The sequence below is a fragment of the Helicobacter pylori genome, assembly GCF_003638305.1.
Taxonomy (GTDB): Bacteria; Campylobacterota; Campylobacteria; order Campylobacterales; family Helicobacteraceae; genus Helicobacter; species Helicobacter pylori_DJ.
Genome location: NZ_MVYP01000006.1, coordinates 57,672 through 99,376 on the forward strand (window position 1 = coordinate 57,672; position 41,705 = coordinate 99,376).

Genomic DNA, 41,705 nt, shown 5'->3' on the forward strand with positions numbered 1-41,705 from the left:
AGAAGTTTCAACATCAATTAAGTCCGTTTGAGTTTCTTCTTGATGCCAATTATTTTCTTGATCGTCTTCTTCGTTCAGTTTTTGGGCTTCTTCATCTAAACTCTTTTGCTGAGTGAAAGGTCTTTTATCATCAACTAATTTTCTGGCTTTCTTGAATAACTTGTCTGCTAGACTGCCATTGCTAGATTCTGAAGTTTCATTACCTCCAGAATCCATTTGAGTTTGGGTTTCTTCTAGCTTGTCTTCATTAAAATGGGTTTTAGTTTCTGTGGGGTTGTCAAGATGATTGTCTGAGCTTTCTTCTTTTAAAGAATCTTCAAAATGATTGGCTTCTGTCGCTTCTTCATTAGATGAATCTTGGGGTGAATCTTGTTGGGCTTTTTTAGAAGTTTCAAGTTTATCGTTTTCTTCATTCATGTCTTAACGCCTTTTTATTTATCTCTGACAAGAGGGAGCTTTTTAATCACACGCTCCAATTCACCATAGTTTTTGATATTGTAATTTTTTGTCAATGGATTTTTCCCATAGCCTTTATTGATCACTGTTACAAGGGCTTTGTCTTTAATGAGCTTAAACTTCTCTGCAATTTCATTAACTCTATACCATCTCAATCCTGAATTAGTCATGTTAGGATCAATGGCGGCATCAGTCATGCTCAATTTCCCATCAGGTTGAACCACAAAAATAGCAGGTTGGAGAGTGATGTTTTTGAAACCAAAATAAGTGAATGTGCCATCATCAAAAATTTCAGAGGGCATAATATGTTTAGAGCGTTTTTCAGGCGCTTGGTAGTAATTGTAGTTTCTAGGCACAGGGTTTCTTTTTAACGCATTATGCACATATTGGGTCTCTAGCGCCTTTGCTTGATCTAAGATAATTTTTTGTTTTTCTTCTCTTATTTTTTCTTTGTTGATAATCTGTTCATTGCTCGCCATCATCACTCTATTGATGTAGGCTGTGGTGTTGAGATTTTCTTGCTTGATCAATTCTCTCTGCCTCTTTGCTTCTTCTCTCTTTTTTAATTCCTCTTCAATAACGCTAGAGACTTCGTGTCTTTGTGGGTATTCTAATTTAACTGTTAGATACGCTGAAGCAAAATTGTCTTTTTGAGCTATTCTCAAAATGAATTGATACAAGGCTTTATTGGTCCGCACAACAAGATTAGTCCTCCAAGCGCTATCGCTAGGAGATAATTCTATGGAGTTATCCTCGGGGCTTTTTTGAGATTTATCTGTCTTAATACTGATTTTATCCTTGGCTCTTTGCCTAACTGCCTCTTCAGCTTGTTTCTTGTTGAGTTCTTCAATTTGTTTGAGCGCGTTAGCTTGAGCCTGCTCTTGCATGTCCTCTAGTCGTTCCATTTGGTCTAATTCATTTTCTCTCTGTTGCTTGATCAATTCGCTAAGATTTTTGTTATTGCTCAAATTTTGTGGGTTACTCATAGCGTTAGTGAGATTTTCTAAATTGGCTCTATTTTTTGCACGCTCCTCCTTTCTTTTTTCTCTTTTATCTTTTTGCGCTTTTTGCGCTTGTTCTTTAGCTTCTTTTTCTTTTTCTAGAGCTTTTTTTTGTTCTTCTAATTCTTTAGGGTCAGGCGCATCTACGATAAGTTTTTTTGTTTTTAAAAATTCTTGGTAATCTCTTGTCATTAGGGCAAAATTCACTGCTTCTTTTTCAAACATGAGATTACTTTTTACCGATTTAGGTTGAATGAATATGTGATTAGAATTAGGCACAATATTCCAACCTTTATTGAAACCTGTTGTGATGTAAGAAATAGTTTCGTCTTTTTCAAGTTGGATCACAGTAACATTGTCTAATGAAGTCCAAATCGTGATGGGTTTTTCATCTCCCAAATAAGCAATCTTCTTATTCACCACTTTCACCCTGCCACGATTAAAATTTTTAATGTCAGGTGCTGCTTCTATTACGCCAGATAAAAATAAATAACCAAGACAGAAACAGTTAACAATTTTTTTAAAAAATGCCTGCTCCATCAACAATTCCTCTTAAAAAATATTTGTAATTGTAACACAAGAATAAAGTGGCTTATCCTTTAAACATAGATCCACCAACTCTTCCTACCATTAAGGCATCTCTTTCTCTATCCATCCTGCTGCCATCTATAGAGACAGAGCTGAAAATGGTATTAACGATCGCATTGACACTCTCAATAATCGTCTCTATGAAACCTTTTAAAATAAATAGAGTGATCAAACTCGCAATAGTTGAATCGATACCCAGTCCCCCTTGATTGATGTTTTGTATAGCAACAGAGGGCGTTATGGTCAAATTGAATGCCAATAATGCCAAAACACCAAAGAGCAAAATAGGAATAGCTAGAACCAAGATAAACAAATTATTAATAAACCATATCAATATGTTTTTCATAGAATCTTTGAACCAATCTAGCACGATCAAACATACCGCAATAGGGAACACAATACCGCTAAAAGCCCCAGCTATCAAAGGTTTCACAACCACAGTGCTTATTCTCATAATGATAGTTACTTGCATAAAAATGGCGAATAAAGAAATACCTGCCACTTGCAAGCCTTGTAACAAACTAGGAGCGTTGTTACCAACATTAGAAAAAACAGCTCTTACCGCAGGTAAAATTGAATTAACAGTGTAATTCAGCACTAAATCTAAAGCCCAAAAAAGAACTTGATTCAGCCCAAAAGCGCCTGCTAAACCAAAATAAATGGAATAAGAGATTTTATAAAGATAACCAAAACCTGCATAGGCGATAAAAGAGACCATCGCCATTTTGAATAATGTCCCCCCAATAAATCGCATGTATTCAAAACCTATGTTAATCTGAATACCATTTGAAATATCCCTCAATTTCATAAAAGAAATGAAAACAAAAATCCCAAAAACAATATAAATTAGGTAAGAAACAAAATCAAGATATGACCCTTGCCCTATGATAATATCAGGCAGATTGACTACACCATATGCAGGAAGAACAGCAGCGTCCGCTCCTTTGACAACAGATTCTAGTGCGGCAAAAGCAAGCATGGCTGTAGTGTTGTTTTGCAGTTTATTTGCAGTGAATTCTTTGCCAATCAGCCAAATTAAACCATCAGCTGTAATATTCGTAGAAGCTTGAGCGGTTATTGAGCTAATTATTTGTAAAAGAACATTGCCTTTCACATTGTCCTCAACACCGCCTTTGGTGAAATTCTGAATCTTGTTGCTCAAATTGTCTAGCATGCTATCCATGGATATGTCTATGTTTTTATTTATCAATGCGTTCCAACCAAAATTACAGCCGCTTGATGGCGTTAGAGCAAAGCCTTGTATAGCTGTAGCAACACTTGCCCACGCCGATCCCCATAAAGGACCTAAAGTGTTCAAATATTTCACCAGATTGCTAGCGGCTAAACTTGTGGCTAGTGGTGTGCTAAGCGCTTCGATCACACCCTGCCCTGAACTCTTTCCACTCCCTGATTGGCCAATAGATGTATAGCCTGTTAAAATATCTGCAAAACTTTTGTTGGTTAAAACATAACTCGGTATCAGCATGCAATAAACTGTTTGGTAAATTTTGAGATTTGAAACAATGGGCAAATCAATAGCTTTCAACCAATTAGGAACAATGAGAAAAAAACTCATGATCGTTACTAAAAAAGTCCTTTTAAGATTAAACATGCTCTTATTTCTCTAATGTCTTATTTTTCGCTTCCACTTCTTTAATCTTTCTCAAAATTTCGCTTACTGTCTGTTCGTTTTGTAAATCCGTGATTTGAATGTCAAACACTTTGAAGCCAAAAGGATTGATGATAAGATTTTCTTGAGAAGAGTTACCTCTAGCAAAATCATAATAAATAGTTACTTGTTTTTTAGTAATATATTCATAATTTTCCATTGTATCAGGTGTGATTTTGATGGTAATGAAAAATGTTAATCTCGTTAAGGGACTATTTTTGACTTTTTCTCTTTGTATGTTAGAGCTAATGATAGCTTCTGCTCGGACTTTATCTACGAATTGTCTGATATTTTCATTGAACATTCTCATTGCTTGGGTTTGGAAACTCACATCGCAATATTGCATCAGTTGATCCTTGCGATCCCTCAAAGAATTTTTACTATAACCAAACAGTAATGAGACAAATTTTGAAGTTGCGCTATCCACAACAGCTTCAGAATTGACAATTTGCCTAGCATCGGAGCGTTTGACAATTTTAAATTCTCCTGTGTATCGATCAATGCCATAAACAAATATATCCGTTTTCTTCAAAGGCATCATCATCACAATACTCGTTACAGCGGCGACATTGAGTGCCATAGAGAGATAAAAAGCCCTTTTGAAAGTCCTATTGGCCTTATTGAGTTTTGCCAATCTATCAAGGGCTATCACACCCCCAACCAAATTTTCATCAATCAAGACTTCTTCGTTTTTTTTCCCTAACATGCGACAGCTTTATTGTTTAATTATTGGTTTGTTGGTTGTAAAATTTGAGAGATTTTTTCATTAAAAACTCCTTAAAATAATCCTAATTATAGCAAAATTTCTGTAAAAATATGTATTTGAAAAACCTTTAACAAAAACCTTTTTGGATCAAGGTATTGAGCAAAGATTCCTTGATAATCAATGTAAGCAGCGAATTGCTTCAAACAAAAAGCAAGATGAAACACGATGCAACTCAAAAAGTAAGAGCGATGAGTAAGCGGTCGTAACTCAATAATGAAATTTTAGAAGCGCTTAATTCAAAGAGATAAGACAATCGCAACTCATAGAGAGAATGGTATAATACCAAAATAAGTTCTCAATTTAATTCTTGAAAGGAGCTTCATGAACGATACAACAGAGCATCATGGAACCAATCCGCTAAACGCCCTACCACCTAACAATTCACAGAGTAATGATCTTTTAAATTTGCTAGACTCGTTATATCCTAAAGGGAGTCTAGGGGAGCAAAGATTTCACGAAGCTTTAAAGAATCAAGAAGAGTTGAAAAATATCCTGATAGAAATAGAAAAGCTACCGCAAGAAAAAAGGTATGAACTTCTGATGCAGATAGGACAAGCCAAACAGAGAATAATGGAAGCATACGCTCATTCATTCTTAGGATATATAGGGGGACTAGAGCATCTGTTAGGATTGTGTATGGGTGGGATATTTGTTTTGTTTGCAATCTATTTTGTCTTTTTAAGAACTAGCAAAAACACAGAGCTAGTGGAAAGTCTAAAAACAAAATTAAAACTTCAGTATTTTTACTATGCCTTTGGTGTGGGTGCGGTTTTGTTTTTTGGATTAGAAACAATTAGATCGATTTATGAACTATATATCTTAGGAATTGGTAGCACTAACGACAAGGTGCTTTTTGTTTTGAAAAACATTTGCTTCATAGGTATGGGCTATTTGATTTATAAAGTTATTAAGGTTATTGGTATAAAAAATTTTATCAATGGTCTTTTCGCTTCAAAGAAACAAGGCGGTGCAGAATGAAGCTAATGAAACGAGAGCGATAAGGAGAAACAATAATGAAACTGAGAGCAAGTGTTTTAATCGGTGTGGCAATTCTGTGCTTAATTTTAAGTGCGTGCAGTAACTATGCGAAAAAAGTGGTGAAACAAAAGAACCATGTTTATACGCCTGTGTATAATGAACTGATAGAAAAGTATAGTGAGATCCCCTTAAATGACAAACTCAAAGACACACCATTCATGGTGCAAGTGAAGTTGCCAAATTACAAGGACTATTTGTTGGATAATAAACAAGTTGTACTAACTTTCAAACTTGTTCATCATTCTAAAAAGATTACGCTCATAGGCGATGCCAATAAGATCCTTCAATACAAGAATTACTTCCAAGCTAATGGAGCAAGATCTGACATTGATTTTTACCTGCAACCTACTTTGAATCAAAAGGGTGTGGTGATGATAGCGAGTAACTACAATGATAATCCTAACAACAAAGAAAAACCACAGACCTTTGATGTGTTGCAAGGAAGTCAGCCAATGCTAGGAGCTAACACAAAAAACTTGCATGGCTATGATGTGAGTGGAGCAAACAACAAGCAAGTGATCAATGAAGTGGCAAGAGAAAAAGCTCAGCTAGAAAAAATCAATCAGTATTACAAAACTCTCTTACAAGACAAGGAACAAGAATATACCACTAGGAAAAATAACCAACGAGAAATTTTAGAAACCTTGAGTAATCGTGCAGGTTATCAAATGAGGCAGAATGTGATTAGTTCTGAGATTTTTAAGAATGGCAACTTGAACATGCAAGCCAAAGAGGAAGAAGTTAGGGAGAAGCTACAAGAAGAAAGAGAGAATGAATACTTACGCAATCAAATCAGAAGTTTGCTCAGTGGTAAGTGATTGAAAGAAAAGGAGAGAGTAGATTTTTCTAAGGGTAGAGAGAAACGCCAACAGGCGTTAGCTTTACTTGATAAATAAGGCGATCAATTAGGTAATCTTTTTAAAGCACTCATCATTTTTTAATTCTGTCTCTGCCTGAGACGAATATTTTTTCAAACTGAATTTTGTTAGTTACACCGAGATTTTTTGTTCGTTTTCCACATCAAGTATTTTGCACTCCTTTTTCTTCCATGTATTTTTCAAGATCAAATTTCATCAGCAAATCCCTAACATAGTCGTTATATTGTTCAATGGTTTTTAGATTAGCGTAGAAATTCATTTCTTCATCTGTCATCACAAACAATTTCAATAGTGGGAGCTTAGTGCCATACAATTCTATTTGCGAGTCCATTTCTCTAATACTCATCTTAAACATGATGGGCTTACTGAAGAAAGGCAGAAATATTCCAAGAATTGATCGATCAAATTTGGAGAATAAGAAATTAGGATTCTCTGCAATGGCATGCAACAACTCCATAGTCTCATTCTCAAGCAAACGATAAACCTTTTTAAATTTATCAATACCAATGCTTTTGATAACAGCGCGATAATCTTTCATGTAATTTCTTAGAACCTTATCTAACGCTCCCTTATTTGTATGCATCTGTTTGAAAAAATCATGCATGGTTTTTATTTGATCTATGATTTTCTTTTTTTCATCAGTGCCTAAAAGTTCGTTCTCTTGCAAGCTCTCAATAAGTTTTTCTTTCTTATCTTTTGAGTTGGCAATCATTGAGAAGAGTTTTCGCATGTTATTACCCATATCGCTCTTGATCCTTTCAATGGATTTGGTTTCTCTTTAGATTGTTTAGATCGTAAAAGTTTATATTGAAATTATACAATATCTGTTGTGTGAAAATTTCAGAGCGGTCATAATTCAAAGAGCAAAAAACTATTTTTTAACCATAAAATATTGCTTCAATCACTCTTATATCTATTTTTCAAAACCTACAAAAAAACGCTTTCACAAATAGCCCTAAAAACCGATTTAAAAAGTTTTAATATTATAATTATTTTTAAAAAGCAAGATCGGTTGTAAAAATGCGTTACAACTAAAATAAAGAGTCAAGATAACTCATTTTCAAAAAGGAGTCTTAAGTAATAAAATCATAATGTTCAGCTAGTAATCTATTGCCTTGTTGATCAAACAAAGCTTTGCATGAAAGATGAAAAAATTTCATCTTTAGATAGTTAATACACCACTAGAGTCTTACTTGAGAGACACTCATTTTATTAGTGGTTTTGTCTGATTTACTGCTACCAAAACCATTACCAATCAAAGCAGATCCCATGTTTTTGATACTATCGAATCCATTCTTCAGCACTTCTGCCATAAAATTCTTGATATTGTCCACAGGCAAGTTGAATTTTTTCCCTAATGTTTCATTAAGTCCCATCATTAACATCAAGAAGAACAAAAAATTTAATATCATAGAAAACAAATCACTAGATAAACCTGTAAAAAGATTTGTTCCGCCACACAACAAAGAAGCTAAAATTTTTCCCATACCCAATCCTTTTATTTTTGGTTGTGTAAGTTCTTGCTTGTTCGGATCTCTAATGCGTGTTTTAGTAGGAAGCATTTCACAATAGCATACCTAAATCTACTAAGAAAATTCTTGAATCTAAGATTACTCATGAAATCAAGCGATAAGCAACCACCAATCGCAAACAAATCAAATATTTTGCCACCAAACAAGCCATATCCTTTTTGTTTTTATCTCCTAATTATAGCAAATTTTTCTCAATATTAATTTGGAAAACCACCAACCATATCAAAAACAAATTACTAACACACTAGATGCAGAATTATTTTTAAAAAACGCTCCTTTAAATTTAAAATCATGGGGTTTTAGGATTTGAATACCAAAAATAGATTGGTTTTTTCAAATAAGCTAGCTTTGGGTATGCGCTTAAAAAGATTTTAGTTTTTAGTTAGTAAGGTTTTATGCTAATGTTTGGAAATAAAGAAATTTCTCTAAATCAAGTCTTGAGAAATTTTTGAACGAATCATAAGAACCAATTTTGCCATTGAGTCATAAGTATGATTAGCTTCATTGTGAAATTTGCGTGGCTTAAGAGATAGTATTTGCTTATTATACTGAGAGAAACGAGTAACAAAAGATAAGTAGTGTAATAAAAAAAGCTAGGCTTTATTATAAGAGCAAACAAGAATAATATTGGATAAACTAAAATCACCCCTGCCCCATAAGAAAAAAGCGCTATTAAAAAACCTATAACGATAGAGCTGATATTGAACAGCCTATAATAAAGGCTGTATTTATCTAAATGTTTGTTGAAAGAATGTTTGAATTGTAAAAAGTTTTGTTTTAATTTGCTAATCGGTCGTTTCATTTTGGTTTTGAAAGAACTAGTTCAAGGCGGTGAACCTATAAAGGAGCAAAGAAGCATAGGAAATAATAAGTATTTTACAAAACCACCTTAATCTAGCTCAAAATCCCAAAGAATACCCTACTATGCTGATACTAACATGTGATATAACACAAACCAACGATTTGTTTATTTAATGTCAAACAAAGAACAGAAAACACCTATCAAGGAATAAAGGAGTTTCTATCCAAAAAACACCAATCCATTGTATAAAAATAACCTTAAGAGAAACTTAAAAAATACCAACAAGCCACATATGAGCAAGCAAAACATAACACTATAAGACCTAGACTTTACTTACCTTTTGGATATGGAAAAATTTTAATCCATAGTTTTGTGGAAATTGTGGTAGAATATATTGATATTTTTTGAAAATTTAAGGTTACAAAAACTATAAGATGCTTGCAAAAATCGTTTTTAGCTCGTTGGTTGCGTTTGGAGTTTTGTCGGCTAATGTGGAGCAGTTTGGTTCATTTTTCAACGAGATAAAAAAAGAACAAGAAGAAGTGGCTGCAAAAGAAGACGCTCTTAAGGCTCGCAAGAAGCTCTTAAACAATACGCATGATTTCTTAGAAGACTTGGTTTTTAGAAAACAAAAAATCAAAGAGCTTGTGGATTATAGAGCTAAAGTCCTTTTAGATTTAGAAAACAAATACAAAAAAGAAAAAGAGGCTCTAGAGAAAGAAACAAGAGGTAAAATCCTTACTGCTAAGTCAAAGGCTTATGGTGATCTAGAGCAAGCCTTAAAAGATAACCCTCTCTATAAGAAACTTCTTCCTAACCCTTATGCCTATGTTTTAAACCAAGAAACATTCACGCAAGAGGATAAGGAGCGTTTGAGTTATTACTACCCCCAGGTGAAAACAAGCAGTATTTTTAAAAAAACTACCGCTACCACTAAAGATAAGGCTCAGGCTTTGCTTCAAATGGGTGTGTTTTCTTTAGATGAAGAACAAAACAAAAAAGCGAGCCGATTAGCTTTATCTTACAAGCAAGCGATTGAAGAATATTCCAATAACATTTCTAATCTGTTGAGCAGAAAAGAATTGGATAATATAGATTATTACTTGCAGCTTGAAAGAAACAAATTTGACTCCAAAGCAAAAGATATTGCTCAAAAAGCCACCAACACGCTTATTTTTAACTCGGAACGCTTGGCGTTTAGCATGGCGATTGATAAGATCAATGAGAAATATTTAAGGGGCTATGAGGCTTTTTCTAACTTGTTGAAAAATGTCAAAGATGATGTGGAATTGAATACTTTGACTAAAAACTTCACCAACCAAAAATTGAGTTTCCCTCAAAAACAAAAATTGTGTTTGTTGGTTTTAGACAGCTTCAATTTTGATACCCAATCCAAAAAATCTATATTAAAAAAAACTAATGAATACAATATCTTCGTAGATAGCGATCCTATGATGAGCGACAAAACAACTATGCAAAAAGAACACTACAAGATATTTAACTTCTTCAAAACAGTGGTTTCTGCATACCGAAACAATGTTGCCAAGAATAACCCCTTTGAATAAGAAAGGAGACGCTCTTGAAAAGTATCTTCAAAAAATTAGGTTCTGTCGCTCTTTATTCTTTAGTTGTTTATGGGGGCTTAAACGCTATCAATACAGCATTATTACCGAGTGAATACAAAGAATTGGTGGCTTTAGGCTTTAAAAAAATCAAAACACTCTATCAAAGACATGACGACAAAGAAATTACAAAAGAGGAAAAAGAATTCGCCACTAACGCTTTGAGAGAAAAATTACGGAATGATAGGGCGAGAGCAGAGCAAATTCAAAAGAATATTGAAGCGTTTGAAAAAAAGAACAACTCTTCTGTTCAAAAAAAAGCGGCTAAGCACAAAGGATTACAAGAATTAAACGAAATTAACGCTAACCCTTTGAATGACAACCCTAATAGCAATTCTTCCACTGAAACCAAATCTAATAAAGATGATAATTTTGATGAGATGATCAATAAGGTGAATGAATCTTTTGTGAAACCTGCTGCTCCGCTTGTGCCTGATGAGTGGAGAACGCCTGAAATTGAAATCATTATCAATGAGTGTATTATTTCAAGTAACGATTATGATGGGTTAAGAAAGTGTTTGATCAAAGACATCAAGGATCAAAAAATTCTTGCCCCCTTATTAGAAAAAATTCAAGAAATAGAGACAGAAAATAACAAGTTTTCTAGACAACACCTAAGTGGTTTAAAACTCGCTCTTAATAACAACAACAATAGAACCTTTCTTATAGCTTCGTGCGCTATTTGTGAGAAGAGAAAAAAAGAAATGGAGCAAGAAAATAACTACCAAGATACTACAAATGCAAGTGAGTTTGGCACTACTGATACAAAAGAAAATGAAGCAAAAGATGCAACATTCTCAAACAATCGCTCTAAATCCGAACTGCCCAATAGCGTCATCAATCAAATAGAACAAAGCATCGCTCATGGAAAAAAATAGCGATCCAAATTATTAGCTCAAAAAACAACTAGAGAAACAAATCCCAAAAATTAGAAATCATAGCTTGTCATCTCATAAAAATCATTTGACAATGATCTTACTTGATTGCCTTTCTTGTAGGTATTGTCGCTTACTTTGTTCTAGAGATCTTTCTAATGCATCCAACTCCTCTAAATAATTTAAAAAGACCTTGTTTTGAGCTAACATAAGCTTTCTGATTCCTTTGATGAAATTTTTATTCTTTAGGCTTTCTACAAGCGTCTGTGAAGCAATGATTAAAGAAGCTGTACCTCCAATGTTGCTCTGATACGCCTTTAGGGAAGTTTCTAAACGCTCTCTTATATTTTGTTTTTCTTGCTCTATTTTCAGCTTCCCCAAACAATAAAGAACTAAAATTTTATCGGATATTCCGCATTGCTGTTCAGCAGTCTTTTGGTCTAAGGGATTGATTTTCATATAGGTTAATAAAAGTTCAGGGCTAGACATATAAGTCTTAAAAATCACATCTTCTGAGATGAAAAATAACTCATTCGCTTCAAAATTGGCTTTCAATAACGCTAAATCTCCTCTCAAAGCAATGGCCGCTTTTTTGATGTTTAGAGCATCTTCTTCACCCATTTTATCATTAGCGCTAGGGCTAGTGGTTGAAAAAATCTCATCTAAGTTTTTGAGCACTTGTTGGTTGGTCTCTTGGTAGGTGCTATCCAGTTGCTTTAAGCCGCTTGTTATATCTTCTGCCATCAAAACAGACAATAGCAAAAAAGAAAATATGGTATTTTTCACGAGTGTTTTCATTTGACAATAACTTTAGAGTTAGCAATGTTTCTTGCTGTCGTTTCTCTCTCTAATTTCAGTTGTTCTTCCCAAAGATCGGCTTTTTTTTCAAGATTTTCTATATAGTTTAAATGATTTTCTGCGTTTAAGATAGCAGCTTCTATGAGCGCGTTCAAATCTACTGATCCTTTTAAGGTTTTGATTTCTCCATTGATCCCATTCAAATAAGCGATATTTTGAAAATCTGCATCACTCAGTTTATTTTGAATAAGGGCTACAATCATTCTGTAATTCTGAATAACCTGTTCCATAAGGCATGCTGAAATTTTTAGCCCATCAAGATAGGGGCATTTTGTGGGTGCTAGAGTGAATGTTTCAATGATTCCAAATGGTGTGCCCATGCTTGAAAAAAAACTAAGAGCAGGCGCATAGATGGCGCTTTGAAACAAAGCCTGACCTGTTAGGGAATTGTAGTCAATAAGGGTCGCTTTTTTCATAGCCTCTTTCAACCATGTTTCAAAACCTTCTAAGGTTTCTTCAAACGCCTTGATGCCGATCGTATTGTAAGCGATGTATTTAGCGTTATCAGAAGAACTTCCTAGAGCTTGAGAAAGCATTTCCATTTGTGTTTTTAGAGTAACGCTCGGTTCAAAGCTGTTTTTTAACGCTTCTAAGAGAGCGTTTTGCTGATTCATTTTGAGCTTGATTATTTCGTTATTTTTTTGGAGCGCGATTTGCATGTTTTGGATTTCTGTTTGGGTATTAATTTTTTGTTTTTCCACGATTATTTTAACATTCCCCCCCAATGCGCTAAGCGCGCTTGAATACCCTTCCATGATGCCAAGCAAGATGTCTGAACCTGCAAAAAACCCCCCTGTCATGCCATTGACACCATTAATAACGCCATTAGCCCCTTTTAACATAGCGCTCATGGTTGCAAGCTGAGTCCTCAATTCTCCCTCTATTTGCGCTTGAATGGCTTTTTCTTTGGCACTAGATTGAGCTTCTATGGCTTTTAATTCGGCTTGAGCGGTTTTTTGTTTGGCTTGTGCGTCCGCCTGAATAGCTTTTAAGGCAGGTTCAAGCGTCATTACTACCTCTGCACCATTCAGAGACAAGCCACAAAAAGTCAAGAAAGAAAATATGTTTAAAAAACATTTCACATCTCTTTCCTCACTTCACGATTATTTTAGTTTGCACCCTTTCTGTTAAGTAGCTATCTTTTTGCCCCTTAAGCTTGTCTTTGATGTAATCAAGGTAAGTCAAATGCGATTTCAAAAAAGATTTATTCGCTACTATATTGTAATTATATAGCGAGCTTATGTTAGAAATCGCTTGAGTGTCATAGGTGCTAGTAGCTAATCCTGATTGACCGAGTATCATTTGAGAAGCGTTCTGCAACAAATTAGTATTGTTTTTCACAAATTCTATATAGTATTCTCTCAAAATTTCTGCTACTTTTTCAGCATAGCAATAAACAGCAAGAACCTTGTCCCCAATAGGGCATGCAGGAGTGGTCATAGGATTAACGCCTGAAGTTAGGGCATTAGTGGCTAACGCTTGGTATTTGGCATAAACAGTGGGCATAGAAACGCTCATGGGCGTCATAGAAATTTGCATGCAACTGAAAAACACTTTTGATGAGCCAACAAGCGCACCTAAAGCGGTACAGCTATCAAGGGAATCGGCTGTATCATTCATTGAGCTGTTGCTTGCTTGAGAACGCAGTTGCTCTTGTAGAGCTAGGGCGTATTTTGGTGCTGCGCTTGTAATATTGCCTAATATACCGCTCATCATTTCAACCGTTGTTGGCACGCTAGGAACAGCGATTTGATTCGTCGCATAAGCTTCAATAGCACTAGGATTTTTAGGGGTAGTGTTACTCGCTAAAATGCTTGCAATCTGACTATTAACAGCACCAATTTGCGCGCTTTGCGTGTTGCCTTGCGCGTTAAATTCCCCTGTTAATTTGCTGATATTTAAGATATTGTTCCCTACAGCCATGCTTTGATCGTTAAAACCTTGATACAATTGGTTGTATTGTTGGTTAGCGGCTTTCATAGGCACGCTTACAGCTTCAGCGATGCTTTGATTGTATTGGGTCATGATAGCGGTCATTTGCGGATTAGTAAATCCCACAACAATAGGAATAATCGCTGCTGTCATAGCACCCGCTACTATTCCTGCAAATGGCCCTGCGACACCACTTGTGCTTGAGATGATTGAGGAGATTTCCGATAAGAATCCTGCAGAAGATGATTCATATATAGCTTGTGTGCCTGCCATGTTAATACCCCCTAGTTAATACCCTAAGATCGGTGGTAAAAACGATGAATCTGGGTATGTTGGCGCATAGCCATACATGAAAGAATTGTTTGGACCGTAATCGCTCATCATTTGGCTCATGAGAAGATTTTGAATGCCCCACATCGCATTGATACCTAGATTATCATTAGGTTGGAAACTCCCTAAACTTATGTCGTCAAACTTGATATTAACATTCTTATCATTATAGTCATTGAGTATGGCCACTTTTTGCTCTAGGGTTTCTTTAGGGATCTCTATTTTTAGCTGATCTCTAGAAACAAGCCCCACGCTATTTAGCGCCATATCTTCAGGACTAATATCTTTTATATCCGTGTTTTGGTCAGCGTTAAGCGGAGCGTTAAACATGCCAATGATAAGACACCAAGCAAATAGTAATTTAATTTTATAAAAATTCGTTTTCATACTTTTGACTCCTTTATTCTTATTTTTAGCATTATTCTAGCGCATTAACACGACTCAATCGCTGTTTTTGTTTTGATTTTCTTGATCGAGCATTTTGTTTGTTACTTCATCAATGTTTTGAAAATATTTTTCAAAAAGCTCTTTCTTTTTAGCTTCAACGCTCATATCAGTCTGAATCCAATTAGGAATAATGGAGTCCATGATCAAATGCGTGAAGTCATAGGCATGATTGGTTGGGTATATTTTGTTCTGAACATAGTATTCTAAAAAATTCGCTTGAACAAAAAAATTCTCTATATCGCTCTGCATATCCTCGCTTATGTTGTTATTGATAGGTTTTTCTAGTAATCTGAGAATCCTATACGACTGCCTGATAGTTTCTAGCATGAAGTAAGCATAAACATAAACTAATGAAACAAAAGAATTATTGGCTTTAAACGAGCTTGCATCATTTTTCCCACTTTGAAGAGGAATTAATCTTGATAATGTTTTTTGGGGATCTTGCCCTTCGTTTATTTCTTTAAAAAAGCGGAAGTCTAAATCCTGATTACTAAGAAATGACTTGACAAAGTGAAGATTAGCGTTAAGACTATCTATGAGACCTGAATAAAGGTGTTCCGTTTTGACATCATCTATATTCAAAACATTCTCATAAAACACATTGACATGGTCTTCTAAGAAATTAGAAAAATCATAAAGAGCGGTAAGGTTTTGTTCAGTGATTTCACCTTCCATTTCTTCTTCTATGAAGTCCAATTCTTCTCTCAGTTCAAAAAGGTAATTAGAAAAACTATCCAAAATCGTCAGGACATCATTTTCCAAAATTTTCAATAATTTTTGTTCGCGCAAACTTTGTTTCATTTTAATACTCCTTTATTTGTTGATACATTTGCTTCAAGGCCTGATATTTATCTATGATACTATGGTTTTGGATAATCTTGTCAATTTCTTTGACAAATACAGTATCTGTGGATAAAATTTTCAAATATTCTTTAGGAATGCCTCTCAAATTAAAACTAGCGATAACGCTAGGGCTTCCATCCTGTTTGTAGAGGATTTTCCTATCCAGCCCCTTAGTGATGATTTCAAATTCTTTTTCTGTAACATTAGCTAATCTTTGGTAATCAGAAAGATTACCCCCATCGTTTCTCAAAAAAATCTTTGTAGGGCATTGTTCTCTAATCGTATCAGCAATAGGGCAAGCCAAAAGATCAGTGATGCTTTGAGTCGCAAGTCTAACAATAGCGTTTCTTTTCCTTGCAGTTTTTAGCATGTCTCTCACAAAATAAGCGACCTTTGGATCGCCTAAATATTTCCACGCTTCATCAATATCTAAGACAAATCTACGCCCATCCATTGCTTCTTGGATACGAGCGAAAAGGTAAAAACAAATAAAGGGCGAAACATCATTATTGTCTAAGAAACTTGACCCATCAACGCCAATAATCGTTTTTGAAAAATCTAAGCGATCTGTTGCTTTATTATCAAAAAGCCATTGAAATTCACCATTGGTTGATTTGCAAAAAGGCGCTAATCGCGCGACAAGCCCATTAGGATCATTGTGGTCTTTTCCAAAAGCATTAATAAGTTGAGTGATGGGATAATCTAGGTTCATATCTCCTGTAATAAGGTTGGTTACTGCCGCTGCAAGCGTGTTAGAATCGGCTAGGCTAAAAGAGATGCTGTTGCCATTTTCATCTTTTTCATCGCTTTTGGTCGCTAGGTTTTTCACAAGCTCTTTGACAACAGAAATAGCCGTTTGTTTTTGTTCCATTGTTGCATCTGTTTTTTGCACGCAAGCCGCCCAAGCAAAAGGATTTAATCCTGTATCTGTCCCTAGCTCAATCTTGACATACTCCCCACCCATTGCGACAATATTCCCATAAGCGCCATAATCTTTATCCATATAGACCATAGTGAGCCTTTGCTTGTCTTTGCTGACATTAGCAGGAAAATTATAGGCAAATTGTCCCATAGCGTTTAGAGTCATGGACATAAACACTGTCTTACCTGAACCGGTTGAGCCAAGTATCAAAGTGTGTCCTGCTGAAGCTGAACCAAAATCAGTAGGCATGTGGAAATTCAAATAAAAAGGCGAATTGATCTCGCTTTTTAGCGTCATCACGCTATTGCCCCAAGCGTTATTGTCTTGGTTGCCATCAAAACTCATCGCTCTCATCGCAATAAAATCAGCAAAATTATTAGAAGTTACATCAAAAATAAAAGGAAGCGTGATAAAAGAGCAATGTTTGGCAAAAAAGTAATTTTCCATAGAGAAAGTCGCTGCGTTGGCTAAAAAACCTTTAGCGTTAAGACTAGAGACGCATTCCTTAACGCTTTGTTTCATTTTTTCAAAGCTATCAGCAAACAGCACTAAAGAATTACCATAACTGCCTAGCGTAATATCACCATTACCCACTAATTCGCTCAAGCAACCTAAAGTCATACCCTGCTCTTTAGAGCCTCCACTAATAATAATCCTTCTAGAGGTGAAAGCTAGTTTGTCCTTTAAAACTTGTGAGTTTTTAGGCGAATAAGCATGCATAAAGATAAATTCGCTGTCTAGAGCGTTGATTTTATCAAACAAATCGCTCTGTGATTTAGGGGCGTATTCACTAATTTCAATAGCGCTAAAATATTTTTCACTCAAATCATCATTCAAGATTTTTCCATGCTTATTAGCAAAATAAACTTCTTTCACCCCTCCATGCATTTTTTCTTTGAGATACAAGTCTTTTCGGTTGCAAATAAAAGGGGCTTCATTCATTCCCACCAAAAAATTATAAAACTCGCATTGTTTGGAGTAAATAATGCCATCTTTAGTGTATTCTTTCAATCTAGTGGGGTGGTATTTACTCAGTAGCTCTTCTATGAGTTCTATCCTATCTTTGAAGTTTTCAAGCTTGGCTCTAATAATCCTTTGAAACTCTTCAAAATTATTGTCTGCAAAATGCTTTTTATTCATAACGGGTTCATTGAGAGTGTCTAATAAATCTTGCTCTATGGTGAGATAAAAACTAATATCATAAAAACTTTCTCTCTTTTGCTTCTCATTATAGGCTCGCATGAAATCATTAGAAAAAGCAAGATTATAATCCCTATTGGTTTCATCAATAACGATTTTCTTTTTAATAGTGTGAAAATAAAATTTGAATTCAGGGGTAACAAAATTCCTAAAAACGCTATAAATAGAAGCGTGTAACTCTATGAGATCTTTTTTGGAAGTGGTTAAAAAATCAATACCCCCCAATTTGATTGTGCCTAAAAGAGAATAGTTGTTAGTAAGGATCACCCCATCATCTAAAAAACATTCATAGTTATTCGCTAGATAGGAGTTTGCAGCGCTCACAAGCCTGTCTTCTCTGTTTGGATTTAAGTGGATGTCATTAGCCATTTCTTTACTAGGCTTCATGGAAAAAATGCTCATGAACGCTTTGTTTTTCACGCCCTTAAACAAAAAAGGTTTTTTAAATTTCATCGCTCGCTCCATTCTTTGATAAAGCCTGTAATCTTTCTTGAATCCAAGAGCTACAAGCACAATAACAATCGCTACAATCAAAACAGGTTCATAGGCTTGAAAAAGAATAACAGATAATACAATTGTTACAAACAATATAAATATGGAGGAATAAATAAAAGTTTCAGGGAAACCAAACAACCTATTCCCCCCATCAAACAAGACTTTAAAAAAGGGATTGACACCTTTTTGCATGTCTGCTTTAAGTTCTTCTATTTTTTGAAACTGCCGCTTTTGAACCTCTTGCTCTATAACTAGCTTTTTTTGTTCATCAGCCTGCTTGCTTGCCACAAACACCCCTCTCTTTATAGATATACCGCTTCACATGTAATCGTATAAAAGATTTTTTTGAGAGACTCTATGGTGCTAATGTGTTTCAAAAGATCATTAGGGTCATAAGAATTGAATACGGCCAATAAAACATTGTATAGCTTATCATCGCATAAAATTTCTCTTGTTTCCCCACGCAATGATAGAAAACAGCGTTGTTTGTTGGTCGTGCTGATGCTTTTGAAAGTAAAAAAGTCTTTCACTTCAGGATTGATCTGTAATTCTACATTCAGTCCCATTTCTTTACCCTTTTCATCAAAGATTTTTTCAATAATGGGATCGTAATGCTTCAAATCCTTTATTTTTTTAAGGACTCTATTGACAATCACGAAATCAAAAACTTCATCTTTGATAATATCAGGATTGACTTCTTTGAAAGTTACTTTTTTGTCTTTCAAATTTTTGATAGTCGCTTTGAAACTATCAAAATCTAAATTCGTATAAACACGCCCAGTGTTTATTTCTTTTTCTTGCGCTTCTTTTTTGGCTTCTTTGTCATCATCTGCTGACCCATACGAACTGAAAACGACGAGACTTAAGAGAACTTTCAAAAAAAAGCCTCTTAGTTTTTTATTACTATTATTATTGTTGATCAATTTAGCTAGCTCCTCCACTCTCGCCAATATTGAAGCCAAACTTAGTGCTCAAATAGATAATGCCACCCGCCACCGCTAACATAGCTATGGGTTGCGCGTAAGCAAAAACAGTCGCCTGACCTCTTTTGATGTCATCAGAGATTTTCCAAATATCCGCTATGCCTTTGACCCCTAGAGCGCAACCACCTACGATCGCTAGAACAGAAATGATCTGAACCACCAAATTTTTAGTCTCAGTAATGCCTGTTGCAGGACTGCCGACAGCCATTAAAGGATTAGTCGTTATCGCTAGCCCTAAAGTTACTACAACTTTCTTGTAGCTGTCAGTGATTCTTGTAAAAAATTTCATGCGTTTCCTTTCAAATTGAAATCAATCGTTTGAGTATATCAAAAAAAAGTATTTTTATACTATTCATACAAGCGCTACTTTATAATTTAAATCAAAACCGACGCTTTTGTTTGGCAACTGACATAATTTAGGAACAATAAACCTACTTGTCCCAGCCATTTTTCTTTCTCAAGTCGTTGTAGAATTGTAGATCTTTAGGATCTTTGATGTATTTTTTAATCGTCTCAGGTTGAAACCTAAAAACAAGCAGAAACAAACCCAAGCTGATCAGAGTGAGAATAAAGCTCCATTTTAAGCAACTCCATAGACCACTAAAGAAACTTTTTTTGAGACTGTCTTTGAAAATCTGTCCTATTGATTTGTTTTCCATGTGAATCACAAACGCTTAATTGCAAATATATACTTAATGGTAAGTATGACACACACAAACCAAACTATTTTTAGAACGCTTCATGCACCCACCTTGCTTCCAACCATTTCTCCAACCATCTTTAGCGTTGCATTTGATTTCTTCAAAAAGGCTCATTTCTTATTTCTTATTTCTTATTTCTTATTTCTTATTTCTTATTTCTTATTTCTTATTTCTTATTCTTGTTAAAATTTTTCTATTTTAGCAAATTTTTGTTAATTGTGGGTAAAAATGTGAATCATTCCTAGCCTTTAGACGCTTGCAACGATCGGGCTTTTTTCAATATTAATGAAAAAATGCCAAATATGTTACTAACCCAAGGCAAGATCAATCCTTAAAAAAACAAACCCTTCCAATACAGCTTGATTGTCATCAATATCCCTTATAGCAGTAAAAGCCCTTTAATAAGGCTAACAAAGAGCGGTATTCCATTATAGAAGCATGAACTATCTATATAAAAAAGGTTCAAACATTCAACCAAACATTTCGCTAATTTCATATTTTTTAGCGGCCTTATCTTTAAGCCATAGAGCCACTTCTAAAGCCCCTTTAGCAAAAATAGATCGGTTAGTCGCCGTATGGCTAAGCTCTATGTATTCGCCCTTTAAGTAAAACCCTATCGTGTGCTTCCCGGCGACATCGCCCCCCCTTAAAGCGGCTATACCAATGCTTTCTTTAGAGCGCAAACCTTCTCTGTGGGTGATGAGAGCGTTTTTTTCATCATACCCCCTAGCCTTAGCGCAAGTTTCATACAAACTCAACGCCGTGCCGCTCGGAGCATCTTTTTTGAGATTGTGGTGCGTTTCTATAATTTCAATATCCGCATCTTTTAATTTCAAAGAAGTTAAAAAGGCTAATTGGTTGAGCATCATAATCCCTATAGACATGTTGTGCGCATGCAAAAGCGGCACTTTTAAGGCTAATTTTTGCATTTTTTCTAGCGTTTCTTTTTCTAAACCGGTCGTGCCAGAAACTAAAATTTTAGGGCATTCTAAAAGAGCCTCTAGCAAATGATCCACGCCTTTAGGTAAAGAAAAATCAATCACGCATTCGCATGCCCTCACAAACGCTTTTAAATCATTGGTTACTAAAGGGGCGTGCGAAAAAGAGCTGAAATCCGTTTCGCATTTTTGCCTGACAAACACGCTAGACAGCTCTAATCCCTTATACCCCCCTTTTAATTCTTCTAAAAGTAATTTCCCTATACGACCGCTCGCCCCATAAACACCGATTTTCATGCACTTTCCTTGCCTTTAAACTTTATAGCCCCATTTTAAAAGGGTTTAAAATATTATTAGGATCAAGGGCTTTTTTAATGTTCCTAAAAAGCTCCATTTCACTATGATTAAACGCTAAAGGCATGAATTTGGCTTTAGACAAGCCTATGCCATGCTCCCCGCTTAAAGTCCCCTCCAAACTAATAGCAGCCTGAAAAATCTCTTCCATAGCCTTATGGCCTTTTTCTAAATCTTTTTTAGGATCTTCTAGCATGATATTCACATGCACATTACCATCGCCCGTATGCCCAAAGCAAGGGATTTTAAAGCCGTATTTTTGGCTGATTTTGGCGACTTCTTGCAACAAACTCGGCAAACTCGCCCTAGGAACGGTCACATCTTCATTCAATTTCTTTTTACCATAAACGCTAATACTTTGGGAAGCGTTACGCCTTGAAAACCATAAATCCTGCTCTTCTTGTTCGTTTTGAGCCACCTTAAAACCAACGCAACCATTGGCTTTGAAGTGCTTTTCTATCTCATTGAGTTGCCATGCAATCTGCTCTTTCACCACGCCATCCACTTGAGTGATGAGTATCGCTCCAGCATCTTTGGGTAAGCCTTTAGAAAATCGTTCTTCAACCGCTTGGATACTCAAATTATCCAAAAATTCCATCGCCACAGGCGTAACGCCGCTACTCATTGTCTTATAAACAGCGTTCATGGCGTCTTCAATATGATTAAAAACCCCCATCGCGCTTTGTTTTAGGGGCGGTTTGGCTAAAAGTTTTAAAGTGATTTCAGAAATCACGCCCAAACACCCCTCACTAGCGATCATCAGCCCTGCAATATTAAAGCCGGCGACATCTTTGATCGTTTTTTTGCCTGCCCTTATGATTTCGCCATTCGCTAAAACCACCCTTAAAGCCATGACATAATCTTTAGTGATGCCGTATTTAGCCGCGCGCATGCCGCCGGCATTTTCAGCGACATTCCCCCCTAAAGTGCTTTGATTTTCACTCGCTGGATCTGGGGGGTAGAATAAATCCAATTTTTCCACTTCATTTTGGAAATGCTTGTTAATCACGCCCGGCTCCACTCTAGCGATTAAATTTTTAGTGTCAATCTCTAAAATCTTATCCAAATGCTTTTCTACGCTTAAAACTAGCCCCCCACTCACACTCAACGCCCCCCCTGTAAAACCGCTCCCAGCCCCCCTAGGCACAACGATAAGGCGGTGCTCGTTGCAATATTTTAAAATCTGGCTGATTTCTCGCTCGTTTTTAGGGAAAATCACGCCGCTAGGCAAATGCCTTTCTTTGGTAGCGTCATAGCAATAAGCGTTCAAATGCGCTAAATCGGTGAAAAAATCCTCTCCCCCTACCAAGTTTTTAAAATATTGGATGTGTTGCTTCTCTAACATGGGCCTACTTCTTATTCATTTCTAAAGCTTTTCTTCTTTCTTCAAGCTCTTTTTCATCTCTTTCTTGATGCTCTCTCGCTCTTTGTTCAAATTCCCTCGCTCTTTGTTCGGCTTTGGCTTTTTTCCTTTCTTCTTTCAAGCGGCGTTTTTCTTCTTTAGAATTTGGTTTTGACGCTTCTTTTTTAATGGCACTCTCTTTTAAGATAGGAGTGTTTTCTGTGTCTTTTGGAGTGGCGTTATTTTCACTACTTGGCTCATTAGCGGATTCTTGCTTGATTTCTTGCTCGTTTTCTTTGGCATTGACTTTTTCATTGCCTTTATCCATTTCTAAAGCTTTTCTTCTTTCTTCAGTCTCCCTATCATCTCTTTCATCATGCTCTTTTTCTCTTTCTTCAAATTCCATAGCCTTTTTGGTGGCTTTGGCTTTTTTCCTTTCATCTCTTAAATAGCGCCTTTCTTCTTTAGCGTCAAGTTTTCGCTCTGCTTTTTGGTAGTTTTTCTCTTCTAAAGTGGGAGCGTTTTCTGCGCCTTGATTGACTTTTTTAGGCTCTTTAATGGCTTCTTGCTTGATTTCTCGTTTAATTTCTCTGGAATCAATCCTTTCTTCTTGCTTTTTAATCCTCACTTCTTTGCGTTTTTCTTTTTTGACTAAAGCGTCATAGTAAGCGAAGTAATTTTTAGATTGACTGCCTGAAAAAAGTTTCCCTAGCGTGCCTGCATCAATGCCCTCAACCCTAGAAAAAAACGGCGTAGAAGTTTTAGTAACGCCGCTTGTATCCAGCTCTCTTTTTTCTAAAATTTCAAAACTCTCACAGCTTAAAATATTGAGCGTGTTCGTGGTTACAATATAAATCACCCCCACGCTATAAACATTACACGCTTTCCTTAAATTAGCGATTTTTGGGTCAAACCCATTCAAAAAAGTAACCAACAAATCAGAGCTAATAAAATTAATATCGGTGTTAGTCGCTCTGATTTGCTCATAGAGTTCATCATTAGGAGCGATTAGAAACGCTTGGTTGTTGAATTGCCTAAAATAAACTAAATCCCCCTTTCTAGCGACCATTCTTGGAGTGGGTAAATGGCTTTGTTTCATAGACTCAAACGCTCTGAATTTAGCCGTTGCGACGCCATTTTCAACGGCAATAATGATCACTTCAGAATTAACGATTTCATAATCTGAAAGTTTAGTAACGACAAAACCAAACTCCCCCACTTGCAAATCATGAGCCGGAAAACGAATGATTTTTTTAGGCAAATCCACAAATTCTATACTCACTCTTAAGGGTTCTTGCCAAGAGGCTGATTGCAAGCTTATAAAACTCATTAAAAGAAGTCCCATCAAAAGCCTTAACATACAATTCCTTTTAAACATTTTTAAACTTTTTTAAATGCCATAAAATGGCTAAAGACAATCCGGTGGTTTTAGCGTATTGAAAATCCATTATAAAATCAAAAGCTTTTGATCGCTCTAAAAACAGCACTTCAATCTTTTCGGCATCAATCCCCCCACCCTTTGAAACTTTCAAATGCGCGCACACTTCAGCGTAATAGAGCGTTTGCAAACTCCCGCTCAACCCGGTTGCGCTATAAAATTGGCCTATGGTTTCTAAATTTTTAGGGCTAATTTGATAACCGCATTCTTCTAGCGCTTCTTCGCAAGCGATTTCTTCTAAACTCTTATTAGCCTTATCCACAAGCCCCGCGCACAATTCATAAGTGTATCCGTCAATCGTTTGATCTTGATCGCGCTTAAAATGAAAATGGCGCGCATAAATGGCTGGGCGGAATTGTTTCACAATCACAAAGCAATCGGATTCTTTTTCATAGAGTAAAACCGCCACGCTGTCTAAAGACTTAATAATATCCCATGTTTTCTTAGTATTCTCTTCATTATAATGCATGCGTTTTAATTCTATGAAATTAGAGCTAGAACAAGGCTCTAAATACACACTGGAATCATCTATTAAAGATTTTTGGTTGAAAGCATTCTTAAAATAAGACATTAAAAACCCTCTAAAAGATAAAATGAATTTTTTTCAAAAGAATGGGTTTTAAAAAGTTCTTCTAATTTTTGCTTAGAATGCTGAGCTTTTTCTAAAAAAACCTCTCTTTGTTTGCCATGCAATTTGCTTTTAGCGGTGCGGATATAGCCTAAAGGATTAATGGGGCGGGAGTTTTTATACACGCCAAAATGCAAATGCGGTCCGGTGCTTAAACCGGTGCTTCCCACTCTGCCTATGATTTGCCCTTTTTTAACGAACGAGCCTTTTTTCAACCCCTTAGCAAAAGAACTCATGTGAGCATACACCAAGCGCAATTCGTTCAAATGGATTTCAACCACCTTCCCATACCCCGCCTTAACCCCTATAAAACCCACACGGCCATCTGAAGCAGAATGGATCAAACTGCCATGTTTAGCCGCATAATCCACGCCGTAATGAGGCCGTCTGACTTTTAAAACAGGATGGAATCTCCCATAAGAAAAAGGCGAAGAAATGCGGGTGTATTTCACCGGGGTTTCTAGTAAAAACCCTGCCACTTCTTGTGCTTTTGAATCGTAATAACGCCCGTTTGAATGGGAAAAGAGATAGTATTGGTTAGAGCGAGAGCTAACCATTGCCATTTTGATAGTCGGCTGGCCAAACGCTTGCCCCACACGATAATCTCTTGTATAAACGATAGCGATCTTATCGTTTTTTGCTAAGCGTTTAAAAGGCACGCTTTTTTTATATGCGTTCATCAATTGGTTGGCTAAAAGGGGGTCATTGGTGGCTTTGACAATATCTTGATAGGGCGAAGTTTGTAAAGAAAGAAGCAAGGTTTTTTCTTTACGAGTGAAAATAATAGGGATAAAGTCTAAAAAATAATCCTCCCCTTTTTTGTAAATATGGATTTGCAAATCCTGGCTTATAGGGATAAGGGCTTGAATGAGCGTGTTATTTGCATCTCTTAAAGTGTAGTAGGTAACATTGCTTTGGATTTCAGCGCTCAATTCTTTATCTTGAGAGCTTAGGTTGTAGTAGAGTTTTTGGGGGATATGGTTTTTTTCTAAAAACCCTAACAGCGTGAGCTTATCCCACACAAGCCTTTCACCCACTAATAAAGTTTGCTTTTTAGCCATTTCATCGGCTTTTAAAAGAACCCCATAGGATAAATGGAATAAAAAAGCAACCATTAAAGAATAGATAAAATTTAAAATAATTTTCTTATGAAAAAATACCATGCAGTTGTTTAATGCCTTCAATTGAATCTGTATTTTATTAGTATAACATAAGCCATTAAAGAAAAACGATACAAGTTTAAAGCCCAGCCTTGTTTTTATGGCTTTATGAAGCGCATTTTATTGATGCATGGTTATTCCCCATAAACGGGTTTACCTCGCCTAAAGCTTATAGCGTTGGATATTCCCTTTCTAACAATTCGTATCATTGTTAATTTTGAAGTATTTTTTCTAAAATCTTTAACACATCGTTATGGTGCGCTTGGCTTAAAAGTCCAAAAATTTTAAGCATTTCTAAAAACACAAGAGCGTTGGTTTTATGGATAGTTAAAAGGGCATGCTCTTTGAGCATAGCCGTTCTGTTTAATAAGGGGGTAGTGGTTTTTAACTCCAAAATAGAAAAGCAAAAATACAGCATGGGTTTTAGAGCCATATTGTTGCTCTCTAATAACGATTTCGCTCAACTGATTATCATTAAAAGAATGAATGAGTAAGGGATAAGAAATGCGTGAAAGTTCAAAATCCATGCCCCCAAATTGATGCGATCTAAATCTTTCTCTTGTGATCGTGAAATTATCTTCTATGAATTGTTTTTGTTTTTCTAAATATTTTAAAGTATTTTCTAAATTTTCTAAACTGATTAAACCTAATCGCTTAGCGTAATCAATTATTTCACTCAATTCATAAAGAGTCTTTACTTTATTATTAGTCCCTAAAAAATGATATTTTTCATCTTTTAGGGTAGTGAGTTCAAATTTTTCTTTATCTTTAATGGGGACATCATACCCGATTTGCCACTCTACATAATGTTTTAAACTAAAAGGGATTTTTCTGGTCGCTGTTGAAATGCCATAATCGCTAAAGGCATGCCTGATTTTCACACGCGCTTTGCCTGAAATGGAAGTTAAAGGAATAGAAATCTCAATTACTTTTTTATTATTATCAATCTTAATCAAATTCACAAGGGTGTCCTTGAAACAATTTTTTAAAATATTCTAAACGCGCTCGTTTATCTTTTAAAAAAGTGTCTTTAATTTCTAAAAAAGCAAAATGATCGATGATAATATCTAAATTACCAAAATAATAAGGGATTTTAGGGGCGATTTCCTTAAAATAATGGATATATTGGTAATAAATCAATTTATCTTGGCTGATACGCACCGCATTAGCGCTTGGCGCGTTTAAAAAAGTTTTGTTGCGTTTGAGAGCGTTAATGTCTCGCATAGGGAAAAAATAGCCCACACATGCCCCAACCTTTTTAGCGTTAGGGTATTTATCCACATAATTGGCTATATAATCAAAATCATTTAAACATAGCGTCGTATCGCAATCAGTTGGAAAAACAAAACGCCTAATATCTGCATAGTCCATTCGCCCTCGCTCATATAAAGCTATCACAATAGGAAATTCGTTACTTTTAGTGAAAGATTTAGAAGAAACAACCAAAGCGTCTAAAAGCCTGTAATGATCCTTAAATAGCTTTAATTGCTTAAAATTAGCTTCTTTGATGAGATAAGATAAAGGGTGTAGCACGCAAATAAACGCCGGCTTTAAAATTGCGAAAGATTTTAAAAAACTTATCCCTAAATCCCTAGATTTCAAATCGTTGTCTATCTCAAAAATGAAATCTTTATTTTTAATATTTTGTTTGATAAAGGAAGTTCTATCGTTATAGGGGGGATTGCCCACAATGATCAAAGGCTCATCTTGGCTAATGCCATAATTTTCTCTTTTAGGATTGGCTAAAGCGTTTATCATTAAAGCACCACACTCAGGGTCAATATCCGCTCCTATTTTTTTAGGGTGGTGGAGTTTTAAAAACTCTTTATTACCACATGCGGTGTCTAAAAGCGTGTAGTTTTCAATACCAACATGCTTTTTTAAAAGCCTATAAGCACAATCCACTAAATAAGGGGGCGTGTAGTAAGCCCCTAAATTCACGCTCTCTCGTTTGGTTAAATGTTTAGGGGTTCTAATCAAAATCCCTTACACATCTAGCTGTTTCACATCTTTAGCATGCGCTTGGATAAAGGCTCTTCTAGGCTCTACTTCATCGCCCATGCAAAGCGAAAAGACTGCATCGGTTTTTTCCAAATCTTCAATTTTGAGTTTGATTAAGCTGCGGTTTTCTTTATGCATGGTCGTTTCCCATAAATCATTAGGGTTCATCTCGCCTAGCCCCTTATAGCGCTGGATATTCGCTCCCTTTTTAGCGTGATTTTCCACTTCTTCTAAAAACGCCAAAATATCCTTATTTTCTAAGAAATCTAAATTGTATTCCATAAGCTTTTGATAAGTGTAATTCGCTTCTTCAAACAACACTTCTTTAAAAAGATTGTCATCTAGGTTAAATTCCACCAAGCCCTTAGGGGTTTGCGCGTGCAAATGCAAACTTTCTTCAGTAGCAAAAGAGCGTAAGATCTGATAATTCAAGCCCTCTAATTTTTCTAAAATGCTTTTTTCTAAAACTTTCATATCAAGGCTTAAAGCGTCCTTAGTCTCAATCAAAAAGCGTAAAATTTCTAGCAAGTTGTAGCGTTTTTCTAATTCCAAAAGCGCGTAGCGGTAATGGCGTGCCACTTTTAACAAATTCATCAAATCGTTCTTGCCAATCCCTTCAATATCCACCGAATTGATGCCATGCTCAATTAAAAAATGATCCAAAGCGACGCTGTCTTTAAGATAAATTTCTGTCTTGCCTTTCTTATATTTGTAAAGAGGGGCTTGAGCGATAAAAACATGCCCTTGTTCAATCAATGGGCGTAAATAACGATAGAAAAAAGTCATCAGCAAGGTTTGGATATGGCTCCCATCCACATCAGCGTCGGTCATGATAATGATTTTATGATAGCGCAATCTTTCTATATCAAAGCTCTCTTGAATGCCACACCCAAAAGCCGTGATCATGTTTTTAATTTCTTCTGATTTTAGGATCTTTGACAAATGGCTTTTTTCCACATTTAAAATCTTACCCTTTAAAGGCAAGATCGCTTGGAAAACCCTATCGCGCCCTTGTTTAGCGCTCCCGCCCGCGCTATCGCCCTCCACTAAAAAGATTTCACTCTCTAAGGGGTCTTTACTCTGGCAATCGGCTAATTTTCCAGGCAAAGTGCCGACACTCAAATTATCCTTTTTCCTTGTAAGCTCTCTGGCTTTCTTGCTGGCTTCTCTGGCTTTTGCAGCTAGTAGGGCTTTATTGGCGATGATTTTAGCTTCGTTAGGGTTTTCTTCTAAAAACTGATGGATTTTATCATAGACTAATTTTGAAACCAACGCGCGCGCATACGAACTGCCGAGTTTGGATTTAGTCTGCCCTTCAAACAAAGGCTCGCTCATTTTCAAGCTCACAATAGCCACTAAACCCTCTTTAATGTCTTCAGAAATGGGGCGCGACTCTTTGGTTTTAATGTTATTGTCAATATATTGTAAAATCGCCTTAGACAAGCCCATTTTAAAGCCCGCCTCATGCGTGCCGCCCTCAGAAGTTTTAATGTTATTCACAAAGCTTAAGGTGTTTTCATTGTAATCATCAGCATACGCTAGAGCGACTTCTATAGAAGTGCGCGTTTCTTCATCCATGCTTTTAAACGAAATAATGGGGGTGAGCAATTCTTTTTTAGCGCTGTCTTTAACGAATTGTTTCAAGCCGTCTTCATAGAAATAAGTCTCTTGCAGTTGGGTTTTTTCTTCTTTGAAAGAAATTTTTAAGCCATCATTAAGATACGCCATTTCTTTGAAGCGCTTTTGTAAAATACCCGCTTGAAATTCAACGACCTCCATCACGCTTTCATCAGGGAAAAATTCAATAGTCGTGCCGCTTTCTTTAGCGCTTTTAGTCTTGCCAATGATTTCAAGCTCGCTAATAGGGATACCCTTTTCAAACTCTTGGCGATAGATTTGACCCTCTTTTTTAATGGTCATAATCAAGCGTTTGCTCAAAGCGTTCACAACCGAAACGCCCACGCCATGCAAACCGCCTGAAACTTTATAAGTATCGTTATCAAACTTGCCCCCCGCATGCAAAATCGTTAAAACCACGGTGCAAGCGGGGATTTTTTCCGTAGGGTGGATATCTACAGGAATGCCTCGCCCGTTATCTTCTACAATACATGACCCCTCCTCAGTCAAAGTGATATTAATCCTATCGCAAAAGCCCGCCATGCTCTCATCTACAGCGTTATCCACGACTTCATACACCATGTGGTGCAACCCGCCTATATTGGTATCGCCAATATACATTCCAGGGCGTTTCCTAACCCCCTCTAAGCCTTTTAAAACCTTAATACTATGGCTCTGGTAATTTTGCATTCAAATCAGCCTTTATAATGTGATTGGCATCATCAAAGTGGAAATTTTAGCGTTCAAGTGGCTTTGCTTTTCATCAAGGGGTTCTTGGATCAAAAAAGGCGATGAAGGCTCATTGCATTTTAAAACGAATTGCGTTGTCCCCAAAGCGTTCAAGGCTTCAAGGAAAAATTTAGCGTTCACGCCCAAATGAAAGGCTTTTTCAATATCCAAACCTTTTTCAATCTCAACAGAGGTTTTAGCCGTTTCGCTATGCTCAGAATCCAAAGATTCAAACAAAGCGTTATTTTTTTCTAAAGTGAGTTTAATGGTGGAGCTTAAAGAACTGCACAACTTAATGCTCTCTTTAAATTCTTCCTTGCCTAAAGTGAAAGAAGAAGTGTATTCTTTAGGGAGGATTTTTTGATAATCAGGGTAATTCCCATCAATGAGCTTGGTGAAAAAAGCGTGCGTTTCGTTTTCAACCACCGCTAGCATGCCATCGCTTTTAAAACTGAAATTTTCATAAAAAAGCTTAAGGATTTCCAATAAAGCCCTTTTAGGTAAAATGCAAGAAATATCTTCTTCAGTGGAGTGGATAGAGACTTTTTCTAACTGCGTGTAAGAAAGCCTTTTGGTATCCGTGCCTACCACCGAAAGGGTTTGATGTTTTTGATTGAATTGCATTAAAATACCGGCTAATTCCCTTTTATGGCTGGTTTGCTCAATCACAGGAGCGATCTTTTTAAACGCATCTACCAAAAAGGGGGTATTGACTTCTATACTCACTTTGGGATCAATAACAGGGAATTCAGGGAACTCATCAGCGTCAAACATGGGGAGTTTGAAAGAGCTTTTATTTTGTTTGATCACCAAGCTATCATCTTTAGTCTCTAAAACAATATTAGAGTCTTTTAAACATGAGATAATATCCAAAAACTTTTTCCCGTTGATCGTGCCTACGCCCTCTTTATCGCTAGATTGCGTAAAAATATAGCTTTTTAGCCCAATATCTGAATCGCTGGCTTTTAAAAAAAGCTTTTCTTTAATGACTTCTAAATGGATGTGTGAAGCGATAGAAGAAGCGTCCTTTTTATCCAAAAAAGCTTGCAAGTAGCGCAAAGCATTTTCTAAATCGTTTTTACTAACACTGATTTTCATAGCTGAATAATCCCCTTGAATTTTTAGTCTTATTATAGCATAAAAGAACGCTTTTTTAAGGGTTCAAGCGTATTCCTACCCCTATACGATTGGAAAAAACATCGTATTCATACAAGCCATCGCCATAGCCGTTAAACCACTGCGCATAAATCCCCACAAAAGGGTTAATGCGATAGGTATAGCCTAAGCGGAAAGCTCCATGCCAGCGATCATAACGCCAGTATTGCGTGAAAATATCATAAAGTTGCAATTCAAAATGGTGGCGCCCTCTCCTGTAATCTATTTTAGCGTTACCATACCCCATGTAATCAATCAAATTAGGGTTGGATTGATCATAAGGGACATAGGGCCAATAAGCGACCATGATTTTCAAGCCTCCCTTTTCCCACACCAAACGAAACACAGGGCGTTGCCCCGCGCTCACCGAGCGACACCCCCCCCAACGCACATCTTTTTGCCCGTTATAATCTTTAACGATTACAGGCCCTCCTGGAAACTGGTTTTCAGGATTGCCTTCTTTATTAAAAGGCTGATAGCATTGCGCGCCTCCCACGCCATTAGAAATGTGCTGCCAACCTATCCAAATCTCAGAAAAATTCCCTATTTTACCCCCAAAAGGTTTAAAATTGATAGGATAAACATAAATGAGTTCAGGCATGAAATTGATCATTCGCATGGGAGCGGATTGGGGGTTATTATAAATTTGAAACCAGTTAGTTTGGGTATAAGCCAAATAAAGCGTGCCTTTAGTCCAAAGAATATGCCTAAATACAGGCACTCTAAAACTGATTTGGAATTTAAACTCATTGCGTTGGTAGGGGTTGATATTAGGGTGGTACCATTGAAAAATGGGGGTGAAACTATGATAAAAAGGCAAAAAGTAAGTGCCTAGATAATCCATCATGTTTAAATATTTTTTAGCAAAATCCACCCAAGAATGTTCTTTGGGGGCTTTTTGTGGAGGGAGATACCAAGCATTAGACAAATCGTTTTGCGTTTTAATAATGTGCAAATCCTGTTTGCGCAAATAGTAGTTATAATCCACCTTAAAATTATCTTGTGAAAATTTTTTGCCTTCTAACTGACAAACTACAAAAATCATAAAGAGCCAAATGCTTTTCATCAAGACTTCTTATTTTCATTTAAATTGCAAGATAAAAATCGCTAAAATCACTACAGGCGCGATAAAACGAACGCTAAAATGCCACGCTTTAAAAGCGTTTGCGTTAAAGAAATGCTTCGTGGCTAAAAAAGAGCGCTTTTTATTTAAAACCCACCCCACAAATAAGACTGAAAACAAGCCTCCCAAAGGCATTAAAAACGAAGAAGTGATGAAATCCAACCACCCGAACACGCTCTTATGAGCGAAGCTCAAAAACTTAGCGTATCGTTCATTCATAGAAAGAATGACTAAAACGCCTAAAACATACACAACAACCCCTATCCATAGCGACGCTTGAAGGCGTGAGAAATTAAAACGATTGATAAGATAAAGCGCTAAAGGCTCTACCAAAGAAACCATAGAAGTGATCCCGGCAAAAACAAGCGCCATAAAGAAGAAAAGCGAAACGATCTGCCCACTGATTCCCATTTTAGCGAAAGTCAAAGGCAAGGAAATAAAAACAAGCCCTGGCCCTTGAGACACATCTGCATGGTATTCAAACACAAAGGTAAAAATCATCACCCCAGCAATCAAAGAGATTAAAATACCGGGCAAGACAATAAATAAAGAGCTTTTGAATAGGTTTTCTCTTTTGGGCGTAAAAGCTGAATAAGTAATAATCGTGCCGACCCCCAAACTCAAAGAAAAGAACATCTGCCCTAAAGCATCCATAACAACCTTAAAATCAATCTTTTGAATCTCAAAATTAAATAAAAAGTGCAAAGCTTTAGGCATGCTTTCTAAAGTCATCGCATAGATTAAAAGCCCTATGAAAATCACAAACAATAAGGGCATCAGCACGACATTTAATTTTTCAATCCCCTCTTCAATCCCCCTAGAAACAAACCATATTGTCGGCAATAAGCATGCGCTAAAGCCAATAACAGGCCAGATTAAACTGCCATTTTGGAGCATGCTAAATTGCATTTTAGCTTGCTCTAAATCTTTAGGCAAATCAAAAGTTACTACAAAAAGATAGTAAAGCACCCAGCCTAACACCACCGCATAAAAGGATAGAATGAGAGGGCCGCCTAAAATAAAAAAAGAAGTGAAAGGGTAATATTTTTTCCTTTTAGGATCTAAGATTTGATAATTAGAAACAACGTCTTTTTTACCCAAATTCCCAATCAGCATTTCCACTAAAAGCATAGCAATGCCTAAACTCAAGGTTAGCACTAGGTATAAAAGCACAAACGCGCTCCCCCCATTATGACCTACCATATAAGGAAAGCGCCAAATATGCCCTAAACCGATAGAGCTACCCAAAGTGGCTAAAATAAAGCCTAATTTAGAAAATTTTCCCATGCCAAATATTTTAATAAATCTTGCTCAACCAAATGGAAAACACAATTAAAGGGGTGATGTATTTAAGCAAGAAATACCAAGTTGCAAACAATTTAGGGCCTAAAAAGTGCGTGCTTAAAAGACGCAATTTTTCTTTTTTCAAAACCCAACCCATAAAAATAAAGGTTGCCATCCCGCCTAAAGGCATGATAATGGTGCTTGAGGCAAAATCCAACCAATCAAAAAGACTTTTTTCAAAGAAAGTGAGATAGTCTTTATAATCCTTATGGAGCGAGAAAATCAACACCACGCCTACGATAAAAATTAGCGCTACAAGACCCCAAGTAACCTTAAAACGAGAGTATTGATACTTTTCGGTAAGATACATCACGCTTGGCTCTAATAAAGCCACCGTAGAAGTGATGCCAGCAAAAGCGAGCGCGAGCAAGAAAAGAACTGAAACAAGAATGCCTATCGCTCCCATTTGGCCAAAAACCACCGGTAAAGAAGTGAAAATTAACCCTGTGCCTTGTGAGACATTCGCCCCATATTCAAACACAAAAGTGAAAATCATAAGCCCTGCCACAAGAGAAATTAAAATCCCTGATAAAACCACCCAAATCGTGCTTTTAAGCAAATTCTGCGTTTTATCCGTAACCGCAGCATAAGTGATATTGATCCCTAAACCGATGCTTAAAGAAAAGAAAACCTGCCCCAAGGAATAAGTGAACACTTGAGAAGTCAAATCTTTTGGTTTGAAATCAAACATGAAATGGAAAGCTTTAGAAAAAGAATCCATGCTCATCGCATAGAAAAGCAAACCAAAAAAAGTGGCAAAGAGTAAGGGCATTAAAACCAAATTGAGTTTTTCAATGCCTTCTTTAATCCCTCTAGAAACAATCCATCCGGTTATGAATAAAACGCTAAAAAGCCCTATGGATTGTAGCCCTATAGACTGCAAAGTTTGAGTAAAAATTTGTTCAGATTCTTGGATATTGTTAGGCAAATTAAAACTAACACTCACCAAATAATAAAGCACCCAACCTAAAATAGTGCCATAAAAAGTCAGTATTAATGGCCCAGAAATAAGCAAAATCCCTGCGTATTTCCAGCGTTTTTTGGGGTTAAGGTCAAGCTCTTTAAAAGCTTCTATTACATTTTTTTGAGTGCTTTGCCCTAATAGCATTTCAGCGATAAACATCGCCGCACCAACGCTTAAGGATAAAAATAAAAACAATAGAACAAAAGCACCCCCACCGCTCACCCCAGTCATGTAAGGAAAGCGCCAAATATGCCCTAAACCTATCGCGCTCCCTAAAGCCGCTAAAACAAATCCTAATTTAGAAAAATGATTACCCATATCTTAATTACCAGACTCCTTGTCAATGATTAAAATTAAAGAGCTATGTCCTTAATCGTTTAACTATTGCTGTATTAGTTTTTTTAAAATCTTTAAAGATCTTAAGATTTAAGAAAAAACCCACTTCAAAAATACCTAAAAATATAAAGCAACGCCCCTAGATTATACTATAGTTAAGTTACATATTGTATAATTTTAAGAAAGTTTCATTATTTAAGTAAGGGGAATTAATGCGCTGTAGGGTATATTACGAAGATACCGACTCTGAAGGCGTGGTCTATCATGCGAATTATTTGAAATATTGCGAAAGGGCTAGGAGCGAGTTTTTTTTTAAACAAAATGTCTTGCCCGAAAATGAAGAAGGCGTGTTTGTTATCCGCTCTATCAAAGCGGATTTTTTCACCCCTGCGAGTTTGGGACAAGTCTTAGAGATAAGAACGCAAATTAAAGAATTAAGAAAGGTTTTTGTGGTGCTTTTTCAAGAAATTTATTGTATCCAAAACGCTTCTTTAGAGCCTATGAAGCCTTTCAAAGTCTTTGCTTCAGAAATCAAGTTTGGCTTTGTCAACCGCTCTACATACAGCCCTATTGCCATTCCTAAATTGTTTAAGGAGCTTCTTAGTGCCGTCTGATTCAGAAAAACCCACCATTATTTACCCTTGCCTTTGGGATTATAGAGTGATTATGACCACTAAAGATACAAGCGCGTTAAAAGAGCTTTTAGAAACCTACCAACGCCCCTTTAAATTGGAATTTAAAAACACTTCTAAAAACGCTAAATTTTATAGCTTTAATGTTTCTATGGAAGTTTCAAACGAAGCGGAACGGAACGAGATTTTTCAAAAAATCTCACAATTAGAGGTCGTGGCGCATGCGCTTTAATCTATCTTTTAATCTCTTAAAACAAACGCCTTGAATTTTTCACCCCTTTCTTTATACGAAGAAAATTGATCCAAACTGGCCGCGCTGGGTGAAAGCAAAGCGATTTCATTTTGTAATAAAACGCTTTTAATTTTTTGAACCGCTTTTTCTAACTTTAAACAAACCTGACAAGAAACATTAAATTCTAACGCTAAGGCTTGGATGATAGAAGCGCTTGATCCTATGGCATAAAGGCTTACTTCATAGTTTTTAAATTCTTCAAAAAGGGGGGTTAAATTAACCCCTTTAATATCGCCCCCTACAATCAAATGGATTTTTTGGTTTTTAAAGGTTTTTAGGGCTTGTAAGGTGGCATCAATATTCGTGGCTTTGCTGTCATCTACCCACAAACGCCCTTCTTTATCCCTAAATTCTTCCATTTTATGCGAGCCGATTTTAAAAGCGTTCAGTCTTTTAAGGGCGTTTTCTCTATAGTCTTGCCATTTTAAATTCTTTATTTTTAAAAATTGCTCATAAACTAGAAGGGCTAAGGCAGCGTCTAGTAAAAACGCTCCCTTAAAAAAAAGAGCGTTAGAAGGGATTTTTAAATACTCTAAAACTTCTTCGCTGTGATCAAAAAAGATTTTTTGCGCTTGCGAGTTTTGAATAATAGGGTGTTCTTTGAATTTTAAAGGGAGGATAGCGAGCGAAGTTTTAGGCATCAACGATAAAACCTTGAGTTTAGCGTTCAAATAATTTTCAAAATTGCAATGCCAAGTCAAATGATCGGCTTCTACATTGATGAGCAAGTAGATTAAAGGGTAAGCCTTATTCGTGTAATACAAAGAAAAGGAGCTTGTTTCTAGCACCCACAAGGGCGATTGTTTTTCAAACAATTCAATCAGGGGCGTGCCGATATTCCCCCCACTCACAGCCTTAAAATCTTCTAAAAGCGTGGTGAGCATTTCTGTCGTGGTGGTTTTACCATTAGTGCCGCTAATGCTTATCATCGTAGGCGTGAAAGAATAATCAAACAAGCTATCAATATAATCGTATTCGCTCATTAAATGCTTGGCTTTTATGACTAAAGGGTGCGTGAAGCTAATACCAGGGCTGACTATCTCTAGTTGGGAATCATTAGGGTTAAAATCCTTACTGGGATAACAAAGAAAACCCTCGCTATCTTTATGAAATGAAGGGAATTTATCATCAAAAAATTTGACTTCATTATGGTTTTTTTTAAAAAAACGCGCTAGGGCTAGAGTGGTTTTGCCATGCCCCAATAAAGAGATTTTCATTTTAACGCACCTTCAAGCTCAAAAGAGCGACTAAATTACTCAGCATAGAAATGATCCAAAAACGCACGATCACCTTATTTTCTGCCCAACCCTTTTGTTCAAAATGATGATGGATGGGCGCCATTAAAAAAAGGCGTTTTTTACGGATTTTATAGCTCCCTACTTGCAAGATCACCGACAGAGTTTCTACCACAAAAATAGACCCCATTAAAACGAGTAAGATTTCATTGTGCGAAACAATAGCGTTATAAGCGATAAACCCTCCTATTGCCAAACTCCCGCTATCGCCCATAAACACGCTTGCTGGGTTGCAGTTATACCACAAAAAGCCAAAGAGCGATCCCACTAACGCTAGCGAAATCACAAACAATTCCCCCACATCTATGACTTTAGGATAGAGCAAGTATTTAGAAAATTCCGCATTCCCTGCCACATACACAAAGATAGAAAGGCTTAAGAGGGTGAAAATGCTAGGCACGCTCGCTAATCCGTCTAAGCCGTCGGTTAAATTCACCGCATTGCTCGTGGATAAAAAAACCAACACCCAAAAACCAACCGCTAACATCGTGGGCATTTCAAACAAGGGGTTTTTCAAAAACGGCGCGTATAAAAAAGTGTCTAACCCCTTAAGGCTCAATAAAACAGACACCACAAGCGAAAGGATAAACAGCATGCCAAATTTCATTTTCGCGCTCATCCCGGCGTTATTTTGTTGGTTGATTTTAGTGTAATCGTCTCTAAAACCCACAAAACTAAAGCCCACTAACACGATTATCCCTAACAACACATAAAGATTGCCCAAAGACGCGCACAACACGCTCGCAACAATGGTTGCAAAAACAAACACAATCCCCCCCATCGTAGGGGTATCCTTTTTATTCTGGTGGCTTGGCACGAAGCTAGAAATGGGCTGGTTAGCCTTTTTAGCCTTGGCCCATAGAATGAATTTAGGCATTAAAAAAAGCGTGAGAAAAAAGGCTATGAAAAACCCTAACCCTGCTCTAAAAGTCAAATATTGGAAAAGATTGATATTAAAATAGCCATATAGTAAAGAATAGAGCATAAAATCCCCTAAAATCGCCATGCTTGAAATTAGAAAAAGTAAAATTGTAGCGCAAATTGATTTACTTAAAAATAGTATAATTATAATTTCAATTTTTATTTTTAGGAGTCTTTTATGGAGTGTTCGTTTATTTTTAAAAAAGTTAGGGTTTATTCTAAAATGTTGGTGGCTTTAGGGCTTTCAAGCGTGTTGATCGGTTGCGCGATGAATCCAAGCACTGAGACAAAAAAACCAAATGACGCCAAAAACCAACAACCAGTTCAAACTCATGAAAGAATGAAAACAAGCTCTGAACATGTTACGCCGCTAGATTTTAATTACCCGGTGCATATTGTTCAAGCCCCACAAAACCATCATGTTGTAGGTATTTTAATGCCACACATTCAAGTGAGCGATAATTTAAAGCCCTATATTGATAAGTTTCAAGACGCTTTAGCCAATCAAATCCAAACTATTTTTGAAAAAAGAGGCTATCAGGTGTTGCGTTTTCAAGATGAAAAAGCTTTAAATGCGCAAGATAAAAGAAAGATTTTTTCCGTTTTAGATGTGAAAGGGTGGGTAGGAATCTTAGAAGATTTGAAAATGAATTTAAAAGACCCCAATAATCCCAATTTAGACACGCTAGTGGATCAAAGCTCAGGCTCTGTATGGTTTAATTTTTATGAGCCAGAAAGCAATCGTGTCGTCCATGATTTTGCTGTGGAAGTAGGAACTTTTCAAGCAATAACATACACATACACCTCTACTAATAACGCTTCAGGAGGGTTTAATTCTTCAAAAAGCGTTATCCATGAAAATTTGGATAAGAATAGAGAAGATGCGATACACAAGATTTTAAACAGAATGTATGCGGTTGTCATGAAAAAGGCTGTAACAGAACTTACAGAAGAAAATATCGCCAAATACAGAGACGCTATTGATAGAATGAAGGGCTTTAAAAGTTCTATGCCTCAAAAAAAGTAGTTCTTAAACGAACCATTTAAAAATTAGCCTTAAAATCAGTCTTTTTAAAGGCTAATTTAGGTATAGTGTCAAATTCATTTCAATATTTAAGGATACACAATGGCAAAAAGATGCGCTTTAACTTTCAAAGGGCCTATGATAGGCAATCATGTCAGTCATGCGAACAACAAAAACAAGCGCCGCTTACTCCCTAACTTGCGATCGATTAAGATCCAATTAGACGACGGCACGACTAAACGCATTAAGGTGGCTGCTTCCACTTTAAGAACCATGCGTAAAGGGGCTTAGTTTTTAGAATTTCTATCCATTTTGATTGCAGGGGTGGTTTTGATGTTTTTGATAACCTTTTTGAAACTCCCCTTAAAACTAAACTTCTTTTTGAGATTAAAACACAGCCTAAATTAGGTTAGCGTTTTGATTAAATTTAGAGGTGAACGCTTTCAAAAGAATTTATTTTGATCTAGGAATTGGTTTTGTTTGAAAAGTTGAAATTTTTTAAAATCAAAAAAGACGATGAAAATCAACCAGAAGTCAATTTAAATTCTGAAATCTATGAGCAATTTAAGGTCTTTAGACTCCCGCTTATTTTAATCCAATTGCTTGTGCTTTTAGGCACTCTGGGATACTTCGCCCTAGAAAATTATAGCCTTATGCAAGCCTTCTTCCAAACGACTTACACCATGACAGCTACAGGGTTTGGCGCTTTAAATGAAAGCCAGTTTGGGCCTATAAGTATTTTTTTAACTTCCATTTTAATGTTTTTTGGGGCAGGAATTATTGCCTTTAGCGTGGCTATTTTAGTTAGCGTGGTCAATAAAGGCACGCTTACCAGATTGATTAAGGAGAAAGGTATGATTTATAAAATCGCGCGCCTTAAGGATCATTATGTGATTTGTTACCACAACGAATACACCATTGAATTGAGCAAGCAGTTCCGCTCCGCTCAAATCCCTTTTGTGGTTGTGGATAATGACCCTAGTTTTGAAGAAGAAGCTATTAAGCACAAATACCCCTACTATATCATAGGCGATCCACACACCAATTTAGCCATGCTAAAAACCCACTTAAGCAGCGCTAGGGGCGTTGTGGCGTTGTCTAAGATTTTACCGGTGAATGTGGCGTTAATGGTGAGCGTGCGCTTGTTTGAAAAGGAATTAAAGCGCAAACCTTACTACATCATTGCGAGCGCGCATAGCGATGAAGGTTTAGAAAAATTAAAAAAATTAGGGGCTGACATGGTGGTTTCCCCTACAAAACTCATGGCGCAGAGAGTGAGCGCGATGGCAGTGCGTCCGGATATGGAAAATATCTTAGAGCGTTTTATCAATAAAAAAGACACGCTTTTAGACTTAGAAGAAGTGATTGTCCCCAAAACCAGCTGGCTTGTGTTAAGGAAATTAAAAGAAGCCCATTTTAGAGAGATCGCCAAAGCCTTTGTGATTGGTATCACTCAAAAAGATGGCAAATACATCCCCATGCCTGACGGGGAAACGGTTATTGCAAGCGAATCCAAGCTATTAATGGTTGGCACTTCAGAAGGCGTTGCGACCTGTAAGCAACTCATTACTAGCCACCAAAAACCCAAAGAAGTGGATTACATTTCATTGTGATCTCACACAGCCCTTTTTATAAAATAAAAAAGGTTTGGATCTCATCAAATATGGATAATAAAATCTAAAAAATACTAAAAACATTTTTTACAATTAATAGCAAAGAGCTTGGCGTTAGCCAAAAAGCTTTAGTCATTCATGTTTAATTAGAATAGATCCAAGATTTAAACGGATTTTGGGCTTATTTTTCTCACACCCATACACTCAATGGGAGTTAATGTTATAACCCTTTTAAAGCCCTCATTGTTGATATGCTCGTTATTATCGCTTCATTGAAATAATTGATATTGCCGTAAAAATACCCATGATACAAACTTAAAACACCGCTCACATTCTCCACTAAAAGCTTTGTATAATAAATTTGAGATGTGTATTTGTATATGATCTTTTGGATGCTTTCTTTCAAAAAGCCTTCGGTCGTTTTCAACCCAAAAAACGCGCTGTTTTCTGTTTTTTGAGAAGTAACAAAACTAAAAAAAACCTCTATTTCGTATTTTTTGCTTTTCTCTAGCGCATAATCGCTTAAATCCTTGATTTTTTGCTCCCATCCGCCTTGAATATAGATCACATTCCTAATATAATAAACGCCCGCAAATAAGCCGCTAAACTTCGGCTTTAGTGTTTCTAAAAGTTCGTTAAATGCGGTTTTTTTCGCTTCGGTTATCTCGCTTGTGGCTTGTTGCTTTTCTTGCTTTAGCGCTTCAAGGCTTGCGGTTTTGTTCGTGTTTATTTCATTGTTAGCGGTTGTTTTCGCTTCGTTAATGTTAGTTATCGCTTGCGTTTTTTCGTTGCTTATTTCATTGTTAGCGTTTTCTTTAGCTTCGTTAATGTTAGTTATCGCTTGCGTTTGTTTTTCGCTTA

The 41,705-nt window shown here is 36.5% G+C and carries 40 protein-coding genes and 2 pseudogenes (1 of these 42 only partly in view); 10 read left to right on the forward strand and 32 right to left on the reverse strand.

Annotation, left to right across the window (positions count from 1 at the left end; genetic code table 11):
- The 4 genes and pseudogenes from EAL04_RS03905 to cagV all read right to left on the reverse strand — a co-directional run.
- A pseudogene (locus EAL04_RS03905) lies at positions 1-417 on the reverse strand (CagY family CD-EC repeat-containing protein) (it extends 6,289 nt beyond the left edge of the window).
- A 14-nt stretch (positions 418-431) separates the two neighbouring features.
- The gene (gene cagX / locus EAL04_RS03915; RefSeq protein ID WP_000434002.1) at positions 432-1,997 is read right to left on the reverse strand and encodes a type IV secretion system apparatus protein CagX; all 1,566 of its coding nucleotides are present in this window, start codon (positions 1,995-1,997) and stop codon (positions 432-434) included.
- Positions 1,998-2,049: 52 nt separating this feature from the next.
- A complete protein-coding gene (cagW, locus tag EAL04_RS03920) occupies positions 2,050-3,657 on the reverse strand; it encodes a cag pathogenicity island VirB6 family T4SS protein CagW (RefSeq protein ID WP_120973404.1) in 1,608 nt (535 codons plus the stop codon).
- 4 nt (positions 3,658-3,661) lie between these two features.
- The gene (cagV, locus tag EAL04_RS03925) at positions 3,662-4,420 is read right to left on the reverse strand and encodes a cag pathogenicity island type IV secretion system protein CagV (protein WP_000900781.1); all 759 of its coding nucleotides are present in this window, start codon (positions 4,418-4,420) and stop codon (positions 3,662-3,664) included.
- A 381-nt stretch (positions 4,421-4,801) separates the two neighbouring features.
- Between cagV and cagU the strand changes: the two genes are divergently transcribed.
- Together cagU and cagT are read left to right on the forward strand one after the other, a co-directional pair.
- The gene (cagU, locus tag EAL04_RS03930; RefSeq protein WP_120973406.1) at positions 4,802-5,458 is read left to right on the forward strand and encodes a cag pathogenicity island translocation protein CagU; all 657 of its coding nucleotides are present in this window, start codon (positions 4,802-4,804) and stop codon (positions 5,456-5,458) included.
- Positions 5,459-5,493: 35 nt separating this feature from the next.
- Positions 5,494-6,336 (forward strand): type IV secretion system apparatus protein CagT, encoded by an 843-nt coding sequence (cagT, locus tag EAL04_RS03935; RefSeq protein ID WP_000776482.1) that lies wholly within the window; start codon positions 5,494-5,496, stop codon positions 6,334-6,336.
- A gap of 202 nt (positions 6,337-6,538) precedes the next feature.
- Here the strand turns inward: cagT and cagS are convergent, their stop codons facing one another.
- From cagS to cagP, 4 genes are all read right to left on the reverse strand, one after another.
- A complete protein-coding gene (cagS, locus tag EAL04_RS03940; protein ID WP_120973408.1) occupies positions 6,539-7,138 on the reverse strand; it encodes a cag pathogenicity island protein CagS in 600 nt (199 codons plus the stop codon).
- A 439-nt stretch (positions 7,139-7,577) separates the two neighbouring features.
- On the reverse strand, positions 7,578-7,958 hold the full coding sequence (gene cagQ / locus EAL04_RS03945) for a cag pathogenicity island type IV secretion system protein CagQ (RefSeq protein ID WP_120973411.1): 381 nt from the start codon (positions 7,956-7,958) through the stop codon (positions 7,578-7,580).
- Positions 7,895-8,074: a hypothetical protein gene (locus tag EAL04_RS08100; protein WP_120973413.1), complete on the reverse strand. Its 180-nt coding sequence runs from the start codon at positions 8,072-8,074 to the stop codon at positions 7,895-7,897. The genes cagQ and EAL04_RS08100 overlap by 64 nt, the downstream gene beginning before the upstream one ends.
- Positions 8,075-8,385: 311 nt before the next feature.
- On the reverse strand, positions 8,386-8,730 hold the full coding sequence (cagP, locus tag EAL04_RS03955) for a cag pathogenicity island protein CagP (RefSeq protein WP_001958601.1): 345 nt from the start codon (positions 8,728-8,730) through the stop codon (positions 8,386-8,388).
- Between the two features lie 434 nt (positions 8,731-9,164).
- Here cagP and cagM point away from each other — a divergent pair, with 434 nt between their 5' ends.
- Positions 9,165-10,295, forward strand: coding sequence for a type IV secretion system apparatus protein CagM (gene cagM, locus EAL04_RS03965; protein ID WP_120973415.1), 1,131 nt, complete (start codon positions 9,165-9,167; stop codon positions 10,293-10,295).
- A 14-nt stretch (positions 10,296-10,309) separates the two neighbouring features.
- On the forward strand, positions 10,310-11,230 hold the full coding sequence (gene cagN, locus EAL04_RS03970; RefSeq protein WP_120973417.1) for a cag pathogenicity island type IV secretion system protein CagN: 921 nt from the start codon (positions 10,310-10,312) through the stop codon (positions 11,228-11,230).
- 81 nt (positions 11,231-11,311) lie between these two features.
- On the opposite strand, the gene cagL is transcribed toward cagN, so the two are convergent.
- The 3 genes from cagL to EAL04_RS03985 are packed head-to-tail and all read right to left on the reverse strand — an operon-like array spanning position 11,312 to position 14,122.
- Positions 11,312-12,025: a cag pathogenicity island VirB5 family T4SS-associated adhesin CagL gene (cagL, locus tag EAL04_RS03975; protein ID WP_120973419.1), complete on the reverse strand. Its 714-nt coding sequence runs from the start codon at positions 12,023-12,025 to the stop codon at positions 11,312-11,314.
- Complete coding sequence (gene cagI, locus EAL04_RS03980; protein WP_120973421.1) at positions 12,022-13,167, reverse strand: cag pathogenicity island type IV secretion system translocation protein CagI; 1,146 nt, start codon at positions 13,165-13,167, stop codon at positions 12,022-12,024. Before cagI ends, cagL begins: the two co-directional genes overlap by 4 nt.
- 10 nt (positions 13,168-13,177) lie before the next feature.
- Positions 13,178-14,122, reverse strand: coding sequence for a hypothetical protein (locus EAL04_RS03985; protein WP_000125260.1), 945 nt, complete (start codon positions 14,120-14,122; stop codon positions 13,178-13,180).
- Between EAL04_RS03985 and EAL04_RS08105 the strand changes: the two genes are divergently transcribed.
- Positions 14,109-14,309 carry a hypothetical protein gene (locus EAL04_RS08105; RefSeq protein ID WP_045004951.1) on the forward strand — a complete coding sequence of 67 codons (201 nt, stop codon included), beginning with the start codon at positions 14,109-14,111 and terminating at the stop codon, positions 14,307-14,309. The genes EAL04_RS03985 and EAL04_RS08105 overlap by 14 nt on opposite strands.
- On the opposite strand, the gene cagG is transcribed toward EAL04_RS08105, so the two are convergent.
- The 18 genes and pseudogenes from cagG to EAL04_RS04075 all read right to left on the reverse strand — a co-directional run bounded on the left by cagG (position 14,306) and on the right by EAL04_RS04075 (position 35,049).
- Positions 14,306-14,734 (reverse strand): cag pathogenicity island type IV secretion system translocation protein CagG, encoded by a 429-nt coding sequence (gene cagG, locus EAL04_RS03990; RefSeq protein ID WP_120973425.1) that lies wholly within the window; start codon positions 14,732-14,734, stop codon positions 14,306-14,308. The genes EAL04_RS08105 and cagG overlap by 4 nt on opposite strands.
- A 54-nt stretch (positions 14,735-14,788) precedes the next feature.
- On the reverse strand, positions 14,789-15,595 hold the full coding sequence (gene cagF / locus EAL04_RS03995) for a type IV secretion system chaperone CagF (protein ID WP_000814269.1): 807 nt from the start codon (positions 15,593-15,595) through the stop codon (positions 14,789-14,791).
- A 1-nt stretch (position 15,596) separates the two neighbouring features.
- Positions 15,597-18,548 carry a cag pathogenicity island type IV secretion system ATPase CagE gene (cagE, locus tag EAL04_RS04000; RefSeq protein WP_120973427.1) on the reverse strand — a complete coding sequence of 984 codons (2,952 nt, stop codon included), beginning with the start codon at positions 18,546-18,548 and terminating at the stop codon, positions 15,597-15,599.
- 8 nt (positions 18,549-18,556) lie between these two features.
- Positions 18,557-19,174 (reverse strand): cag pathogenicity island type IV secretion system protein CagD, encoded by a 618-nt coding sequence (gene cagD / locus EAL04_RS04005; RefSeq protein WP_120973469.1) that lies wholly within the window; start codon positions 19,172-19,174, stop codon positions 18,557-18,559.
- Positions 19,175-19,178: 4 nt separating this feature from the next.
- Positions 19,179-19,526: a CagC family type IV secretion system protein gene (locus EAL04_RS04010; protein ID WP_120973429.1), complete on the reverse strand. Its 348-nt coding sequence runs from the start codon at positions 19,524-19,526 to the stop codon at positions 19,179-19,181.
- Between the two features lie 142 nt (positions 19,527-19,668).
- Positions 19,669-19,896: a cag pathogenicity island protein B gene (gene cagB / locus EAL04_RS04015; protein ID WP_000428889.1), complete on the reverse strand. Its 228-nt coding sequence runs from the start codon at positions 19,894-19,896 to the stop codon at positions 19,669-19,671.
- A 512-nt stretch (positions 19,897-20,408) separates the two neighbouring features.
- A complete protein-coding gene (dapB, locus tag EAL04_RS04020; protein ID WP_120973431.1) occupies positions 20,409-21,173 on the reverse strand; it encodes a 4-hydroxy-tetrahydrodipicolinate reductase in 765 nt (254 codons plus the stop codon).
- A 22-nt stretch (positions 21,174-21,195) separates the two neighbouring features.
- Positions 21,196-22,575, reverse strand: coding sequence for a glycolate oxidase subunit GlcD (glcD, locus tag EAL04_RS04025; protein ID WP_120973433.1), 1,380 nt, complete (start codon positions 22,573-22,575; stop codon positions 21,196-21,198).
- 4 nt (positions 22,576-22,579) lie between these two features.
- On the reverse strand, positions 22,580-23,932 hold the full coding sequence (pgbA, locus tag EAL04_RS04030) for a plasminogen-binding protein PgbA (protein WP_120973436.1): 1,353 nt from the start codon (positions 23,930-23,932) through the stop codon (positions 22,580-22,582).
- Positions 23,933-23,942: 10 nt separating this feature from the next.
- Positions 23,943-24,581, reverse strand: coding sequence for an NUDIX hydrolase (locus EAL04_RS04035; protein ID WP_120973438.1), 639 nt, complete (start codon positions 24,579-24,581; stop codon positions 23,943-23,945).
- A complete protein-coding gene (csd3, locus tag EAL04_RS04040; protein ID WP_120973440.1) occupies positions 24,581-25,801 on the reverse strand; it encodes a peptidoglycan DD-metalloendopeptidase Csd3 in 1,221 nt (406 codons plus the stop codon). Before csd3 ends, EAL04_RS04035 begins: the two co-directional genes overlap by 1 nt.
- Positions 25,802-26,009: 208 nt before the next feature.
- Positions 26,010-26,325 (reverse strand): annotated as a pseudogene (locus EAL04_RS07980) (R.Pab1 family restriction endonuclease).
- 421 nt (positions 26,326-26,746) lie between these two features.
- A complete protein-coding gene (locus EAL04_RS04050) occupies positions 26,747-27,739 on the reverse strand; it encodes a DNA methyltransferase family protein (RefSeq protein WP_120973471.1) in 993 nt (330 codons plus the stop codon).
- Positions 27,740-27,784: 45 nt separating this feature from the next.
- On the reverse strand, positions 27,785-30,106 hold the full coding sequence (gene gyrB, locus EAL04_RS04055) for a DNA topoisomerase (ATP-hydrolyzing) subunit B (protein ID WP_120973442.1): 2,322 nt from the start codon (positions 30,104-30,106) through the stop codon (positions 27,785-27,787).
- A gap of 12 nt (positions 30,107-30,118) precedes the next feature.
- Positions 30,119-31,243 (reverse strand): DNA polymerase III subunit beta, encoded by a 1,125-nt coding sequence (gene dnaN, locus EAL04_RS04060; RefSeq protein ID WP_120973444.1) that lies wholly within the window; start codon positions 31,241-31,243, stop codon positions 30,119-30,121.
- A 55-nt stretch (positions 31,244-31,298) separates the two neighbouring features.
- Positions 31,299-32,366: a phospholipase A gene (locus EAL04_RS04065; protein WP_120973446.1), complete on the reverse strand. Its 1,068-nt coding sequence runs from the start codon at positions 32,364-32,366 to the stop codon at positions 31,299-31,301.
- A gap of 15 nt (positions 32,367-32,381) precedes the next feature.
- The gene (locus tag EAL04_RS04070) at positions 32,382-33,710 is read right to left on the reverse strand and encodes a sodium-dependent transporter (RefSeq protein WP_120973448.1); all 1,329 of its coding nucleotides are present in this window, start codon (positions 33,708-33,710) and stop codon (positions 32,382-32,384) included.
- A 10-nt stretch (positions 33,711-33,720) separates the two neighbouring features.
- Complete coding sequence (locus EAL04_RS04075) at positions 33,721-35,049, reverse strand: sodium-dependent transporter (protein WP_108243334.1); 1,329 nt, start codon at positions 35,047-35,049, stop codon at positions 33,721-33,723.
- Between the two features lie 230 nt (positions 35,050-35,279).
- Between EAL04_RS04075 and ybgC the strand changes: the two genes are divergently transcribed.
- Positions 35,280-35,681, forward strand: coding sequence for an acyl-CoA thioesterase YbgC (ybgC, locus tag EAL04_RS04080; RefSeq protein WP_001203800.1), 402 nt, complete (start codon positions 35,280-35,282; stop codon positions 35,679-35,681).
- Positions 35,671-35,931 (forward strand): HP0495 family protein, encoded by a 261-nt coding sequence (locus EAL04_RS04085; protein ID WP_120973450.1) that lies wholly within the window; start codon positions 35,671-35,673, stop codon positions 35,929-35,931. The genes ybgC and EAL04_RS04085 overlap by 11 nt, the downstream gene beginning before the upstream one ends.
- A gap of 8 nt (positions 35,932-35,939) precedes the next feature.
- Here the strand turns inward: EAL04_RS04085 and murD are convergent, their stop codons facing one another.
- Both murD and mraY read right to left on the reverse strand, forming a co-directional pair.
- Entirely contained in the window at positions 35,940-37,208 is a 1,269-nt protein-coding gene (gene murD / locus EAL04_RS04090; RefSeq protein ID WP_120973453.1) for a UDP-N-acetylmuramoyl-L-alanine--D-glutamate ligase, read from the reverse strand.
- A 1-nt stretch (position 37,209) separates the two neighbouring features.
- Positions 37,210-38,271, reverse strand: coding sequence for a phospho-N-acetylmuramoyl-pentapeptide-transferase (gene mraY, locus EAL04_RS04095; protein WP_120973455.1), 1,062 nt, complete (start codon positions 38,269-38,271; stop codon positions 37,210-37,212).
- 114 nt (positions 38,272-38,385) lie between these two features.
- Here mraY and EAL04_RS04100 point away from each other — a divergent pair, with 114 nt between their 5' ends.
- From EAL04_RS04100 to EAL04_RS04115, 3 genes are all read left to right on the forward strand, one after another.
- Positions 38,386-39,234, forward strand: coding sequence for an HpaA family protein (locus EAL04_RS04100; RefSeq protein ID WP_120973457.1), 849 nt, complete (start codon positions 38,386-38,388; stop codon positions 39,232-39,234).
- A 99-nt stretch (positions 39,235-39,333) separates the two neighbouring features.
- Positions 39,334-39,522, forward strand: coding sequence for a 50S ribosomal protein L28 (gene rpmB / locus EAL04_RS04105; RefSeq protein WP_001118998.1), 189 nt, complete (start codon positions 39,334-39,336; stop codon positions 39,520-39,522).
- Positions 39,523-39,707: 185 nt separating this feature from the next.
- Positions 39,708-40,844 (forward strand): potassium channel family protein, encoded by a 1,137-nt coding sequence (locus tag EAL04_RS04115; protein ID WP_120973459.1) that lies wholly within the window; start codon positions 39,708-39,710, stop codon positions 40,842-40,844.
- A gap of 220 nt (positions 40,845-41,064) precedes the next feature.
- Here the strand turns inward: EAL04_RS04115 and EAL04_RS04120 are convergent.
- The coding region (locus EAL04_RS04120; RefSeq protein ID WP_162982482.1) for a DUF1542 domain-containing protein at positions 41,065-41,705 on the reverse strand (641 nt) is incomplete at its 5' end.

Coding starts and splice junctions, on each gene's coding strand:
- cagX (WP_000434002.1), bottom strand. CDS start 1,997: ATGGAGCAGGCATTTTTTAAAAAAATTGTTAACTGTTTCTGTCTTGGT.
- cagW (WP_120973404.1), bottom strand. CDS start 3,657: ATGTTTAATCTTAAAAGGACTTTTTTAGTAACGATCATGAGTTTTTTT.
- cagV (WP_000900781.1), bottom strand. CDS start 4,420: ATGTTAGGGAAAAAAAACGAAGAAGTCTTGATTGATGAAAATTTGGTT.
- cagU (WP_120973406.1), top strand. CDS start 4,802: ATGAACGATACAACAGAGCATCATGGAACCAATCCGCTAAACGCCCTA.
- cagT (WP_000776482.1), top strand. CDS start 5,494: ATGAAACTGAGAGCAAGTGTTTTAATCGGTGTGGCAATTCTGTGCTTA.
- cagS (WP_120973408.1), bottom strand. CDS start 7,138: ATGGGTAATAACATGCGAAAACTCTTCTCAATGATTGCCAACTCAAAA.
- cagQ (WP_120973411.1), bottom strand. CDS start 7,958: ATGCTTCCTACTAAAACACGCATTAGAGATCCGAACAAGCAAGAACTT.
- cagP (WP_001958601.1), bottom strand. CDS start 8,730: ATGAAACGACCGATTAGCAAATTAAAACAAAACTTTTTACAATTCAAA.
- cagM (WP_120973415.1), top strand. CDS start 9,165: ATGCTTGCAAAAATCGTTTTTAGCTCGTTGGTTGCGTTTGGAGTTTTG.
- cagL (WP_120973419.1), bottom strand. CDS start 12,025: ATGAAAACACTCGTGAAAAATACCATATTTTCTTTTTTGCTATTGTCT.
- EAL04_RS08105 (WP_045004951.1), top strand. CDS start 14,109: ATGATAGCGGTCATTTGCGGATTAGTAAATCCCACAACAATAGGAATA.
- EAL04_RS03985 (WP_000125260.1), bottom strand. CDS start 14,122: ATGACCGCTATCATGACCCAATACAATCAAAGCATCGCTGAAGCTGTA.
- cagG (WP_120973425.1), bottom strand. CDS start 14,734: ATGAAAACGAATTTTTATAAAATTAAATTACTATTTGCTTGGTGTCTT.
- cagF (WP_000814269.1), bottom strand. CDS start 15,595: ATGAAACAAAGTTTGCGCGAACAAAAATTATTGAAAATTTTGGAAAAT.
- EAL04_RS04010 (WP_120973429.1), bottom strand. CDS start 19,526: ATGAAATTTTTTACAAGAATCACTGACAGCTACAAGAAAGTTGTAGTA.
- cagB (WP_000428889.1), bottom strand. CDS start 19,896: ATGGAAAACAAATCAATAGGACAGATTTTCAAAGACAGTCTCAAAAAA.
- dapB (WP_120973431.1), bottom strand. CDS start 21,173: ATGAAAATCGGTGTTTATGGGGCGAGCGGTCGTATAGGGAAATTACTT.
- glcD (WP_120973433.1), bottom strand. CDS start 22,575: ATGTTAGAGAAGCAACACATCCAATATTTTAAAAACTTGGTAGGGGGA.
- pgbA (WP_120973436.1), bottom strand. CDS start 23,932: ATGTTAAGGCTTTTGATGGGACTTCTTTTAATGAGTTTTATAAGCTTG.
- EAL04_RS04035 (WP_120973438.1), bottom strand. CDS start 24,581: ATGTCTTATTTTAAGAATGCTTTCAACCAAAAATCTTTAATAGATGAT.
- csd3 (WP_120973440.1), bottom strand. CDS start 25,801: ATGGTATTTTTTCATAAGAAAATTATTTTAAATTTTATCTATTCTTTA.
- gyrB (WP_120973442.1), bottom strand. CDS start 30,106: ATGCAAAATTACCAGAGCCATAGTATTAAGGTTTTAAAAGGCTTAGAG.
- dnaN (WP_120973444.1), bottom strand. CDS start 31,243: ATGAAAATCAGTGTTAGTAAAAACGATTTAGAAAATGCTTTGCGCTAC.
- EAL04_RS04065 (WP_120973446.1), bottom strand. CDS start 32,366: ATGAAAAGCATTTGGCTCTTTATGATTTTTGTAGTTTGTCAGTTAGAA.
- EAL04_RS04070 (WP_120973448.1), bottom strand. CDS start 33,710: ATGGGAAAATTTTCTAAATTAGGCTTTATTTTAGCCACTTTGGGTAGC.
- EAL04_RS04075 (WP_108243334.1), bottom strand. CDS start 35,049: ATGGGTAATCATTTTTCTAAATTAGGATTTGTTTTAGCGGCTTTAGGG.
- ybgC (WP_001203800.1), top strand. CDS start 35,280: ATGCGCTGTAGGGTATATTACGAAGATACCGACTCTGAAGGCGTGGTC.
- murD (WP_120973453.1), bottom strand. CDS start 37,208: ATGAAAATCTCTTTATTGGGGCATGGCAAAACCACTCTAGCCCTAGCG.
- mraY (WP_120973455.1), bottom strand. CDS start 38,271: ATGCTCTATTCTTTACTATATGGCTATTTTAATATCAATCTTTTCCAA.
- EAL04_RS04100 (WP_120973457.1), top strand. CDS start 38,386: ATGGAGTGTTCGTTTATTTTTAAAAAAGTTAGGGTTTATTCTAAAATG.
- rpmB (WP_001118998.1), top strand. CDS start 39,334: ATGGCAAAAAGATGCGCTTTAACTTTCAAAGGGCCTATGATAGGCAAT.